We start from the raw sequence: 57,671 nt of genomic DNA, 5'->3' as shown, positions 1-57,671 counted from the left end.
ATCATTGGAATATTTCCATCATAACCAAACTCATCTTCCCAAATAGACTCATATAAAAAGTTAGACCATGTCTCAAAGATTGTTGGAGCAATCTCATTTGGGTCATTTTTCTTATTCCATGCTTGTAATACTTTGATGGCTTTGGCTTGTTTCGCAGTTGGTGATTTTACCAAACTAATTAGCTTATCCAACATACCATTGGCTTTTAGGTTATAATTATCATTCTGCAAATCTCTTAAACTATCTACAGTAACGTTGGTCATACTTTCTAAACGCTGATTGATACGTCTGCCACGTTCAGAAGGCGCAAACTCCCAGTTGATATAATATGGATAACTAGGGTCAGTAGATGATTGATTAGCCGAACTCACAAATCCTCTTGCTGGATTTTTCACATGAGGGTTATGTGCATGAGGAATAAAGCTTTGCCAATCAGCGGCTTTGTCACTTCCGTCTAAAATATATTTGCCTTGTAGTTTGGCTTTCAATGGAAACTTGCCATTTACCCACAGAGCTATATCACCTTGGTTGCTGGCAAACACAAAATTCTGTGCTGGAGCAGAATAAAAACTTAGGGCTTTTACATAATCGTCATAGTTTTTTGCACGATTCAAACGATAAAATGTCGTCAATTCCTGTGATTTATCGTGTGCTACCCATCTAAGAGCATGTCCTGTAGGAATATTTTTCTTGAAAGGTTTTTCGTTATCTAAATATACAATTGGTCCATGGTGGGTAAACAAAACGGTGTCTTTTACTACGTCACCATTTTTCATGATATACTGTTCAAAACGTCTTGTAATTTTCTTCCATTGTCCATCATGCCAATATTCTTCCATTTTAGCATCTTTAAATTTTACCTCATACCAGTCTACAATATCAGCACCTACGTTAGTAACACCCCAAGCGATGTCACGATTAAAACCTCCAATGATATTAGGTGTTCCGGGCATTGTTGCACCATATACATTTACATTCGGCGCCACTAATTGCATCTGATACCAGATAGAAGGCAAACTTAAAGTAAGGTGTGGGTCGTTAGCCAACAATGGTAAACCTGAAGCTGATTTACTTCCACTTACTGCCCAGTTGTTCGAACCAATCCCTTTATCACGCTCTGTGCTTGCTTTCATGCTTCCTATTCCTATAAAATCAGCTGGAGCTTTAGGCAAAGGAAGTGGCGTAAAATCAATGGGGGTTCCTGTGGGAATAATCGGACTTTCTTCAAAAGGATAATTAGGAAAAAGTTCTTCGGCAACTTCTCTGCCATATTTTCTCAAAATGTTCGTCATACGTAAATCATCTGTACCAGAAGCTAGTACGAAAGACATATTTTTTAAGAACAAGGCACTTTTCAAAGGTGTCCATAGCTCTGGACTATACCCTAAAAGCTTGTATTCTACTGGTAGCGTTCTAGCTTTTAATTGGTTGATATAAGCATTTACCCCATCTGAATAAGCCTCAATAGCTACTTTAGCCTGTGGGTCTTCTAACATTCCTGCTAAAGATTTTTCTGCACCATAAACAGACCCCATCCTACGATTATATTTATCCGACTCTAACGCTTTTTCTCCTACTATTTCCGTCAAACGTCCTGCCGCATAATGTGTTTGAAACTCCATTTGCCACAACCTATCTTTTGCTGTAACATATCCTTGAGCTAGGTATAAGTCGTGGTCGTTATTGGCAAAAATGTGCGGAATACCTAATTCATCATACTCAACGGTTACTTCATCTGTTAACCCTTCAATTTGTAGGGAACCTTGAACAACCTTATCAGTCAAAGGTTTTTCTGCATTCACCCAGAAACCTGTAAAAGGACTTAGGAAACGGCCAAAAGCAGGGGCAGTTCCCCAATTTGTACTAAGGGCATAACACAAACCAAAGGTGATAACCAAGGAGATAATTGCTGGTACTCTAGAATCTTTCATTGACAGTAGGAAATGTTAGTTCGACGATAATTGCACTAATTTAGAGAAATTTTATATTAATCTTAGTCATCAAAGAAAATTAAGCGAGTAAAGAAATTTATTTAATATTCAGTGCTTTTTAAAATTAACATAGGATACTGATTCTGAGCAGCTTGCTTTATTATGACTTATCTATCATTGATACTTCAATATCTGGACGTATTGCTATAATACTTTAAAATAGATAGCATAATATCATGTTGCTGATTATTTCCATTTCTGCACTTTATAAGCCCAGCCTCATCTCTATCATGTGTTTGCTAAAACCAATTTTTTCGTAAGCTTTTATAGCTGATATATTATCATGGTATACGTCTAAACGAAGTTCTGTGATATTTTGTGAGCGTGCCCATTCTTTCAGCGCTTGAATAATTTTCATATTTACTCCTTTTCCACGGTGGTTAGGGTCGACATACATAAAACCCAAATAGCCATGCTTAGGGTGTTGAAGATATGGCTTTGCATCTTCGATACGAGCATACCCCGAACCTATTAATTCGCCCTCTAAATCAGCCACTAATAATTCAATGTGTGAGGCGGTAATCATACCTTCTAAATCATAATAATGGATAAGTTCGTTTTTCAGTGTATTATCAAATGGTCTTTCGGCTTCGATAACGCCTTGTTCAAAACGATAGAGGGTTTCTAAATCATCAAAAGTGGCTTTTCTTATAGTAATCTGGTTCATGGGTTTTGTATCTTGAATATGCAAAAGAAATGGATTAAAACTTTTCTAAATTTCATTTGAAGATACTAAAAGACGAAGAATTATTCAGCAATACTATTGAACCTTTAGCAATATTGCTCATATCTTTTATAAAACAGATCATCCCTAGCAAGTGACTTAAGTCATTCGCTAGGGATGATCTGTTTAGCTTTACTTTAATCTAAACCTGTTCTGAATCGTAGACTGTTACTTTCTCCCAAAGGTGTGAGTAATCTGCTATAAACTTTAAATGAATAGGGTGTGTTTGATACACTTCTTCTTCTTCCAGATTATCAAAAAACAGCATCCACGAAACTGAATAGCTCCGATCAATCACACTACGATTGGTACTAGCAGGCACGCCAATGTGATGGAAACGGATAGTAGGCACTTTTGATAACGTCGTTAATCCTTCAATGAGCTTTGTTCTATCGGCTTCGCTCGAAGGGTTTTTCAACCAAAAATATACGTGATGCACAAATTTTTTCTCTTTAGGTTTTGCCTGTGATGGTATGGCAACAGTAGCTAGTGCCGAAGTAATTGCCACATTGGCCAAGAATGAACGTCGTTTTATTGTTTTCATATCATTGATTTATTGGAAGTTTATGGAATGAGTAATTTTCTATTTAAATAATCCTTCATACATTTTAGGCATAGCGGTCAATGGTTTTATCCGAATGTCACGATAAAATGTTTCGGCTGCCTCGCTTTGCACTTGAATCTTACCACTAGTCATTGGTACTTCTTTTCCATCTGGTGTAATATATCGTGAGCTTTTAAGTACCATTACAACGTGTCCATTGACAATATGAAGGCTTTTGCCATTAAAGCAAATTAGCTCTAGTGTTGTCCATTCTCCTTTAGGACTTTCATAGTTATCAGAACGCATACAATAATAATCACTTCCTTTTTTGAATGTACCGAATGGTTGTTTTGCATCGGCAATGCTACTCATAACACCTTCTGAGGGAAAAGAGCGTATATCAATGGCTGAATTAGCTTGACACCAATAATCGCCCGTGTGTCCTTCCATAATTTGAAACTCCTGAGAAAGCATCCACGAATGCCAATATTCTGCACCTGCTTCTCCGATGGAATGATAAAGTATGCCCGAATCTCGCAATTTGTTTTTCCTTGGTTCATATTTTTGTTTACCCCATTTTACTTGAAGTTTAAGGTGATAATTTTCGTATGACTTGCGTGTAATTAGACAACCATATATTTCCCCACTTACTTTTAAAACTGGACCATTCGGTTCATTCAATGTAGAAAATACATGCGTATCGTCTTTATTATAACCAATAGGTTGAATAGGATTCCCTAATGAGTCTTTCGGTATTTTTCCATTATAATCATTTTTATGCCGATAGCTTAAATATGTTTCCCATTGGGTAAGGTCTTTGTCTAAAAGTGGCTCCCATTCATCAGGTTTACTGATTGAAGGAAGCAAAACAATACACAATAACAGCGTAATTGATAGATATATACGTTTCATAGTTATATTTATTTTATTTGTATGTTGGTTATACAGTTGTAAAACTACTTCAAAGCAAATCAGTACAGGTTGTAAAAATCTAATATTTTTCGGTACTTTTATGGCTTTATTAATAAGATAATGATGAAACGATATGTACTGCATACCCCTTTTAATATTTATCATTTCGAGACTACGAAATGGATGCACTCGGTACATAAGCATACCTATTTCGAGATTATTTTTATCCTACAAGGAAATGGCATTCATAACATCAATAGAAATACTTTTCAATATTCAGAAGGAGACGTTTTTCTGTTAGGACCAGAAGATTATCATGATTTTGAAATACATGACTTAACAGAATTTTGTTTTATCCGTTTCAATGAGTCGTTTCATCAACAAATAGGAGAAAAAGACAGTGCATGGCAACAGATAATGAAAACCTTGCTCTACACCTCCTCCCAAAGCCGTGGTTCTATCGTAAAAGACAAACAAGAGAAGCAGAAATTACACAACCTGTTAATGGTATTGGAAAAAGAATACGAGGCTCGCCAATCTCAATACTTTGAAATCATTCGTGATAGTTTAATGAGAAGTATGATGATGATTCTTGCCCGAAATTTATTTGGTCAGACTCCCGTCAAGCCAGTCCTTCAAGATTCCGTAGAAGCTATCCTGATGTACATCAAGCAGCACATTTATAAGCCAACCGAATTGAGTGTAGAACATTTAGCAGAAGTATTCAATTATGCACCTGCTTATATCAGCATCTTTTTCAAAAAGCACACTGGCGAATCCTTGAAACAATATATCATCAAGCACAAAATCAAACTCATCGAAGCCCGCTTGTTGTACAGCCAACTAACCCTAACAGAAATTGCTGATGAATTTGGATATACCGACGAAAGTCATTTTTGTAAACAGTTTAGAAAATACACAGGTAGTACTCCCACTACTTTTAGGAAAATTTCTTTATCTTAATTCTTTCAAAAGGCTTTGGTGTAGTCATTTTCTAATCATCAATAACTAATTTCTAATCATTACTTATGCAACAGAAAGCATTTGAAATAGAAGGACACAGAGGTTGCCGTGGACTGATGCCCGAAAACACTATTCCAGCTTTTAAAAAAGCATTGGATTTAGGTGTTGAAACGTTAGAGTTGGATGTTTGTATTACTAAAAACCATCAGGTAGTGGTTTCGCATGAACCCTATATCAATGCACTTTTTTCAACCCATCCAAATGGTTTAGCTGTTACTAAAAAGGAAGAAAAAGCACTGAATTTATATCAGATGACTTATGACGAAATCAGGCAGTATGATACTGGTTTGCGTGGCAATAGGCTTTTTCCTGAACAACAGAAACTGGCAACTAACAAACCTTTATTAAATGAAATGTTGGCTTTTTGTGAAGCATATAGCCAAGAAAAAAGCCTTGCTCCTATTCATTATAACATAGAAATCAAGTCAGAAGCAAAAGAGTATGGTTTTTCTCAGCCTGAAAACATTGAAGTATTTGCTAATTTAGTTTACCAAACCATCATCCAATACATTCCTTTTGAAAGGGTAATTATCCAAAGTTTTGATTTTAATGTCCTTCGTTTTTGGCATCAGCAAATCCAAAAGAGGCAATATGATAGATGTACTTTATCGGCTTTGGTTGAGCGTGAGGGCGTTGAGCCATCTTTGCAAAAACTGGGTTTTATCCCCGATGTTTTCAGTCCCTATTTCAAACAATTGACTAAAGGAAAAGTAGCGATGTGTCATCAAAAAGGGATGAAAGTAATTCCTTGGACGGTCAATGAAACGACTGATATGCTAGCCATGAAAAATATTGGAACTGATGGACTCATTACCGATTATCCAGACAGGGCCTTAAAATTATGGAAATAGGCGTTTTGTAAAGTATTTTTGTTTTTACATTTTCAATTATAAAAGTCTGATGGTTACTTTCCCAAACGCAAAAATCAATATTGGTTTATACATCACTGAAAAACGTCCAGACGGTTTTCATAACCTCGAGTCTTGTTTTTATCCTGTAGGTTGGTGCGATATCTTAGAGATTTTACCAGCCAATGAATTATCTTTTAAAAGCACAGGCTTGCCTATTCCGGGGAATCCAGACAGTAATCTTTGCTTAAAAGCCTATCATTTATTAAAACAAGATTTTGATATTCCACCTGTCAGTATTCATCTCCATAAAGTTGTTCCAATTGGGGCAGGCATGGGAGGAGGTTCAGCAGATTGTGCCTTTACTATCAAAACTTTGAACGAACTTTTTGCGTTACAATTATCAGTAGCGCAAATGGAAAACTACGCTCGCCGTTTGGGGAGTGATTGTGCCTTTTTTATTCAAAATCAGCCACAATATTGTTTCGGGAAAGGAGATGAATTTGCTGATATTACTATTGATTTAGCGGGAAAGTTTATCGTATCGGTAAACCCTAACATTCATATTTCTACGGCTGAGGCTTATTCAGGCGTAAAGCCACAAAAGAGTGAAACTGATTTAAAAGAAGTATTGAGTGCACCTGTTCAAACATGGAAAAATGTGGTAAAAAATGATTTTGAAACGCATCTCTTACCCAAATATCCACGTATCGAAAACATCAAGAATAAATTATACGAGCTTGGAGCTTCGTATGCAAGCATGACTGGCTCAGGTTCAACTGTCTTTGGAATTTTTGAAGAAGCAATAGAAGCAAAAAAATACTTTGAAGAATACGCCGTTTGGGAAGGGAAACTATAAATTGATTTGAAGATACGCTAATTTGAAAACTAATTACTAAATTTTCCTCTGTAGTAGTCTAAACTTAAGATTAAATACAAATATGCAACGCAGAGAACCTTTTAAATTTATGCTCCAGATGGCAATCTTCGGAAGTGGATTGATGTTTCTAGGCTTATTGTTAACCTATTTGGGCATTGAAAGACCCAATGCTGGTTTTGGTAAACTGATATTACCTCCTATTTTTTGGGTAAGTACTTTGCTAATGTTAATCAGTAGCCTGACGCTTCATTTAGGAAATTCGAATTTTAAAGAAGATAAATTCCTGAATTATCGTATTTATACGGGTATTACCGTTGTGCTAGGCTTACTCTTTGTTGTGATGCAATTAGTGGGCTGGCAACAACTATTATCGCTTAATATAGATAATAACCTCCGAACTGCCCGTGGGTTTGTCTATATCCTTTCAGGATTACATATCTTACATCTTCTGGTAGGACTGTTTTTTCTAATCAAGATATTTCTGGAGGCAATCAAAAGGATTCCGTATATCGATTCCTTTGTATATTCCGTTAATCCTCCGAATCAATTAAAAATCAATCTGATTGTATTTTATTGGCACTTTGTAGATTTACTCTGGATTTTACTTTTCTTGTTTCTACTTTGGCAAAACTAAAAGGTGGATTTGCGATTTCGTAGTCAAACGTATAATCACAAATCCACGAGTATACTAAAGATTAAAAGTTGCACTTAGATAATAAAAGCCTCCCACACTTGGCCCAGCCAAAAAGTTATAGTAATATTTATTTAAAAGGTTTGTTCCTCCTAATTTCAGTGTCAAGTTTTGTGCTGGCAAAGCATACGTCAGTTGCCCGTCTAGTGTTGAATAGGCAGGTACATTGCCCGTCGCTAAAGATGATTGCCATAAGAACTCTTCTTGCCATTTCAGGTTGATATTAAACCCTAATCGTTCTGTAATTTTTCGATTACTGATTGATACATTCATAATCCATCTTGGCGTATTAAAAGCCTCCTCTAATCCATCGTTCGTAGTCTTATGGTCTAACTGAGCATACGAGGCATTCCCCGAAAGCATAAACGTTTTATAAACCCTATAACTCAAACCGATACTTCCTCCATAGTTAAAAACCGTGGTTTTAGAGTTTGTCCATAAACGATAGCGTTGATTTTTAGTACGGTTGTTCAAGGCAAAGGCGATTGAATCGGAATTTGCACTGGCAGTAAGCGGTAGATTTGTTTCTACTTGAGCCATAAAGTTTTGGTATTGATTATAATAAAAATTAATGTCAACGTATAGTCGCTTATCAAACCACTGTCCTTTATATCCAATTTCAAAACTATTGACTGATTCAGGCTGAATATAGCCATAATCATTTTTCTTCAAGAGTCCTTTGTTCTTCACCACTGCCTGTGCCGTTGTTAACCCATTTTTATTGACATCGTTGGTAATAGCCGTTTGAAAAGCATCGATAGACGTTTTGAAATAAGAGTTTTCAAAAATCCCCTGAGACATTATCGGCAAGCCTCCTACTCTTTTTACACCTCCGCTGTTGACATTCGAGAAGGCCTCAAAAAGACTTGGAAAACGATAGGCATTTTGATAGGAAATTCTAATATTCTGGTCGTCAGTAGGCGAGTAAACAAGGGCTACTCTCGGATTCCATCGTAAATCAAAATACTGATTTTTATCGGCTCTCAAAGCTCCATTGAATTTGAGTTTATCATTCAAAAACAATTTTGTTAATTGCACAAACCCTCCTACTTTATCATAAGTCAGGTTTTGATCAGGCTTTGTAGGATTAATAAAGTAATTTCCATCGGGTACTACTTCAAACGTTCTGTAATCAATACCTGTTAGGATATTCAGTCCCCATTTCTCTCGTAAGTTACTCAATAACTGTTGGGTTAAATCTGCTTGTGCCTCTGCATGATATAACCACGATTGTACGCGTAAAGCCGCCCCAATGTCCCAGTTATTAATATCGCCTAATTTCTTGATTAAGGCATCAAATTCGGCTGTATGAGGTTGAGGTCTTCCTTTATCAGCTTGGCTACGGGCTAATTGCAATGCTTCGGTAACACTTTTACCTGTATTCGTACTAGCATTGAATTGATTGGTAAAATCTGTAAACCAAGCATCATCCCCTTTAAAACTACGGTCGATATTCTCCGCCATTGAACGAATGTTATATGACTGTCCAGTATTCTCGTGAGTCATATAGATTTTTGCTTGAATAGAGGGCGTCTTTAAGCTAACACTATGTTGGTCGATGCGGTAGTCATTCAATCGAAAGCGGTTAGTACGTTGGTAAAGATTATCTAATACTCCGAAGCGATAAGTATAAGCAATCTCCCAGTTTTTAATAGGGCGAACGAATAAGCTAATGTCTCCTTTGATATTTCTAAGAGAAAAATCAGCAATTTCTTTTTCCATGTATCCTGTTCGGGCGACAGAATAACGTTTGCCTCCTAAAGTCAAATTTCTTCTATTCGACGATTCATTTCCATATCCATTGATACCGTCATAAGCAGGATTGTCCTTTCCAAAAAGGTTTAAGCTAGCATTCCCATTCGGGTTCAAATCGCTGTTATTATCCGAAATCCAATCATAACCCGTCAGGTATTCAACATTGATTTTTGTGGCAAAAGTGTTATTAAATGCCTTTGCCCAACGAATGGAGCTTTCACTAAAAATATGTACAGAAGCATTGTTATCATTAAAATGATTGATACCTGTTTTTTGTTGAAAACTAAGTCCTTGATATTCGAATGGATTTTTAGAGAAAATATTCACTAACCCATTTAGGGCATTCATTCCGTATAAGGCAGAAGCCGCTCCATGCAGAATCTCAACATGGTCAACATCCAAATCGGTAGGTGCTAAAGCACTAGCAATAGGCGAACCTATATGAGGTGCTTGGTTATCGACACCATCTACCAATTGCACAAATCGTACATTAGTAGGGTTTGCAAAACCACGCGTATTATATACTTTAAACCCTAAACTTGACGTCAGTAATTGAACACCCTTGATGTTTTCGATAGCATCATAAAAGGAAGGAGCGGCTGCATTTTGAATCGTTCTATTATCCAATAAAGCAATACTTATGGGCGATTTCAACACACTTTCGGGCGTTCTTGATGCTGTTACGACTACTTCTGATAACTGTCGAATAGTATCTTTGTAAACTATCTGTTGGATTTTTTTCTGAGATTGGGCTGTAAAACTTATTGCGACCAAACCGAGCAGTAAAAAGGAATGTTTTGTTTTAAAGGCATTATATTTTGTAAAATATAACGATAAACATTTGAATAGAGTTGTTATCATAGAGGTAACTTTGTTGTTAAAATATTAGATAAAGTTTAGATAAGTAGCCGAAAAGCTATTAAGTAAATATCAATTTAGCAGAGGCAATTATTAGTCCCAAAGCCAACAAGTAACGAAGCGTAGGTAGGTTAAACTTTTGACTTCCAAAGTACGAGCCTAGTAAGCCCCCTAAAACAGTAGCACAAATAGCCCATTGTAGGTTTTCTGGAATATGCATATTTCCTTTTGCAATTTGTCCGTATAACCCAGAAAGAGAATTAACAAAAATGAAAAGTGCAGAAACTGCCGCAGTTTCTTTCAGTTTTGCCCATTTCATCAACAGCATAAGTGGACTCAAAACGATGCCTCCGCCTATGCCAATCATACCAGACAACAGACCGATTATTCCCCCAGAGGTCAGTCCTGCCCAGAGGGGTACTTCCTTATTTTCGGTTTCTTCTTGTTTGAACTGATATAGTAAACGTGCAATGGAAATAAGAATACAAACGGCTAGAATTTTCTTATAGATGGCATCTGAAAGGGTCATGGTTCCTCCTAAATAAGCCAAGGGAATACTGGCTATCGCAAAAGGCCAGAATAGTTTAAACTTAAAATGCCCTGCCCGATAAAATCCAAAAAATGAGAAAAGGGAAACGGCAAGATTCATAATCAAGGCCGAAGATTTCATTAAGGAAGGAGCTACTCCCACAATCGCCATGACTGCCAAATAACCACTCGCACCGCCATGCCCTACAGAAGAATATAAAAATGCTACTATGCTTAAAAGCAATAGCATCAAAAGGAAAGTTGCATCCATATTAAACGTTATATTTCAACAAATATAGCGTTTTTCAATAAATCCATCACATAGAAAAAATCACCTATTGACTATTTTTGATTTTCTTGGGCGAGAAATGCCTGAAAACGAGCTTGAAGAGACTTGTAAACTTCAATGGCTTGGAGCCCTTCTGGCGTAACGATGGTGCCTCCACCGCTTTTACCTCCTACTTGTGTTATCACAAAAGGTTTGGTTGCTTGAGTATTCATCGAAGTAATCAAATCCCACGCTCTTTTATAGGACATTTCCATTGCTTTGGCTGCTTTGGAGATTGACCCGTGTTCAATAATCAGTTCTAATAATTGAATTCGTCCTTTGCCTAAAAAACGCTCTGAACCATCATGGTTTTCTATCCAAATTGTTCCTTTTACACATACGTCTTTATTTGTTGGAAGAAGGGTTTTCATTTTTTTGACTCTTTCTGGACTTTAGGATTTTGGACTTTAAGATTTTTAGACAAAAGATACTAGACTAAAGACTAAAGACTAAAGACTAAAGACTAAAGACTAAAGACTAAAGACTAAAGACTAAAGACTAAAGACTAAAGACTTTTTGATTTTAGGGATAGCTCATAACTGAAAGCTGAAAGTCGACATCCAAAAGCTCATTACTCATTGCTCATTGCTCAAGGCTGACAGCTCATCGCTCACGGCTCAAAGCTATCAAACACACACCTCTTTAGCTAATACTAAAATTTGTTCTAAAAATTCTCGTGAATTACTCAATCTTGGTACTTTATGTTGTCCGCCTAATTTCCCACGATTACGCATCCAAGCATAAAAAGTCTCCTTCGGTACTACATTTACCTTAGGGGGACTCAATACCATATCTTTATATCTTTTGGCATCATAATCAGAATTGATTTCTCTTAGCGTTTCATCCAACACCGCATTGAATACCTGCTGGTCGTTTGGTGCTTGCGAGAATTCAATAATCCATTCATGACAGCCCTGTTGCTTGTTATCCATATATACTGGGCCAGCAGTATAATCGCTCAAAATAGCACCCGTTGCTTCGCAGGCACGCGTAATGGCTATTTCGGCATTCTCAATAATCAATTCTTCGCCAAAAGCATTGATAAAGTGCTTGGTTCTACCCGATATTTTAATCCTGAAAGGGTAACGAGAAGTAAACCTTACAGTATCACCAATTTTATAACGCCATAACCCTGAGTTAGTCGAAATAAGAATAGCGTAATTTTTATTAAGTTCTACTTCCTCAATTGTCAGTGCTTTTGGATGAGCTAACTCAATTTCTTCCATCGGAATAAACTCATAGAAAATGCCATAATCAAGCATCAAAAGCATTTCATCTTTTCGGTTGAAATCATCTTGAATCCCAAAAAATCCTTCGGAGGCATTATAGATTTCAAGATAATTTACAGAGGAAGATGGAAAAACCTGATGACTGAACATTTCACGATAAGGTTGAAAAGCCACTGCTCCGTGAATGAAGAACTCAAAATTTGGCCATACTTCCAAGATATTATCTTTACCCGTAATTTCTAGTATCTTTTCAATCAACACTAAAGTCCAAGTAGGCACGCCCAAGATACTCGTAACATTTTCTTGGGAGGTTACCTCCGCCATTTTTTGAATCTTCTCTTCCCACACATTCATCAAGGCAACATCCAAAGATGGTGTACGAATGAGTTGAGCCCAAATCGGAAGATTTTTCATGACTACAGCCGAAACATCACCAAGATAAGTGCGTGCATTTAACTGATTAGACTGCAAGCTTCCACCAATAGAAAGACCTTTGCCAGAAAAAACGGCTGTATCAGGTTTGTTTTCTACCAAAAGTGTCATCATGTCTTTTCCACCCATGAAATGACAATCGTCCAGAGATTCTTTAGAAACAGGAATATATTTACTGCGAGCGTTGGTTGTGCCAGAAGATTTTGAGAAATATTGAATGTCAGAATGCCACAGAACATTTTGTTCTCCACGCATCATTCTTTCAATATAAGGATAAAGGCTTTCGTAATTTGAAATGGGTACTCTTTCTTGAAACTGCTTGATGGAAGAAATTGACTGATAATCATATTTTTTTCCCCATTCTGTATGTCTTGCCGACTCAATAAGACTCCAAAACATATCTTCCTGCGTTTCCATAGGTCGTTCCATAAAAGACTGGATACGGGGCAAACGTCTCTTCATCAACCAAGCGATTGTTTCATTAAGAATATCCATAAGTTAAGAATGTCGGCTTTAAAATTAGAGATTGTCTATTTACAAACTTAATAGAATTTATTGAATGTATCAAGTAAGCAAATAATAGGGCGACGCTATGCTAAAAATACAGAAGTCAGCTTTCAACGGCCGACTTCCTATTAATTCTTATTTTCTTCTCTTTAAGGCTAAGTCCTGAGCGGTATCATAATATGCTCGTAGGTTGCTCCAATCAAATGTATCAGAAATACTTTCTACACGATTTCGCTGGGTAATTCTTTCACGAAGCGACTGTTTTACAAATTTCAAAAGCATCTCTGAAAGTTGTTCTGCGGCTTTGTGGAAATCTTGCGTTTTACGGTTTACTACCATTACGCCCCATTGTTCATAGTCACGCATGATTTGCATCATATAATCACCAAAGCCTGATAGGTCTGAAGTAATCGTAGGAACTCCTCTGGCAATACATTCAAGCGGCGTATAACCCCAAGGTTCGTAATAGCTTGGGAAAACACCCAAATTACAGCCTCTTACAAATTGCCCATAATCAAGTCCAAAAAGTGGGTTTGTCGAAACGATAAAGTCTGGGTGATAAACAATTTTTACTTTGTCATCAGGATTGTTCATCAGATTTGCTTTTTTGGTATAATCCGTAATCCCATCTTCATTTTTCAACAAGTGTGTTACTACTTTCGGACGCTTGTTAGTTTTCCAAGTTTGAATGGTTCTACGCAAACGCAAACGCCAGTATTCATCAATGAAGCCGTTCAAATCTGGCATCTGTAAATCTGTTGCCGAAGCCGAAGCGTTGAAAAGTTTCTCGCCTATTTGTTTTTCAATAGCATTACAAGTTTCATGAATTTCGTCCATTACCGCTCTTGATTGTAATACCTCAGGGTCAATAGAATGATAAGGCTGTTTAGTAATAAAAAACATCACAACCGTTTTATCTATTTTGGCTTGTTTCATTTTCCAGTTCAAACGTGCTAAGGCTTCTAAAGTAATATCATAGCCTTTGTTTGAAAACTCGTATCTACCCGACGTAAAAAAGTAAAGTGTTTTACTTAAATCAAAAGGCTGACTCTGGAAAAAGTGCCCCATCACAAATTCATTGATACGGTCTTTAAAAAGCGTATGTAAATTTTGATGTTCGTGCATAGCCGAGAATCGGGTAATATTTAATCCATTCGGTAGAATCAAGTCTGGTACTTTACCCAACAAGAACTCGCATTCTCTGGCAGTTACATCACTCACCGTTGTCATTACATGACACATATTAGCCGCCAAGCGTTCGATGGTGGCTTGGGCTTCGATACCATAATGACGAGCTTCGTCTAGCCAATTGAATGTATGTAATTTATCATAAAAATCAGGTACGTTTCCTGCTAAATAACGCCCTAGCATGGTAGCATGGGTAGTAAAAACAGTAGCGATTTTAACATTATCTTTTCTCAAATCAGGAATACAAGTAGCCGACATCCATTCGTGAATATGAGCAACTATTTCCGTTTTATTTCCTTGATCATTGGCCAATTCTGTTAAAAAAATACGAATCATTTCTCCAAACAATATTGTTTGGTTTACGATATCTTCAACATGTAGCGTTGATACTTGATGTTTATCCCACAGATTTGCTTTTATCTGATTAAGTCTATCAGCAACTGTAGCTAAATCAAACAATACAATTCTAGGTTTTCCTGTTACTAACCAATATCCATAATGTACGCCCAAACCCATCGAACGCATTTTCTGAATGGTTTTACCCAAAATTGAATCGTCCAAATCGTGAATAGGTTCAAATTCAGCCGAAGCTGTTTGTGGAAAATATGGCCCTAACAAAAAATAATTATTACCCCACTTTTCAACCATTGATGGCACTTTGGTACGAATTACGGTGTAGATTCCACCAACTTGGTTACAGGTTTCCCAAGCAATTTCAATTAAAACTTTTTGCTTATTAGCGGATGATGTGAGAGGGTTTTGAATTTCCATTCGTCGGTATTAAGTTTTAGAATATTTTCTGTTTACAAATATGAACGTAAGTAATATTCATATTTCAAGAAAAATTAAAATAAAATCAATTTTACTTTTGCCTAAATTTTATTACTATTTCAAGCCAAAGTAATATTTTGTAATCTATATTTATTTATAAAAAATGCTTATAATGAAATACAAGACTGTCTTTAAATGTTGTTACTATTATATATACTTATCCTAAAAGTAATACACATTGCTGATAAATCGAATACAAATCTAAAAGAATGAGGACAATTTTGTGCTTAATTCTAATTAATATTTAACGCTTTTGATATTATGTAGTAATTAACATCATATTTACTCTTTTTAAGGATAAATGTTTTCGTTTTTTTAGTTTTTTTGCTGAATAACTGAACAAAATAATACTTTATCGTGGTTGTAAAAGAGATAGAGCAATATCTATGATACTGTTTATAAAACGTAAAAATCTAGGTTTATAATCAACAAACACGTAAATACTTCTATCATCAGGTAAATATTAAAGTTAAAATATTCCAAAATTTGTTCGAAGGTTTTACGAACTTTGTGGCTGAATAAAATCAGCAAAACCAGAGAACAACAATTATAATTATGCTAAGAAGACCCAGAAGAAATCGCCAGTCAGCAGCTATTCGTGCGATGGTAGAAGAAACAACTTTATCGGTTAATGATTTTATCTACCCGATGTTTGTGATGGAAGGCAACAACCTAACTAGCGAAGTAAAATCAATGCCTGGTGTTTACAGGTATTCTATTGATAAGATATTAGAAGAAATGTCTGTTGTTCAGGACCTAGGGATTCGTTCTATTGCACTTTTTCCGTTATTGCCTGAAGACAAAAAAGATAAAATTGCCTCTGAAAGCTATCGCCAAGGAAATATTTATTTAGAAGCCATTCATCAGATTAAAAGTAAGTTTCCATCCATCGCCATTATGTCGGATGTAGCGATGGACCCTTATTCTTCTGATGGACATGATGGGTATGTGGATGAAAAAGGAAATATCCTGAATGACGAAAGCTTAGAGATTTTAGCAAAAATGACGGTGGCTCAAGCAGAAGCTGGTGCTGATATTGTTGGCCCCTCAGACATGATGGACGGACGTGTAAGAGTACTCCGCGAGGCACTGGATAGCAAAGGCTTTATCAATGTTTCTATTATGGCATATTCTGCGAAGTATGCTTCCGCTTTTTATGGCCCCTTCCGTGATGCCTTAGATTCTGCACCTAAGTTTGGGGACAAAAAAACATATCAGATGAACCCTGCCAATGTGCGTGAAGCCTTAATTGAAGCAGAACTTGATTATAGCGAAGGAGCTGACTTTTTGATGGTGAAACCTGCTTTGGCTTATCTGGATGTTATCAAATCGTTGAATGATAATTTTGATATTCCAATTGCTGCTTATAACGTTTCTGGCGAATATGCTATGGTAAAAGCTGCTGCGCAAAATGGATGGTTGGATGGCACCAAAACAATGGTTGAATGCCTGACGTCTATCAAAAGAGCTGGTGCTAAAGTAATATTGACCTACTTTGCCAAAGAATATGCAAGCCTTACAAAATAATGGTAACTGTTAATAAAAAAGGGTAAAAGTCTATCGAACTTTTACCCTTTTTGTTTAATTCAATTAATGTCTTTTCCTTCGCTAAGTGTTTTAATCATTTTGGCTACATTATCTTTTTCTACATCATTTGGCGCAATGGCAATGGCTAATTTTGCTTGCTTCAACGCATTTTTATAATCTCCCAAAGCGGAATATCCTCTTGTCAAACCAACCAAAGGAGTGTATTCATTTGGATTTTTACTGGCATTGAGTTTAAATGCTTCAAAGGCTTCTTGTGTTTTTTTCTGTTTCAATAATGCTCTGGCATATTGATGTATTTCCAGCATATTTCCTTTGGGTAAAGCTTCTTTCATTATCGTTTCAGCTTCGGCTGTTCTGCCCAACAGTTTCAAGATTTCAGCTTTTGTACTTAATGTGGTAAAATTAGCTTCGCCTACATAGCGTTCGGTAATAGAGCGTTCTGCCCATGACAATCCCTCTTCTAAGTTTACATTGTTTTGTAAACAATAGTTAGCTGCTTGATTTAAAGTTTGCCAAGTACCGCCCTTTTCACCTCTCAGTTCATCACGCATAGAAGCCAAAACAACAGCATGTACATCAACTTCTATCTTAAAAGGAATCTTCCATTTTTCCCATAACAAAGCTACCGTAGCCGATTTTTCAGTTTGGTCAACAAACTCGTACTTTAGCCATTCAACTAAAGGTTGGTCTTTCAGTTGTTTTACTTTTACGCGTAAAGCATCTTCTTTTTCATCATAATAATAGCTTCCCCACGACGTAGCATTTTTTGAAAAAATAATTGTTACCTCATTTTCTTGTACTGCCATAAACAACCCATATTTACCAGCTGGCAGTGCTTGTCCTTCAATTTTTACAGGTGTTGAAAAACTAATCGTCGTATTTACATTAGCGCCTGCTCGCCAAGGTGCCGACACAGATGTGCCAAAACCCAAATCTGCAAAGCCATAATGCACTAATTGCCCCCAAATTTTACCTTCGCGTCCTTTTACGCCAGGGCGGTGGTAATTAATTGTTACATCTGTTAATCCTATCCTTTCGCTAATAGAAGCCATTTTATTTCCACCGTTGGGTGGAACTGTTAATTGAGCCGTTCCATCCAACATAAAGAATATTGATAGGAATAATGCTAAAATGATTTTTTTCATGTTTTTTAGATTTATTTTTTGACAAAAGACGAAAATGATTTACTAAAAAAATATTTATAATCAACGATTTCTCAACATAGTCTTTTTTTTACGTATATTTTTAGCGTAAATCATATTCTTAAAATAATTTAAAATAAATTTCTTAGATTAGTGCATTTTAATTAAAGATTATTTATAAATTCGCAAAACTGGATTTCTTAGGATGCTTTATATGAGAAAAAATCGGTACTTAATTATCTTTATGCTGTCATTTTCACTCCTTAGCTGTGAGATGAACGACTATGTCCATCCAGATACATTGCCCGAAATTACTCAGATTGGAAAACAAACTTTTGGTGCAAAAATTAATGGAACTATCTGGACACCCTTTCAGCGATACCAAGCCAACCCGAATTTTAAGCCAGCTCCAGTAGTATGGGGTAAGTATCAAAATACGACACTCAAATTAACCGTAACTAATCAAAATACTTTAGAGTCGATTAGCTTTATGATTAATAATGTTCAGGATACTGGCAAATACCAGTTCATGAAATATTTCCCTAAAAATGCTGTAGAGTTTACACCTTTTGCGAGTGTTTATCAAAAGTGTATAGACGGCAATTGTTCTCAATACGCTATTTGTCAAAGTTGTGAAAACGAAGTGAATATTATTCGTTTTGACCCTGTTTCAAAAATCTATTCGGGTACTTTTAACGTAACTTTTCAAAACAAAGAAAATCCTGCTGAAATAGTCGCTTTAAAAGATGGCAGGTTTGACATCAAAGAGTAATCTTAAAATGTATTATTTTCAATCAAAAACAATTATATTTTACATTAATTCGGGGTTGTTTGGTATTTCACTGAACAACCTTTTTTTATTGCCTAAGCTCAGTTAGTTTGTATATTTGTTACCAAGAACAAGGTTTTTGTATTTAATTTAATCTTAAAAGAATGCCTTTAATAAAACCTGTAAAAGGAGTATCGCCTACTATGGGCGAAAATTGTTGGCTAGCCGAAAACGCTACCGTTGTTGGTGATGTAACACTCGGGAAAAACTGCACCGTTTGGTTCAATGCTGTTATTAGAGGAGACGTTAATAGCGTTTCAATTGGTGATAATTCTAATATACAAGACGGCGCTATTATCCATTGTACTTATCAGAAAACCAAAACAACCATTGGTAATTATGTCTCTATTGCCCATAATGCTATTGTGCATGGCTGTACGATTGAAGATAAAGTATTGATTGGTATGGGTGCTATCGTGATGGATGGGGCTGTGATAGAAACTGGGTCAATCATTGCAGCAGGGGCTATCGTTACACAAAATACACGTGTGCCCGCTGGAACTATTTATGCAGGTAATCCCGCCAAATTCTTAAAGAATATTTCTCCAGAAGCAGCGGAGGTATTTATGAGAACTGCCAATAATTATATCATGTATGCAGGATGGTTTAAATAGCTTTTTAGCTATTAGCTTTGAGCCATGAGCTTTGAGCTTCCTATTAAATCATCCATTTCACAAGGAAATTATTAATTTAAAAATCTCAAAGCTTGATGCTCAAAGCTGATAGCTTAAACAAATTTTTCCATGTCAACAATATTCACTAAAATTATCAATGGCGAGATTCCTTGCCATAAAATTGCGGAGGACGAAAACTTCATTGCATTTTTGGATGTTATGCCACTTGCCGAAGGACATACTTTAGTAGTTCCCAAAAAAGAGATAGACTATATCTTTGATTTAGAAGACGATTTATTGGCAGGTCTAATGATTTTTGCTAAAAAGATTGCTCCAGCTTTACAACAAGCTATTCCATGCCGAAGAATTGGCGTATCTGTTATTGGCTTGGAGGTACCGCATACTCACGTTCATTTAATTCCCTTGAATACGATGAATGATATTAATTTTACAAGAGAGAAGCTAAAACCATCACAAGAAGAATTAAAAGCAACGGCTGATAAAATCAGAGGACTTTTATAATTAATTTGAAAATTTGTTGATTTGAAGATTTGAAAATGATTAAATACCGAATGGGTTACATTCATTTTCAAATCTTCAAATTCTCAAATCCTACTTCAAATATGTTTTCAAAATATTGATTTCAGCTACTGGCGCAGCTCTTTCATATAATATTTTATAGACTGCATCAATAATTGGCATATCTACACCATATTTCTCGTTAATTTGATGAATACTCTTCACGGCATAATATCCCTCCGCTACCATATTCATCTCTATCTGTGCTGATTTAACCGAATACCCACGACCAATCATATTTCCAAAAGTACGGTTTCTTGAAAACTGCGAATAAGCCGTTACCAGTAAATCGCCTAAATAGCCTGAATTATTCAAATCTCTCGAGGCCTGCGGATAAGCATAGTCTAAGAAGCGTTTAATTTCCTGCATGGCATTAGAAACCATCACCGCCTGAAAGTTATCTCCAAAACCTAAGCCATGGGTAATACCACAAGCCATTGCTACAATATTTTTGATTACTGCACAGTATTCAACGCCGTATAAATCTGCAATAGGGTTTGCCTGAATATATCTGCAACTCAATAAGTTAGAAAACTCTTGGGCTAAATTGATATTGGGCGACCCAATAGTTAAATATGACTGCTTTTCTAACGCTACTTCTTCGGCATGACATGGCCCAGCAATTACGCACATCTGCGTAAGGGGTACGCCAAATACCTTTTCCATCCAGTCGGTCACCAACATATTTTCGTCTGGAATCATCCCTTTAATGGCCGATACTACTTTCTTTCCTGCGAAATGATTACGCGTAAGATTTTTCAATGCATCAGGCACAAAAGCTGCGGGTACGGCCAAAATCACATAATCTACCCCATAGAGGGCATCGTACATTTTATAATATGCCTTTACTTTTCTTGGGTTAAGCAATGCATCTGTTAAATAGCTAGGGTTGTGATTATATTTTTTAATAAAATCAACATCCGATTTACGGCGAAGCCACCATTTTACTTTGACATTGTTTTCGGTTAAAATTTTGATGATAGCCGTTGCCCAACTACCACCGCCCAATACGGCAATTTGTGTGGGTAAACCTTTTTTGAAAGCAGGTATTTCTGTCATGTTAAATATTAAGAGAAGAAATACTTTTACTAAGACAATTAGTTCAAGTATCTATTATTAGCCCAGACCATCCCTTGATGATTAAAAGCATCTGTGCGGATTGCTACAAAGGTTGATTTGCAAAGCTAACAAGGCTCTGAGCAAAAAGAAAACAAAACAAAACAATATTTTGAAGAGATTAATATTCGTTGGCTATTAATGACAGAAATCGATAAAATAAAGGAGTCTCAAACAATGAATAAATCTTCATTATTTGAGACTCCTTACTAAAAATGGTTTATTGATGCCAGTGTAAATAAACTTTCCTATATACAGCTATTAATCACTAGGGAGGGACTTAAGTCCCTCCCTAGTGATTAATAGCTTATTCTCCCGTTGAAACTGTACTTAGATTTTGTAATTCTTCTTCGCTATACACTTGTGACCGAATAATAAACCGCAGACCCAAAGGTATTTCTAAAGAAAAGCTAGCTCCTCTTCCTTCAACAACATCTAATGTTAACTGCGTATATTGCCAATATTCAAACTGAAAGGCACTCATAAAAAATTCGCACCCATGAATTTCGCCCAATAAAACATCGTTAGCACCTGTTTTAAATTCACCAACAGGAAAACACATAGGAGCAGAACCATCACAACACCCTCCGCTTTGATGAAACATAATAGGACCATGTTCCTTACGAAGGCGGTCAATTAACTCCTCTGCCTTGGCAGTAACTAATACTCTTGGGGTTTTGTCCATGAATTTTATGATTAAATGGCTATCGGTCATCGGATGTCGGCTTTTTACTTACTGCAAGCAAACATATTACTGAAAGCCAATGACCGAAAGCCGATAGCCCCTAAAAGAACCCTAATGCCTTTTTATCATAAGAAATCAACATATTTTTGCAAGAACGATAATGATCTAGCATCATTTTATGATTTTCACGACCAAATCCAGATTTTTTATATCCACCAAACGGAGCATGAGCAGGATATGCATGATAGCAATTTACCCAAACACGACCAGCCTGAATAGCTCTTGGTACTTGATACAATTCATGCGCATCACGTGTCCACACACCAGCCCCTAAACCATACAGCGTATCATTAGCAATTTCGATGGCTTCCTCTACCGTTTTAAAAGTCGTTAAGGCAGCTACAGGCCCAAAGATTTCTTCTTGGAAAACACGCATTTTATTATGTCCTTTCAAAATCGTCGGTTGAATATAATACCCATTAGCAGCATCACCCTCTTGTAAATGCGCAGCCCCTCCACAAAGTGTTTCTGCCCCTTCGTCCGCTCCGATTTTTAAGTATGATAATATTTTCTCGTATTGGTCGTTCGAAGCCTGCGCACCAATCATCGTAGTCATGTCTAACGGATGACCTTTTTTGATAGCATTCACACGCTCAATGACTCTTTCAATAAAGGCATCAGCAATTGATTCGTGTACAAGGATTCTTGAAGGACAAGTACAAATTTCACCTTGGTTTAAGGCAAACATAGTAGCCCCTTCCAAGCATTTGTCAAAGAAATCATCATCGGCATCCATGATGCTTGGGAAGAAAATATTCGGTGACTTTCCACCCAATTCCATTGTTACAGGAATAATATTCTCAGAAGCATACTGCATGATTAAACGCCCTGTGGTAGTCTCTCCTGTGAAGGAAACCTTCGCTACTCTCGTAGAGCTTGCCAAAGGCTTGCCAGCCTCTAGTCCAAAACCATTCACTACGTTCAATACGCCCCCAGGTAAAACGTCTTGAATCAATTCTAATAAACACAAAATGCTTACAGGCGTTTGTTCTGCTGGCTTCATCACAATCGTACAGCCAGCTGCCAAAGCAGGAGCCATTTTCCAAGTAGCCATCAAAAGAGGGAAATTCCAAGGAATAATTTGAGCAACCACACCGATGGGCTCATGGATAATCAAAGAAAGTGTATTCGGGTCATGCTCGGCAGCAGAGCCTTCGTCGGTTCTAATACAAGCAGCAAAATAACGGAAATGATCAACTACTAAAGGTAAATCTGCATTAATCGTTTCTCTAATTGGCTTACCGTTGTCAATGGTTTCAACGGTAGCTAAATACATCAGGTTTTGCTCGATAATATCTGCAATTTTTAGCAGGATATTGCTTCTTGTGGTTGCCGAAGTTTTAGACCAAGTAGCAAAAGCTTCATGAGCGGCATCCAAGGCTAAATCAACATCTTCTTTTGTCGAACGAGGTACTTTAGTGAAAATTTTAGCATCAATCGGCGAAGGGTTTTCAAAATATTGTCCTTTTACTGGTGCTACCCATTTTCCACCGATAAAGTTTTCGTATTGATTTCTAAAAATTGGTCTTGCTATAAGATTGTCGGTATTTGAGCTCGCAGTTACAGGAGCTTCTGCTTCAAGATTTTCCATAATAAAAATTAAATTCGTTTCGTGATTTATTTTTTACAAATTTATCTTGAATTATTACTATTACTATTTACTTTTATATCACAAACCTTGACAATTGTATCATAGTATTTTTTAGACATAATATTGAATTATTGCCATAAACATGATAATAGTATCATTAAAATTGACAATTGTATCATTTAATATTTAGCAAATTGCATGGGTAAACTCATCTTAGTATTATTGTAAATAAAGTTTTACAGCACTTGTGCTGCCATTAACCATTGAGTTCAATCAAAGTAAAATGAAACAGATTCATAAGCCTCAGTCACCAGCACTCAAGCCGGTAAAGGATTTAATTACGCTCGTTGAGAACCGTACTGTATATTCATTGGATAATTTTGAATTGAATATATTCGAGACTCATCAGCAAAGCGAAGACGTCCGTTTAAAGTTCAATAGCTTTGTGCTTACTACGATGTTTCGTGGGAAAAAAGTAATGCATTTATTTGATAAACAAGGTTTTGAATACCTCCCTGGCGAGTCAGTCATCGTACCAGCCAATGAGGAAATGAAGATAGATTTCCCAGAAGCTGATTTCTCGAATCCTACGCAATGTATGGCTCTTGCGATTAAAAGTGAGCAAATTAAAGAAACAGTCAATCTATTAAATGAAAAATATGCCAAAGTAGAAGAACATGAATCTTGGCAGATAGACTTAGATACCTTCCATTTAAAAAACTCGTTGGAAGTCAGCAATACCATCGACCGCCTTGTAAAAGTTTCTACCGAAACCAATTCTGCGAAAGATTTATTTGCCAATTTTATGATTAATGAATTGTTAATCAGGCTTATGCAAACTCAAGCAAGGGTGTTGATTGTAGATAATTATAAGAAATATGCTAACACGAATCGCTTTGCCTTCGTGATTCAATATATCAAAGAACACATCACCGAGAAACTGAATATCGAAAAGCTTTGTGATTTGGCTTGTATGAGCAAACCTAACTTCTTTCGTCAATTCAAAAGAGAACTAGGCATTACACCTGTTGATTTTATCAATCAAGAGCGAATAAAAATCGCAAAGGAATTATTAGCTGAAACCAAAAATGATATTAGCGATGCTTGTTTCAAGGCGGGTTTTGGTAGTACCAATTACTTTTTTATCATCTTCAAAAAGCATGTAGGTATCACGCCTGGGAAGTTTAAGGAATTGTGTTTTTTGAGGGGAGGGCAAAATCTAGTATAAAGTTTAACGGAACAACTTATTAATACAAAATCAAAAATCAGGTAACAATCAATATGCAATCATCGAAAGGCTTCAAAACTATGATTTTATTTTTAAAATAATGCTCAATGAATTCGTTTGAATATTTTGAATAAGATAATAATGATAGCTATTACAGCTACTATAACAAATTTTAAGAGTCCATTTTTTCTATTTTTTTCGTCTGTAACTGGGGCTTCTGCCCCATCAGTAAGTATCTCTTTTTGTTGCCAAGTATCAAATCCTTCTCTCGCCTCACTCAATACTGAAATTAAATTGTTATGACTTCCTGTATCATTTTTTCTTTTCTCACTTTCTAAGAACTTATAACGTTTATTCTTCCAATCTATCAATTGCTCATCTGAAAATATTATCTGCTTTTTTTCAAGAATTAATCGAGCAAGAATACGGTCTTGAAGACTCCATTCATCAGGTTTTCTCAGAATATCCTTTAACTCTTCTTCACTAAAACTGAATAGATAATGGTCTTTATCAAAATCATCTAATGATAACGCTGTTTGATTTTCTAAAATGGTATCCAATTTAGAGAAATCATCTGCATGAACTAAAATGCTTATACTCATCTCATGCTTATTATTTGCCATTGATGGGTTAAAAATTTGAGAGGTGTCTTCAACTTTAAATCTAATGTTATTTGCCTTCACAAGTTCTATAAATAACATGGCCTCATCATTAGATGAAAATTTTTGGTAGCTTAAATATTCTTTCATTATTACTTGATATATGCTTGTGGATAAATTTATAAAAACTTATTCAAACAAAAAAACTCCCTCAAAAATCAATTTTAAGGGAGTTTTTATATTTAAAGCAAACTGTTACTAATTACAATCCTTTCGCTTTTTTCACGATTTCATCAGCCAAGTTTTGTGGCACGAATTCATAGTGAGAGAACGTTAAGTTTGCAGTAGCACGTCCAGAAGACATAGTACGTAAGTCTGTAATATAACCGAACAATTCAGATAATGGAATATCAGCTTTCAAGATAACAGCACCTTGCTTAGAATCCATACCTTTCATCATACCACGACGACGGTTCATGTCACCAGTGATTGGTCCAGTGTATTCGTCAGGAGTAACTACTTCTACAGACATGATTGGTTCCATGATTTTGGCACCAGCTTGTTTAGCTGCTTCTTTGTAACCCAAACGAGCCGCCATTTCGAATGACAACGCATCTGAATCGACATCGTGGAAAGAACCATGATATAAACGTACTTTCATTGAATCCATTGGATATCCAGCTAAAGCACCGTTTTTCATCGCAGCATCAAATCCTTTTTGGATTGAAGGGATAAATTCTCTTGGAATAACACCACCAACGATTGCGTTGATGAATTCCAATCCTTCTTTACCATCTTCTCTTGGTCCGATTTCAAATGCGATATCGGCAAATTTACCTTTACCACCCGATTGTTTTTTGTAAACTTCACGGTGTTCAGTAGATTTCGTCAATGATTCTTTGTAAGCTACTTGCGGAGCACCTTGGTTTACTTCTACTTTGAATTCACGACGCATACGGTCGATGATGATTTCAAGGTGAAGTTCACCCATACCTTTGATGATAGTCTGTCCTGTTTCTTCGTTAGATTCAACTTTTAACGTTGGATCTTCTTCGATTAATTTACCGATAGCTTTCGAGAAGTTATCTTGGTCAGCTGATTTCTTAGGCTCAATTGCATAACCGATAACTGGCTCAGGGAATACCATTGATTCAAGAACGATTGGGTGTTTTTCATCAGAAAGAGTATCTCCTGTTTTGATGTCTTTAAACCCAACAACCGCAGCGATATCACCAGCTTCTAATCTTTCGATAGAATTTTGCTTATTAGCGTGCATTTGGAAGATACGAGAGATACGCTCTTTGTTACCTGAACGGTTGTTCAAAATATAAGAACCTGCTTCTAATACACCTGAATAAGCACGAACAAAACATAAACGACCTACGTAAGGGTCAGTTGCAATTTTGAATGCTAAACCTGCAAATGGATCATTAACTGTAGGGTGACGAACGATTTCAGCTTCAGTACGAGGATCAGTACCAATAGTGTTTTGTCTGTCTAATGGTGAAGGCAATAATGCCATCACGTAGTCTAACATCGTTTGAACACCTTTGTTTTTGAAAGAAGAACCACAAAGCATAGGAACGATTTTCATACCAATCGTTGCTGCACGAAGAGCGGCTAAAATTTCATCTTCAGAAATTGATTCTGGATCTTCAAAGAATTTCTCCATCAAAGTCTCATCAAAATCAGCTACTGCTTCCAATAATTTCTCACGGTATTGAGTCGCTTCTTCAATCATATCTTCAGGAATAGGCACAACTTCAAAAGTCATTCCTTTATCGTGCTCGTTCCATTTGATACCACGGAAGTTAACTAAGTCAACTACACCTTCGAATGTATCTTCTGAACCGATTGGTAATTGTAAAGGCACAGCATAAGAACCTAACATTTCTTTTACTTGCTTACAAACATTCAAGAAGTCAGCACCAGAACGGTCCATTTTGTTAACGAAACCTAAACGAGCTACGTTATAGTTGTTTGCTAAACGCCAGTTAGTTTCAGATTGAGGCTCAACACCATCAACGGCACTAAATAAAAATACAAGACCATCTAATACACGTAACGAACGGTTTACCTCAACGGTAAAATCCACGTGACCTGGAGTATCGATAATGTTAATGTGGTAATCTTGTTCTCTGTATTTCCAGCCTACAGTAGTTGCAGCTGAAGTAATTGTAATACCTCTTTCTTGCTCCTGCTCCATCCAGTCCATTGTTGCTGCACCGTCGTGAACTTCACCAATTTTGTGGCTTACACCAGCATAGTAAAGAATACGCTCAGTTGTTGTTGTTTTACCCGCATCAATGTGGGCAGCAATACCAATGTTTCTTGTGTACTTTAAATCACGTGCCATTGTTAATATGTTGATTATTTGTTTTTTATCGTTTTTCTTAGGTTAATTTTTATATACAAAACAGAATAACCAATATAGGTTCTCGTGTATGTACTCCTTTATCCTAATAAATTAGGGTGCAAAATTACTGATTCTTAGTTAAATACAAAAGCGAAGTGCAATATCTTTTTATTAACTTGGGTAAATACAAAATATCCGAACAAAATAAAACACTGAATTCTATAAAGGAATTGATTCCCTTGTTTCTCTATTTCTACAGAATGTTGACAACCGTTTCAAAGTTATTGAGCATCTACCATCAAATGGTAAAGTAATTGATGATGCTTTTTAAGCCCTTGCTTACCTTTCCACATAAATAGCCCTTGTTGAATCAAAGAACGACCAGTATCATTTCTGGAAACGACTACTAAATGATTTTGTGGGTCAATAATCATAAATTGTCCTCCCCAACCCGATGCCCAGATGGTTTTATCGTCTTGGTCAATCAACCACAAATAGCCATAATGGTCCATTGGCTCATTGCCTTTTACTACTGAATAAGATGCCGTACTTTCTTTAATCCATTGCGACGAAACTATTTGATTGCCTCGCCATTTTCCCTCGTGTAATACCAAAAGTCCTATTCGGGCTAAGTCGGCGGCCGTCATATAAATGATATATTGTTGATGTTCAGAAAAGGAAGGCTGTTTATAAGTCACATGATTCGCCCTGAATTTTTCCATGCCTAAGGGCTTTGCAAGCCATTCCTCTATCATTTGCCCAATACTCATCTTGGCTTGGGTCTCTAAAATCGTCCCTAATACATTAAACCCCCAATTATTATAATAATAAAACTCGCCAGGCTTATGCATTCCTCTTTGCGGACGCGATGCTTTCATTTCTTTGGTCTCGCCAGAGGCTTCAAGATAAATACCCGACCTCGACATCAGCAAATCTCTAATAGTGCAGGTTTTTTCAAGGGCTGTCAAAGGAGCTTTTTTATCATCAATTCCCAATTCATCAAGTGTTTGATTTAGCCGAACGATATCTTTGTCTATGGCTATTCCATACAAAACGCTGATAATACTTTTTCGGGCAGAATGAGTCATAATAGGCAAATCTACTTCGCCCCATTGAGCTAGTATACTGTCATCTTTAATAGCTACGAAAGCATCATATTCGGTTTTATTCTTTAAGAAATCGTAAGCCTCCTCGATTTTGTCTGGATGACTAATTTGTTCTTTAAAAGGTAGTGGTTGGTAAGCTTTATTTTTACCATTTAAAAACCGCAAAGAGCAAGAACAAAAAAGTAGCGATGCGAAAATACCTAGATAAATAATTTTTCTCATGAGCGAAAGATGTTGATTTGTCTTGCAAACCAAGGCTTTCTATCTCAGAAAAAACTCTCAAAACATTTTTTGAGAGTCATTATTTTTATGCTTTTCTAGAAATTCTTTGGGAGATACCCCTTCTATTGCTTTGAAGACACGATAAAAACTGGCTTCTGAATTAAAGCCACATTCATAGGCTAACCCCGCAATGGATAATTTTTCAACATCGCTCGTCAAGAGTCTTTGCTTTATTTCGTCAATGCGATAGCGGTTGATAAGGCTTCGGAAGTTTGTATTCAATTCATTATTAATCACTGAAGAAATCAGATTGGGTGATAGGTTTATACTTTTTGCCAGTGAGTCAATGGTTAATTCAACGGTTAAGTAAATTTTATCTTGTTCTAAGGCCTGTAGAATTGCGATTTGAGCAGACTGTCGTTCAGGACTTGACATTGCTGTATTACCCTCTTTTTCTATACTTGATATGAAATTGACTTCTTTGGGAATATTGAGAGGGTTAATGTTATAGCCTCTAAAGCCCATATAATAAATTAACGCTGCCAGAAAAACATGAAAAACTTTCCATGATACTAACTGATTTTGCCAAAGACTAAAGCCTAATAAAACAATCAAAATACCCGAAAGCACCATGATATTTCTGAGCCATTGCAATGTTGAGGCATCAGAATTTGCTGTTTGCAGATAGGTGATTTTATCATAATGAACTATTTGACGATAGCTTAATAACCAGTATACAATAGCAGATATGACAGATAAGACATCTTCAAAAGCCTTGATTTCATTGAAATATAATGCCTCTGCTAATTTATCTTTTTCTATAATTGTGTTTATCGGCAATACTGTTAGATATACTATTACTGAATACACGGCGAAAATAGCATAAGGAAAAAAATGCCAAAGATATTTTGTCCTTAATTTAAAAGATGAATTGGTTAAAGAAAGTGCATAAAAATAGATAATCGGTGGAATCAATAATTCTAATGAAATGGGCAAATAACGTATAAAGGGATTATCCCAAAGATGGGTAGTATGAAGAAGTATTTTGATGCATAAAATATTAAAAACAACAAGAATATAAGCTAATAGCTTCTTATTGAGGTATAATGGCTTCTGCAAAAATAACAAAATAGAGATTACACATCCTTGTACTATTCCAACAAATAGCATTACCTCAAATACAGAAAATTGTTGGTTCATAATATTTAGTTTTTTAATAAAGTTAAATATAGCGAACCATAAATAGTTTTCATTGGATTGGTAACAAAACAAAAAACGTCTGTTGCAATTGCACAGACGTTTTGGTATCACCTAACCACTAAATATAATATCTTTAACAAGTATTTTAATACTTATTATTAAATCTTTGCTTTAAATCTTGCTGATTCTAATTGAGCTTGCTTTCCTTCAGAATTATTTCCGATGATAATCAACTCTCCTTCTATTTCAGTATCAGTCAATTTTGTAATGTTAACTCTTCCTACTCCGTTCTTCAATCCTTCTTCGTTCACTAAGGTAGTTTGGTAAAAGTTGTTTAATTCTCTGAAATGGTTTACATTTTTAATCAAATTCCCTATATTTTGTACTTTACCTTCACCTGGGATAAAAAATGTTCCTTTTTCTTGAACATCATATAACTTTATAAATACTGATTCAGATGTCTTTTCGTCTATTATTGCTATTGCTAAAGTTTTCAGCCCTCTTTCAATACCTTTTTTTACTTCTACCTTATCTGAGTAAATTGTATGCTTTTGATTTTCTTCAAAAGTGATTCTACCTGAGAAAAACCCTTTGTTTGAGTTGTTTATGACTTCTAAGTTTTTACTATACGTAATTAATGTTCCTATAGAAAGCAATAAAACTGCTACTACGATTAAAGGGTTATTTTTTAAAATTCTTTTCATAGGTTTGTTGAAATCACTTATTTTACTAAGCTACTAATTTCTTGAGTTTAATTAAAGTTTTTGTACTTTTCTTATATTTGTTCGACAAAATTACTAATAATTTTTCGAAAATTACAAAAGACTTATCATTAAGTCATTTTTAATTTATTAAACGGTCAATGATTTTGTTTAATGACGTATTGAGTACTTAATTGCTTATAAACTATTGAATCTAAAGGTATTAGTAAGTACTATTTATAAGGACTGAAAAAAACAAAAAAAGGTTGGTTTATATAAATTATTTTTTTGTTAATTTCTCATTTCATATAAGACCCAGCATCATACACTTTGGTCACACCTTCTATCGTCACTGTATAATTAAAGCCTGGTTGGATAGCGTAAGCACCATATTCTCCTTTCTTATTCACTGCTAGATATCCAATCTGAAATTCTTTATAATTGTATCTTTTTACAATTCTCATGATGGCTTCTTCACAGGCTTGTTGAGGTGTCTTTCCATTTCTCATCAATTCTACAATCAAAAATGAACCTAGCGTTTTTAAAACAAATTCACCAAGCCCTGTAGCACAAGCTCCTCCTACTTCATCATCACAGAAAACCGCCGCACCAATGATGGGTGAGTCTCCTACTCTACCATGCATTTTAAAAGCTAAACCACTCGTAGTACAAGCTCCAGAAATTTCACCTTTATTTCCTAAAGCTAATAATCCGATTGTATCATGACGCTCGATATTAATTTTAGGTTCGTATTTTGATGTTTTCTTCCACTCTATCCATGCTTTTTTAGCATTTTCGGTCAATAGGTTCTCTTTTTTAAATCCTTGAGAAAGTGCAAATTGTAAGGCACCTTCACCCGATAACATTACGTGTGGCGTTTTTTCCATCACGGCTCTTGCTACGGAAATAGGATGCATGATATTTTGCAAAAAATTCACAGAACCTGCATTTCCCTTTGCATCCATGATACAGGCATCTAAAGTAACAAAGCCATCTCTATCTGGAAATCCGCCATACCCTACTGATGTATCATTTGGGTCGGCTTCAGGCACTCTTGCTCCCGCCTCAACGGCATCCAAAGCGCTACCCGTTTTCTGTAGTGACTCCCAAGCGGCATAATTGGCCTTTTCATTTTTCCAAGTTGATATTACCAACGGAAACTTAGTAAAGTTTGAATTATCAGTCGCTTTCGCACTTACAGAAGCAAGTGCCGTTAATGCTGTTGTTTGTTTAATAAAGGTTCTGCGTTGCATGAAGAATTAATTTGTTGATTAACAGCAATTTCTCAATTGCTTAGATTTTTAAATAAAAAGGATAAATAAATTTGCTGTTGATAGCTACTCAATTTATCAAAAAATCTAAACATATAAAAACTATCACATTAATCTCTAGTAAATCTTATGCTCACAAGTATTTAATAAAAAAGCGTGCAGGCATTCCTAAAAATGGGTGTAAATATCTCAATTCTTTGAATTATTGTACGTTCACTAAAAAAAATCTCATAAATAGCTGATTATGAGATTTAAAATTCACAAAATATTTTATCCAGAAAAATATTTATTTATTTTCGTACAATAAATTCTACAACATTAAATCTAACACGCTTAATGAAATCAACATTTATTGTACTTTTTTGGGGATTTTTCTTCACAGTGGCTCACTCACAAGTTATTTACTTCAATCAGAACTTCGAAACTGCTACTACAAGCTCCCAAACACCTTTTGAAAGTGAAAATAGTCCGACGGTAGGTCAATTTAATTACCTCACTAACGTACTAATTAATACAACTGGAGAGAAGTCTCTAAAATTTATAGGAAATAATTCCATTTGTAGAGCAACCAGAAGCACCGCTTTTTCACCTACTCCTTCTACCTTATATATTCAATTTTCGATGAGGGCAAGCAGTATCGGGGCAGAAAACCTCAATGCGGTGGAGTTTTATTTTGGTGATGGAGCCAATTTTGATAATAGTACAGCCCCTCCTATTTCACCAGTCATGAGCATTAAATTTGGTGTAAATACTCCTTCAACGCTTATTATTCAAGGAGCGCCCCAATTAGCTAATTCATTTATTTCTGTTACCATTTTCATTAATAATAGCAATGGGACAATGAGCTATAATGATGGTGTTAGAAGTGGACTTGTTAATGCCAAAAAGTATGATTTGTATGTTGGTGCTACATTAATCAGCAACGACCTGCCCCTTGATAACCTTGATGGGAATCTGACAAAATTCAAAATTCAAACAAAAAGCATTACAGGTTCTCCGACATTGGACTTTGATAATTTTATCATTAAAAATGATTTCATACAATTATCTAGTGCCCTTACCTCTTTCAAAGCGCAGTCAGTAGAAACGCATAAAGTGGCATTGAATTGGGAAACCGCTACAGAAATCAATAGTGATTATTTTGTATTGGAAAGAAGTAGGGATAATATTAATTATGCTCAAATCAGTAAAATAAAAGCTGCGGGAGAATCTTCTAATAAAACAACGTATCAATTTGTTGATGAAACGCCATCATTTGGCACAAATTACTATCGCTTAAAACTCATAGCAACAGATAAAAAAGAACAGTTTTTTCCTCCTCAATCGGTAGTTATCTCAGATGCTAATGTCCCGTTTGGTATATTTCCTAACCCAATTATTACTGCTGAATTCTATGTTAAAGTAGAAAATGCAGAGGAATCGGAACTGAGTCTTTTTGATTTCAACGGCAGAAATATTCCCTTTGAAAAGAACACTATCACAGATACTATCTTGAAAGTTATTCCCTCAGAAGGGTTGAATTTGGGTATATATGTACTAAAAGTAAAAACTGGTGCTGCTGTTAAAGAACATAAAGTTATTGTTTTTAAGTAAGGCTGTATTGCTAAGTTTAAGTATAAAAAATAATGTTGTCATAATCCAACGGTTTATAGAAGGCTAAAAATCATAAGTAAATTTACTTATTCTATCAAAAACTTATTTAAAATAGAAAATCATTGTTATCAAAAACGGTAAAATATGTTATATTTGATTACACGACCGCCAATATAATCACTTTAAAACATTACGACGATGGCATTACAATACTTATCCGATACCTATGGAAAACCCACAGCAGTAGTTATACCGATAAATGTTTGGGAAGTAATTACAGAAAAATACCAAGACTTAAAAAAGCTTGATGGCGTTTTTGCTCAACATAGAGAAATCGAACCACTTGACAATATTGAGAAAAGCTTCAAAGAAATGCAACGAGTAAAAAAAGGAAAGTTACTGAAAAAGACTTTTGTTGATTCTTTTCAAAAATAGAAAACTCATCTTTACAAAAAAGAAGAAGCCACAACTTAACTGCTGTGGCTTCTTCTTTTTCTAAACTTCTTGTACTACTGGTTTCCCAAAGTATTTCTGTCTGATACGTTCGTTGATGTAATACATACAAGGAACAATAACAAGGGTAAGAATCGTAGAGAACGTAAGTCCGTAGATAATCGTCCATGCTAAAATATTCCAGAAAGCAGCACTATCAGACCCTGTATGAATATGTGGATTTAGTTCTGTAAACATTGCCACAAAGTCGATACTCAAACCAATTGCCAAAGGCACTAATCCTAGTACTGCGGCAGCGGCTGTCAAGATTACAGGTGTCAAACGTGTACTTCCTGCTTCTACAATAGCTTTCTTCAATGGATAACCTCTGTGTACTAATTCATCGGTAAATTCTATCAATAGAATACCATTCTTTACCACAATACCAGCCAAGGCAATAATACCTACACCCGACATAATAACTGAGAATGTTTGACCGAATGCCATAAAGCCTAGTAATACTCCGATAAACGAAAGTAAGATGGTAACAAAAATGATTACTGGTTTCGAGATAGAATTAAACTGCATTACCAGTACCAAGAAAATCAATAATACTGCTGAAACAAGTGCTCCTGCTAAAAACGATCCCGTTTCTTTTTGGTCTTCTTGTTCACCACCCATGCGAAGTGTATAACCACTCGGCACATCCATATCGTCAATCAACGTCTGAATCTCTGCTACAATCTCATTGGCGTTGTATCCTTGTACTACATTTGAACTCAAGGTTACTAAACGCTCTTGGTTCTTACGATTAATCTGACTGAAAGAGGTAGAGTAAGAAATACTAGCAATCGAATTCAATGGTACTTGGCGTAATACTCCACCCATTACCATATCTCTATAAGTAATATTCAAACTCAATAATTTTTCAATCTGATTTCTATCTTCTGATTTAATTCTTAATTGAATTGGATATTCATCCTTATCATCCCTGAATTTAGAGATTTCAGTACCAAACAAGGCAGTACGAACAGCCATTGCTACTTGTGCTGATGAAATACCCTCACGTTGAGCTTTCTCTTTATCAACATCAATGATAATTTCAGGCTTGTTAGTAATCAAATCTGATTTCAGCTCTTCAATACCTTTGATACCAGATTTGTCAATCACACGACGAACATCTTTTTCAAGTTTTGCTAACTCTTTAAAGTCGTCCCCTGCAATTTCAATTGCGATAGGCGCACCTGTCGGAGGTCCATTGTTTTCTCTATCTACCGAAATAATTGAACCTGGCAATGGTAATGCTTTAATCTCTTTACGAACTTTATCTAAAATTACTTCCGAAGAAATACCTCCACGGTTAACTTTACTAACAAAGGCTACCGTTACTTTAGATTTCTGTGGCGTCGGCGCTCTATCTGGGTTCGTTGGGTCACCAGCATTTTTACCAACGTTTGAAATCACCGAGTTAACCATTCCTTCGGCATTTTCTTTTTTCAATACCTCAAATACCTTCTTCTCAATCACTTTCGTTACCGAATCCGTTACGCGGGCATCAGTACCTACTGGCATATTGTTGTAGATATAGATATAATCGGGGTCACCACTTGGGAAGAAGATTACTTTTGGCTGAACAATTCCCATCAATACAAAGGTAACTATCAACAAAACAACCATTCCGATTACTGCAAATACTGGACGATAGCCTGTAATTACCCAAGAGATTAATTTTTGATAATTATTCTTGAAAGCAGGCAACGATTTTTCTTGGAAAGGAATGATGATTTTAGGCGTAAGGATAAAATGGTTGAAAACGTATAATGCAAGAATCAACACAAAGAAATTTCCTAAACCAAAGTTCACAATATACCCAAGCACAGCACAGATAGCTAATATAATAGCAGGTTTCTTCAAAGATTGTACACTTGTATCTACATGCTCGTTTTCATCATGACGTTTCATAAACGAAACGGCAAAAACTGGGTTCATTACATAAGCCACAATCAATGACGCAATCAACGTACAGATTAAAGTAATTGGTAAGAACTTCATGAATTCACCCACGATACCTGGCCAGAAAAGCAACGGTACGAAAGGCATAATCGTAGTAGTAGTTCCTGATAATACAGGAATAAATACTTCCGAAGCTGCCAATTTTACGGCATCAACAATTGATATATGACGATAGCGGTTGAAAATACGGTGTGAGTTTTCAATAACCACAATCGCATCATCCACTACAATCCCTAGCCCTAGCAAGAAAGCAAAAAGTACGATTGTATTCAGGGTAAAGCCCATGAAATACAAAGGAATGAATGCTAACAAAGCAGACAAAGGAACTGACAAACCAACGAATATAGCATCACGAACGCCCATAAAGAACATCAATACTAATACTACGAAGATAAACCCAAGGATTACAGTATTTACCAAGTCATTGATATCTCCTTTTGTTCTTTCAGATGAATCGGCTGTGATTTTAATCTCCAAACCTTGTGGTAAACGATTCTCCTTCGCTTTTGCGATAATTTCCTCAATTTTCTCAGAGGCAGCAATCAAGTTAGCCCCACCACGTTTGATGACGTTCAGCGTAACTACTTTCTTGTTATTCAAACGAGCAAAATCTTGCTGTTCTTCACTGCTATCAATTACTTCAGCAACATCTCCTAAACGAACCATTGCCCCTAAAGACGAACGAAGACGAATATTCTGGATTTGGTCCATCGATTTAAACTCGCCTTTTACTCTTAACGTTCTACGAACACCTTCAACGCTTAGCTCTCCTCCAGAAATGTTTACGTTTTCACCTTGAATGGCCATTTGGACATCACTAAAAGTAAGTCCAGCAACTTGTGCTTTGTACAAATCAAGGTTGATTTGAATTTCACGTGTTAACGCACCTACAATATCTACACGGGTAATTTCTGGTAAACCTTCAATCTCATCTTGTAAATCTTCTGCGAAATCTTTCAATTTAGCCAATGGGAAGTTCCCTGCTAAGTTGATGTTCATAATCGGGAATTCCGAAAAGTTAACATCCTGTACAACAGGTTTCTTTGTTAAATCTTTTGGTAATTCTACGATATCAACTTTATCTTTTACTTTTCTTAAAGCATCATCTACTTTCACATCAGGATTAAATTCAACTAAAATAATTGAGAAATCTTGTAGTGAGTTCGACTTTACTTTCTTTACCCCAGCAATCGTCTTGATTTGCTTTTCGATGGGCTTGGTAATCGTATTTTCAATATCTCCTGGTGTTGTTCCTGCATAAATAGTTTGTACATAAATTTGCGGCACTTTAATATCAGGGAATTGTTCTTTCGGTAAAATATTATAAATTACAATACCGACAATGAATAGCACTACGGTGAAAAGATACACCGTTTTCTGGTTGGTTGCTAACCAACCAATCATGTTATATATGGCCCCCGAACCATGTTTCTCGTTGGTGAGGGCTTCGTTTTCTTCTTGCTCTTTCATGATAAAATGTTGAGTGATAGTAATGCGTAAATGTGAGGATGGCTATTGATTAAAATGCCACTGGTGTTCCATCTACTAATTCTTGATACCCTTGAGTAATTACTAAGTCACCTGTAGTAAGACCTTCTAAAATTTCAACATTACCATTATAAGAAACACCTGTTTTAACGACTTTGCTACGTGCAACTTTTTTACCTTTTTCAGTAACAGCTACGTAAACTATATCACCTAATTCTGTTTTCTGAATAATGTTTTGATTAACCACTAACGAATTAGATTTAGTCAAATCGTTGATATTAACAATTGCTACTTGGTTTGGCTTTAAAGCTCCACCCAAATTCGGAATGTTTGCTTCAATCCCAAATGTTCTTGAAACTGGGTCAACTACAGCATTTACTACTGAAATTTTTGCGTTTAACTCTTTGTTGATATCTGGAAATTTCACTGTCATTGTAGCACCTTGTTTTACTGAGCCTACATAAGTATCAGCAATTTTAGCCGTGATTTTCAAGTCGCCTACGTTTACAATCTGAGCAATAGGTACACCCGGAGAACCCATTTCACCTGTTTTCTGACGAACGATTTCTACTGTTCCAGAAATTGGTGCATATACCTTGGTCATTGCCAACTGAGTCTCCATTGTTACGATACGTCTCTCCAAAGATTCTTTGTTCGCTTTAGCTTGAAGATATTGTACTTCTGTACCAATCTGTTGGTCCCAAAGTGTTTTTTGCTTATTGTATAGCGTAACAGCTAAATCTAACTGATTTTTGATTTCAGCCAAAGTTTCTTTCAACACATTGTTGTCTATCGTAGCAACTAACTGTCCTTTTTTCACAGCCTGACCCTCAATGATAAAAATACCAGTGATAGCACCTGCCATTTGTGGCGTTACTTGAACAATATTTTTAGAAGTAACTACGCCTTGTGCTTCAACAAAATGTTTGAAATTTTCAGCTTGAATTGGCATTACCGAAACAGTTACTACTTTAGCTTCTGCTTTATCTTCGCCAGCACCTAGTTCTTTTTCTAATGCTTTAATTTTGGTATCAAGCTCTTTTTGTTCTGTTTTTAAAGCAGCCAATTCAGCTTTTTTATCTGGTTTACTACAAGATGCCATGAACAATGAACTTGTTAGTATACTCCCCACCAATAATAATTGAAGCCCTGTGAGCTTAGAGGTATTTGGTTTGTTTAATAAATATTTCATGTTGATATGATGGTAAATGTCTTTTTATAATCTAGATTATTTAATAATTTTCTTTGAATTTATTCGGTATAAAGTCTTCCCAATGCTTTGTCTAAATCAACTTTCGCTACCAAGGCATTATAGAAGGTAGTAAAATAATTGGTCTGTGCTTCTTTATAAGCAATTTCAGCATTTACTACTTCTAAGTTTGAACCTACCCCTTGTTGGTATTTGATTTTAGAAACTCTTACTACTTCTTTAGCCAATTCCATATTAGCTTTTTGCTCTTCAAGTGTTTCGTAAGCATTCTTTAAAGTAATATGGCTTTGTGTTACTTGAAGGTCAATTGAGTTTTCTAATAATTCAAAACTGTTTTTTACTTTTTGTAAACTGTTTTGCGACTGAACGATTTTGTATTTTCTCTGGAAGCCATCAAAAATTGGTATTTGTATCGATAATCCAAGTGATGCGGCATTAACCCAAGATTTAGTAAGTAAATCTGTAAATGAAGGGCGACCAGCCGAATAGTTATAGCCGCCTGTCAACATCACTCTTGGCAAATAACCTACCTTTTGGTTTTTCAAGTCTAATTCAGCCAAACGATTTTGCGTTTCAAGGATAGAATATTCAATACGGTTACCATATTTAATAGACTGCGGGGTTTCTGGCAATACCTCTGAAATATTTACGTCCGCCAATTTATCCGTCAAAGTAATGGTTTCAGTAATCTTCTTTCCCATTTGAAATTTCAACAGATGGTAACTTAAATCCTGCAAACGTTGTACATTCTTTGCTTCTATTTTCAAGTTATTCATCTGAACTTCAAGTCGTTGTACATCTATTTTCTCTGTAAAACCTTGTACATTCAATGCCTTAGTATCACGCAATAAAGAATCTAAACGACCGATGTTTAAATCAAGTAATTTGATTCTTTCCTCGTTCACTAAGATACTGTAATAAGCTTTTGTTACATTCTCTGCGGCTTGTTGCTTAGTTTGTACCAATGTCTTTTTAGATAGCTCTTTGTAGACATCTGCTGCCTTAAGGCCTAGTAAGTATGACCCATCAAACAAGATTTGATTAAGATTTATACCCGCCTGACCACTGTTGGCAACGCCAAATTCGGCCGCTATTACATCCCCTTCACTAGCAGTAGGGTCAAATGTTTTAGCAGGGATAAATACCTTCGGGATAATTACGTTGTTGGTATATCCAATATTTCCACTTACTTGTGGCAAACCAATACCCTTCAATTCACTTACTCTTGCTTCAGCAGTTAAAATATCAATTTGAGCATTTTTGATAGAGGTATGATTCTTGACAGCATAATCTACTGCCTCTCTGAGCGTGTAGCTTTGCTGTGCTTTTACGAATTGTGAAGTAATTAAAATGCTAAATAAGAGCAAATTACCTCTTAGAAGTTTTCTCATTTGAAGTTTACTTTTGTTGGTATTCATTATAAATTTTGGTTCCTTTCTCGGTTAAAACACCTCGGATAAAATGGTCTAGGAGTTCTAATTGTACTTCTACTATGGTAAATTTGCTAATTGAAAAACTACTAGGGTCAAATCCCATTTCAATTTGTTCAAGACGCATTCTGGCAAGAATATCTATTTTAATTTCTGCTCTGAACAAGCCTTGTTCTATGCCTTCAATTAAATCTTTTTTGATACTTTCTAGGATGAATTTTTCCTTATGTTCTTGAAAGATATTCCATGACCTAGGATGGTACTTTTTAATATCAAATAATGTTGATGGATTTACCTCGGCAAAGGCTTGCTTAATGACCTCCATTGATTTTACCATTCTATCGATGACATTCTTTGACGAGTTGTGGATTTCTTCCCATTCACATTTATCTTCCTTCATTTCTTGTTGAAACAACTGAAACACGATATCGTCTTTGTCTTCAAAATGTAGATAAATCGTTTTTTTAGAAATTCCTAGCTCGTTGGCAATATCATCCATAGTCACAGACTTTACTCCGTAACGAAAAAACAATTCTTTCGCCTTAATGATAATTCTTTCTTTGATTTCCAAGTGATGTAATAATTTGGTAAGGAAACTTTAGAAACATTAAAAGTTTCTTATGCAAAGCTATGGAAACTTTCAGCTCACTCAAAGTTTTTTATGATTTTTTTTAGAAAAGGTAAAACACGGGGATAAGCGGTTGAAGCTATTAGCAGCTATTAAATATTTAATATGTGCGGGTTATGTTAAATAATTGTAAAGCAAATTAGTTTTAGCAAACTAGCCGTATTTGCATTTTTTTTATATACTTGCTTATCTTGTTTATTTTTTTGGTGATGTGAAATACCTTTTTATTAATTATTTACATCAAAAAACATACCAGCTTTCCTTAAAATTTTGGTTTTTTATTTGTTAAGACCACAAAAAAAGGTCGTCAGAAAACAGATGATTCTTGACGACCTTTTGTTATTATGATAAATTAATGACGCAATAGAGATAATAATGGTTGGAATTATCTTCCAAAATCATCCTGTAATCTAACAATATCTTCTTCATCAGAAGGGTTTTCAGGGTCAGTATGTTGCCAAATTTCGGCTACTATTCCCCAACCATCTAAACCGATTAAACGGTGGCGTTCGCCTGTGTCCATCTGAATAAAACTTCCTGATTCTAATACCTTCACTTCGTCAGACTCTTCGTCTGTATCACTAATCTTTACACCTACTGTAGTACCTGCAATTACTTTCCAAATTTCAGCACGACGGAAATGATATTGCCAAGACAAACGTTTTTCAGGAGCTACAACTAAAATCTTTGGTGATAATTTATTGGTAATCTGAATTTCAGACATTTCCAAATGTGGAAAATATTTAGCTGCAAAAGCTGGTGCTTGAGTTTCGTCGATAACAAAAAAACCTCCCCAAGGACGAGTTTGGTCTTGTTTCACTACAGTAAAGTTATCTTCCGCCAAGGCAGCTGCAATTTGTTCAAAGATAGATGCCTTATCAGCATCTTGAGAAAGGGTAAGATTCATAAGGTTTGACAGTTTTTGAATTACAAAGTTAAGAGTTTTGCATAATTTCCCTTTGATAGGCAAAAACTATTTAGCAATTATAGTTCTATCTTTGTCGTGTCTTCCCATCAAATAAAACAATAAAATTATTAAATGGTATTTTCCTTATGAATGGATTATTGATTATCATGGCCGATGCCAATACTTATGATGGTAGCCTTTCACCGATTGCCATTGACAGAGTATTGGGTGCATCAAAGTTCTTGAAAAATAATCCTGAATTTTATGTGTTGTGTACGGGTGGCTTTGGCAGTCATTTCAATACTTCTGAGTATCCGCATGCCCAATATCTACAGCATTTTTTATTAGAAGAAGGAATTGCCCACGACAGGTTTATTGAATTCTCTTTAGGTGAAACCGCCATTGAAGACATTCAACTATGCCATAGAATCATCAATCGCTATGAACCTGATATGGTAGCTGTGATTACTTCTGATTATCAAGTAGAAAGAATCCGTTTTACTTTTCAAAAATATGCTGATTACCAGTTCCTCTTTTTCCTTGAAGTAAAATCAAATTTATACGAAGAAGAAATGGAAAGGCTTGTCAGGCTTGAACAACAAGCACTCAATCGGCTAAGGATGTTGTCTTAAACACCAAGAGGCTTACTTTCATAAACCTCTTGACATTAATAACTCAATAAATATTATTTTGAAACATATTTTGCTTTTCCTTCATCCAAAAACTTTACAAAGTTTTCAACATTTGAATCAAATGCTTTTGGTGGAGCCAAAGTGCCTTTTTGTTCATTTGGATTGACTAAACAATAATAAGGCTGAGCATTGCCGTTGAATCTTACAATCTGAAAATCTAGGTTCTGGTCGCCCATTGAAGTTTTCTCTTGTCCGTCGTCTTTAGAGATATACCATTTTTCTTTCGGTAATTCCATTTTATCATCCACATACAAAGCCACTACTACATAGTCTTCTTTCAGTCTTTTCAATACCGCTGGATTTGACCAAACATTTTCTTCCATTTTTCTACAATTTACACAACCGTGTCCAGTAAAATCAATAAAGATGGGCTTGTTTACTTTTTTGGCATATGCTACGGCTTCTTCATAATCAAAAAAGCCTTGTAAACCATGCGGTAAAGTAAGGAATTCACTATACTTTGGTTTAGGGAAATTAACATCTCCACCTTCTGATTTGCTAGAAGACCCCGACGACACAAAGTCTTGTGTAGTAAGAGGCGGTAACCAACCTGCCAATGCTTTTAGTGGCGCTCCAAACATTCCGGGAATCATATATACCACAAACGCAAACACTAAAATTGCCATCAACATTTTTGGCACGCTTACTTTATCTGTTTTGTCATCATGCGGTAATTGAACCTTGCCTAATAAATAAAACCCTATTAACGAGAATATTACAATCCATAAAGCCAGATATACCTCTCTATCTAAAATACCCCAGTGATATACTTGGTCGGCAGTACTTAAGAATTTAAGGGCTAATGCTAATTCTAAAAAGCCTAAAATTACTTTTACAGAATTCATCCAGCCACCAGATTTTGGCAAGCTCTTCAACCATTGTGGGAAAATAGCAAACAAAGTAAATGGAATAGCAAAGGCTAACGAAAAGCCAAACATTCCAATAATAGGTTTGATGATTTCGCCTTGGGCAGAAGCTATTAAAATAGAACCAGCAACAGGCCCAGTACAAGAGAATGAAACCAATACTAACGTAAATGCCATAAAGAACACCCCTATTAAACCTCCTCTATCAGACTGAGCATCTATTTTATTGACAAAATTTGAAGGCAAAACGATTTCGAACCAACCCAAAAATGATATTCCAAAAAATACAAAGATGACAAAGAATAGCAAATTAGGAATCCAGTGAGTACTCAACCAGTTAGCAAAACCCGGTCCTGCCAATGCGGCAATCAATGTGCCAAATAATACATAGATAGCTACAATCGAAAAGCCATATAGGAATGCTAATTTTCTTCCACCTTTTTGTTTGGTGAAAAAACTTACTGTCATGGGAATTAGTGGATATACACATGGCGTTAACAAAGCCAAAAGTCCTGCACCAAAAGCTACCCAAAAGAAAGCAAATAACGATTGTTGTTCTGCGGGTAATGTTGCTGTTTCAGAGGCTACTGAGCTAGTGCTTTTTTCAGCGACTAATGTATCTGCTTGGATTTCTGTCTTAACTACCACTGAGTCTTTAACAACAGGCGTTAAAGTAGTACTTTCTGTAGCTGTTTTTACAGCTTTTTCTTCGATGGGGCGGCTATCGTTTTTTTTTTCAGCTCCTGCTAAAGCAAAATTACCTTTTACAGGAACACACGTCCCACTGACATCTGAACAAGATTGGCTATCATAAGCACCCTCCACTAAAAATTTCGCTTTTAATATCTTGATACTTTGGCGAAAAATAGCTTTATGTTTAAAGTACGTATATTCGCCATTCCAAATTTCTTTATCGAATTTCTTAGATGGATTGATAGCCTTTAGGCCTCCTACGGCCTCATAACTATCATTTGCTTTTAATTTAATCGTAGTAACTGTTGGGCCTAAGTCTTCACTAAAATCTGAAGAGTATAAATACCAGTCGTCTTGAATATCTACCGAAAAAATGATGTCAACCGTTTCGCCAACTGCTGGATTTGCTTTTGATAAAGCCCAAGACCATTTGGCGGGTGTAAGTTTTTGTGCAGTAGTGCCTACTGAATAAGTAAGTAATATTAATAAACTAAAAAATAACTTTTTCATCTGTTGATGGATTGTATAATATGCTTAATTTTCTAAACAGTAAATTGTAGCTGTGGGTTCTACATCTTTGTAAATACATGCTATTAAGCCTTATTAATTGTTTTGAAGCGCAAATTTAAAGCAAATCAATAGCAATAAATGTATGTTTAGCAATTCAATTGCTTTTACTTAAAAAAATAAAAAGGCTAAATTTTCTCAAATTTAACCTTTTAAATAATTGTCTTTATTGAACTAGTTCATTTTCTTCAAATTCTCTTTGAATATCTTTGTAAATTTCTCTAGCTTCGGTTTTATCACTACTTGGCAATAAGGATTATGCCCATTCAATTCATAATAATCTTGGTGATAATCTTCAGCAGGATAAAACACTGAAAATGCGGTAATTTCTGTTACAATCGGATTCGGGAAAACGTGTTCAGCATTTAGTTTAGCTTTCCAAGCCTCAGCAGTTTTTTTCTGGGCTTCGTTATGATAAAAAACGGCAGAACGATATTGTGGTCCTTCATCAGCACCCTGACGATTTAAGGTAGTAGGGTCGTGGGTTTTCCAGAAAATTTCTAAAATTTTGTCAAAAGATATTTTCTTAGGGTCAAAAGTTACTTGTACCACTTCTGCATGACCCGTAAGACCCGTACAAACTTCTTTGTAAGATGGGTTTTTAACCTTTCCTCCAGAATAACCTGATTCTACTTTTACAACACCTTCTACTTGCTGAAAAATAGCTTCCACACACCAAAAGCATCCCGCTCCAAACGTAACTACTTCTGTTCCTTCAAGATTGACTTTTTCATTGTTCATTTTATTGGTATTTTTCTGATTATCAGAACTTTTAGCACATGAAATATTTACGAACAATGTAAATATTCCAAGAAGTATGATATTAATTTTTGTTCTCATTGTTGATAACGTTTAAAACTTGATGTAAGTTTGTATTTTTTATGAAAGTATTTCTTACAACGATGATATCCTTGTAACATTACATACGTAAAAATAATATCCAAAGATAGTACCAATTAAAAAATTAGATTGTCTGATGAACGACATACTTACAAAATCAGAACCACAAAAAACATCAAAAAGTTACTTTAAAGTTGTACAGCAACGTTGGAAAGATGCTATACAGTCAGATGGATTTACCATTAAATTACTAACAGCAGTTGGTGTTTCCTTTTGGGCTGCCCCAAAATTTCCTTCTTATTTTATTAATATTCAAAAACGCGAAGGTGCCTACCTTTCTGATATTGTATTAAACACTATACCAGCGTTGGATGTTTCAACGCCAATTTTTGCTGTTATCTACGGGATGCTCGTATTCCTACTTTGTAGGGTAATTGTTAAGCCAAAATTATTTTTACTTTTCTGCTTAACTTTTGTGATTGAAACAGTATTGAGGATGTCATGTATTTATTTTTTTCCCTTGAATCCTCCTATCGATTTAGTTCCTCTTCATGATACTTTTGCCGAGTTATTAATCTATGGAGATACCGAACCTATCACAAAAGATTTATTTTTTTCTGGTCATACTGCAACGATGGTAATGATTTGGTTGTTTCTTGAAAAACGTTGGGAAAAAACATTAGCGGCTATTGCATGCATCACTTTGGCAATATTATTGCTAGTTCAACATGTACATTATACAGCTGATGTCATTGGTGCATTTTTCTTTACTGCACTTTCTTATGTGATTGCACGTTATATCAATAAACAAAAATGGTCAATCACTTGTGGGATAATATTATTATTTTTCATTATCTTGGAAACCCTTTTCTGGCTTAGCGGTAAAATTATTTAAGTCCAAAAATCATAAACCGTTGTATTTTAAGGGAATGATAGAAAATATATTAATTAAACCCTTAATTTTGCAAGTCAAAAATTAGTAGGTATTAAAAAATTATTGAGCGTTTTTAAGTTTGCAACTAATATTTGTTAATTAACAGAGGTAAATTGTAAATTTTCTAATGAAAAATTTACAATTTGATTACATTCAATTAATTTGCATTGTTTTACGGAAAAAGGAGGTTGATTTTCTTATTCCTAAACTAAGTAAACATAGTTCTGCCCAACTATGTTTATGAAACGATTGTAAGAATCGTTAAACTTTATTTTGTACAATTTTTTACAAAACTGGTTTGGTTGAACAAATTAGTTTTGTATCAGGAACTTTCTATCAAATATAGTTCTTGCAAACCACTTTAATTCAGGGTAAAAATATGGTAAAGTTTGAGTACAAAACCTTCCAATTAGGGGAGAAACTAACACAAGAGCAGAAAGATTATTTCCGCAAGTATGGTGTAATTCAATTTAAAAATTTCATTAATGCTGAAACTATTCAAAAGTGTATCAGCGAATTAGATAAAATTGAAAAACAATGGTTGACTGATGGCGTTGAGAAAATCAACGGTATTCCGTTGAAGTTTGGTAAAGACGAACACGGTAATAAAATGATTCAAAGAATGTGCTTTACTAACAAGTATAGTACTTTCTTAGGTGAATTCTTGAAAGACCCTCGCTTACAAGTATTGGTTGAGTTATTGGCTCCTTATGATGGCCGTATTAGCGACAACGAAAAGGATGGTCTTGTCTTTAATCATTATGTAAATGCGCCAAACAGTAAATTCACACAAATGGGATGGCATACAGACAGCCCTCGTGATTTATTTTTAGGTCAGAAAATCCTTCCTATGTTGAACGTAGGAGTACACTTAGATAATTGCCCAAGTTCTAACGGGGGGTTAAGAGTGTTGCCGGGGACACAAAACCAGAGTGTTTTAAAACTTTTGTTTGGTAAAAAATATTTTATCGACCATACCCCTGATACAAAGGAAGTTGGTTTTGAGATTCAAGCAGGAGATTTAACCGTACACGATGGCCGTTTGTGGCACAGAGTAGAGGTTTCACCAAATGTTGGTGAGAAGTCTCGTCGTAGAGTAATGTATGTACCTATCATTACAGGTAAATACATGCCTAAAAACGAAAATAGTAAAACGCCATTTTATCACCGTTTTGCAAAAGTTGTTCAGAAATAAGCAATCAGTAATAGAACTTAAAAAGCCTGTGGAAAATATTTTCCACAGGCTTTTTTACTATATTATAATGCTGAAAATCTATTTTGACAATTTAGATTTCGCAAAAGCAAAAATCATTGGTAAAATTGAAAATGCAACAATCCCTAAAACCACTTTTTCAAAATTATGCTTTACCCATTCGTTATTTCCTAAAAAGTAACCAAGTAGCGTAATTGAGCTCACCCAAAGTGTAGCGCCTAATATACAAAAAGTAATATAAGTACTATATTTCATGCTTCCTGCACCCGCTACAAATGGTGCTACTGTACGGACAATAGGCACAAAACGAGCCATAATAACCGTTTGTCCACCATGTTTGGCATAAAAATCTTCTGTTTGAGTAATATGTTTACGCTTTAAAAATAGAATCTTATCCTTAGACTTTACGTATTCACTAAAATACTTTCCGATAAAATAGTTTACATTATCGCCCAAAAGAGCGGCTCCGATTAAAAGCGGAATAACAAATGTAATATCAATTTTACCACCTGTTGCAGGAGCAGCCAATACGCCGACAGCAAAAAGCAAAGAATCGCCAGGTAATAGAGGCATTACGATAAGCCCAGTTTCTACGAAAATAATCAAGAAAAGTAATCCGTAAGTAACAGTGCCATGTTCACTGATAAAATCAGAAAGTGCATGTAATGGGTCTTTGAGGAGTTGTAAGAAAAAGTTGATAATTTCCATTTGTACATTGGGTTTGTTTAGTAAGCATTATACATTAAAAATCAGTTATGAGAAAAGGCACTTCTTGTATTCGCCTTCACTAATAACTGATTCTTTCTGTTTGTTGATGTTGAGTGGTTACTTATCTAAAAAATGAGTAAATGTATCACCTCTTAATCCTAGACGAATGGTCTCTAAAGAAATCACTTCGTGCGGTGCAATATTGCCAACGTTTACATTAGCGCCTACCAACTTCACGAACCATACTTGTTGAGATTTTTGTGGAGCTTCCCAAATGATTTTCTCTTCTGGAATCTCTGTAAGAATTTCTTCTACTAATCCTTGACGAACTTCTCCTGATGCACGGAACAAACCAACGTTTCCGCCTTCGCGGGCTTCGCCAATTACTTTCCAAGCACCTGCTTCTAATTCAGCCTTCATCAATTTAATCCATTTGTATGGAGGAATGATTTTAGCTTCATCTTTAGAACCTACTTCAGAAAGTACAGTTACTTGTTTGGCTAAAGTTCTGATATATTCGCATTTATCATCTTGTTCCATTTCTAAAGAACCATCTGAAACCTCGGCATACTCCATTCCAAATTGATCTAAAATACGACGGTACTCATCAAATTGTTTACGAATAATAAAAGCTTCAAATAAAGTCCCTCCAAAATATACAGGAATCCCTGCTGATTTGTAAACGGCTAATTTTTCTTTCAAGTTTGGGGTTACAAACGATGTAGCCCATCCTAACTTTACGATGTCAGTATAAGCAGCACTCGTTTCCAAAAAATCCTCTATCTGTCTGATACTTAGACCTTTGTCCATCACCATTGTGTATCCTTTTTGGCGTGGTTTAGTAGTTCTCTCAGGAATTTGAGTAAGTGGATAATTCATATTTTGTTATCGGTTATCAGTTGTCACCTGTCGTTTTTCGGGTATTGATTTCCAAATTTTTACTTCAAAAAAAGCACATTATTTAATCAATACAAGAACGTGAACTGCAAAATTAAATATATCCTTGCTATCCAGCAAATTAGAATGTTCATATATTGTGTTAATTCAATACAAGACACTCATAACAACCTATAAGACAACCACTTAACTTTTTTTGAAAAATAATTTTTCTTAGATTTATAAAAATTTAACAAAAAGGTGTTCTTTTTATGAACACTGTTCATTATTTTTGTGCCTAATGATTTTAAACTTCTAAAAATATGAAAAATACAATTAGCACGATTATTATGTTTCTGTTAATAATCAATCTTGGCAAGGCACAGTCTGTTCATAAAGATGCTATTTTAGGTGAATGGCTTTCTGAGGAAAAAGATGGAAAGGTATTAATCTTTAAACAAGGGGAAAAATATTTCGGAAAAGTAGTTTGGGGAAAGTCTTCTGGAAAAAAAGATGAGAAGAATCCAGACCCTTCGTTAAGAAATAAAGATATTATAGGTTCTACTATTTTAAAAGACTTTAGTTTCAAAGGAAAATCATGGGAAGGCGGAAACGTTTATGACCCTAATAATGGCAAGAGCTACTCTTGCACGATGAAGCTAAAGAGTAATGACGAATTAGAAATCAGGGGCTATATTGGTATTTCTTTATTAGGAAGATCAACAGTATGGACAAGAGTTAAATGATTTTGTGGAAATTGTATCCACATTTTAAAATCGAACATTCAAAATATGGGTATTATCGAGAGAAAAGAAAGAGAAAGGCAAGAAGTTCGGTCAATGATTTTAGAAGCCGCGCAACAAGCCTTTATAGAAGATGGTTACGAGAAGGCTTCTATTCGTGCCATTGCCGACCGTGTAGAGTATAGTCCAGCAACAATATATCTTTATTTTAAAGACAAAAGTGAGATTTTCTTTGCTGTTCATGAATTAGGTTTTGAAAAATTAATACTGGAAATGTCTGATGCGATTGAGGGCATACAGAATCCCCTTGAAAAACTTCGTCAGCAAGGATATGCGTACATGAAGTTTGCTTTGGAAAATCCAGCCATGTACGATTTGATGTTTATCCAGAATGCACCCATGGAAGCCATTTTCGACAATGAAGAATGGGCATGTGGTCATAGATGTTTTGAACTTATCTGCACGATTGTGCAGGAGTGTATTGATAATAAGTTAATCAAGATTTCTGGATTAGAATTAGCAACTATGTCGATTTGGTCGTTTATGCACGGCTTAGTTTCACTTAAAATAAGAAATAGATTTAAAATGTTCCCACAAGAACACATTCAACAATTAATGTCTGCTTCAGTGGAACAGATGATAGAACTTATTCAACATGACTAATCCATCGCTTGATTTTTTCACTAACCTCGTCGGCAAACCCTTAGCCGAAAATAGTCCCTCGCCCGTTTCAAAATGGCTAGATGGCATTCTGATTGGTCTTGAACATGGCGCTATTACGGTAGAATATACCATTCGCAAAGATATGTGTAACCCTGCGCATATTCTTCATGGGGGCGTAGCAGCCACGATGATGGATGATATTATCGGGATGACAATCTTTAGCATGGGGCATACAGCTTTCTATAGTACTGTCAATCTTTCGATTGATTACCTATTTTCTGCTAAAATTGGAGAAAAGGTTACCGCAAAATCCAAGATAATCAGAGTAGGCAAAAAAATAGCCCATGCCGAAGGCGAAATCAGGAATCAACAAGGGACAATTATCGCAAAATGTACGACCAATCTGGTATCTACCAGCAACGAAATAAAGTCCTTATAATTTATCAACTTAAAAAGCACTATTTCAACATTTCAGGTTAAGTGCTTTTTATTTTGCTTAATAACTAAACACTGTTTATATTTTAAATAACGTTTATGAAAACCCTAAAAATTTACGCAAAACCTTTTATAGCAATCAATCTTGCCAATAATAAACTGGTTTTACTATTGCTTGTAAGTATTTGCTTCTTGACAGATTCAAAGGCTCAATCAGATATTTTAAACCAATATGTGCAAGAAGGTTTAAAAAATAGCCAGATTATCAAACAGCAACAATTCTCTTTACAGAAAGCAGTGTATGCCCTTGAGGAAGCGAAGGCACTCTTTAAACCTAATGTTAGTTTCAACACTACTGTTTCGGCGGCACAGGGCGGACGTAAAATCGAAATTCCAGTAGGTGATTTGGTAAACCCTGTTTACTCAACCTTAAATGCACTGACCAATTCAAACAAGTTTCCGCAAATCTCCAATACTTCTGAGCAACTAGTTCCTAAAGACTTTTACGATTTGCGTTTTAAAACTACTATGCCCATTTTGAATGCTGAAATTAGATACAACCAAGCTATCAAAAAAGAGCAAATAACGGTACAACAAACCGAAATTCAGGTGTATAAACGTGAATTAGTACGCGACATCAAAGCAGCTTATTTTAATTATTTAAAAGCCAGTGAAGCCGTTAAGGTGTATGAAAATGCACTGAAAATTCTTCAAGAAAGCGAACGGGTAAATGAAAGTTTGATTAAGAATGGTTCGGCAAATCCAACAGTGCTGGTACGTACTCGTAACGAAATTGCAAAAATTGATGCTGAAATTAGCAATGCCAAGGGTAATCAACTGAATGCGGCAGCTTACTTTAATTTTTTATTGAACAAGGATTTTAATTCCATCATTGAAATCGAAAACCTCAATACATCTCTACTTGACTTGAATCTTGAAGATGGACATCGAGAAGAATTAGATAAGATTCAGGCAGGAATCAATATCAACAAACAGTTGGTAGGGTTGAGTCAATCTTACAAAAAACTAAAAGTGGGGGCTTCCTTAGATGTAGGTTCGCAAGGACGTTTCGCCCAAATAGCCAGTGCTGATAAAAACTTCTTTAGCCCAAATGCCTTTGTATTGCTCGGTGTTTCATTTGATTTACCTGTGTATTCTTTTGGCAGGAATCAGTTAAAAGTAAAACAGTCGGAAATGGACTTGGCGGCTTTGGATACCCAAGCACAACAGGTAAAAAACCAGTTGGCACTCCAGACTGAAATGGCACAAAACTCATTAAGCTCCTCTAAAAAAGTATTTGCATCTAAGGCTTCGCAAATATCAACTGCTGAAAGATATTACCGCGATATGCTCCGCAGATACAAAGAAGGCAACCTGAATTTTATAGAATTGCTTGATGCACAGACACAAATCACCACAGCACAACTACAACAATCTATTTCTCTTTATGATGTTTGGCTAAAATGGACTGACCTAGAAAGAGCCAAAGCTAGTTACGAAATCAAATAACCCTACTAAGAAATCATGTTTAACACGATAAAAAGTATTTTCAGAAACATTACTGAAAAAAATAATATCATCGCCCGCCCCAAAACGGCAAAAGCTGGCAAGAAGTCATTTTATGATTTAACAATCAAGAACCTGACAGGTAAAACAACAATCAACTTTGCTGATTTTGAAGGCAAAAAAGTATTGATTATCAACACGGCTTCTAAATGTGGATACACTCCACAATATGAAGACTGGCAACAGTTTCATGAAAAATTTGGAGACAAAGTAGTTGTTATCGGTATGCCCGCCAATAATTTTCTAGCACAGGAATCTGGTAGTGCCTCTGACATTGAAGAATTCTGCCAAGTAAACTATGGCGTTTCATTCACGATTACAGAAAAAGTAAGTGTGTTGGGCAATGATAAACATCCTATTTGTCAATGGCTTTCTGAAGAAAATCAAAATGGCTGGAATAATATAGCACCAAGCTGGAACTTCTGTAAATACTTAATCAACGAAAAAGGGGAATTGACGCATTTTTTTGGTTCAGCCATTAAGCCTGAAAATCCTTCTTTCAAACAAGCATTAGCATTCTAAATCAATTTTTTAAGAATAAATATTCAAAGGATATGAAAAAAATTATCACTTATTCTATTGGCCTTTCCTTCCTGTTTTCGGTACTGGTAAGTTGTGGCAAAAAAGCGGAAGAAAAAAAATCTTTGGCAGACGAAGACGTAATCGCCGTGAAATTGGCGGAGGTTGTCCAAGGAAATTCAAATGAAGTTATCAAAGCCTCGGGATTAATGGCTTCGTTACAAGAAGCTCGTTTATCGTTTAAAACAGGCGGAATTATTGCCAAAATTTATGTAAAGGAAGGTCAGAATGTTTCGAAAGGACAACTATTAGCCTCGTTAAACCTTACTGAAATCAATGCTCAAGTACAACAGGCTTCTGAAAGTGTACAAAAAGCTGAACGTGATTTAAGAAGAGTGACCAATCTTTATAAAGATTCTGTCGCTACCCTTGAACAAGTACAAAACCTAACTACGGCTTTGAGCGTAGCCAAACAAAACTTTGAAATTGCGAATTACAATCAGGGATTTTCTAAGATTTATGCCACTTCTACAGGTGTAATTGTAAAAAAGCTTATGAACGAGGGCGAACTAGCTAGCCCAGGCACTCCTGTATTCTTTATGAATGCAACCAGTGCTAACGACTGGGTCTTGAAAGTAGGTGTTGCCGATAAAGACTGGACACGCCTTCATTTAGGAGATAAAGCGACGATTCAATTAGATGCTTTTGCCGATACTCCATTTACGGCTACAGTCTCTAACCTATCACAAGGAGCAGACCAAAGTTCTGGGTTATATCAGGCTGAATTAAAGTTAAATACACAGGGCAAAAAAATGGCTGCGGGGCTATTCGGTAATGCCATCATTACACCAAATGCTATTCATCAAAATACCTTTGTGCCCATCGATGCCGTCATTGAAGGTAACGGAAATGATGCTTTTGTGTATACAGTTGAAAACGGAAAAGCACACAAAGTGGCCATTAAAATACTTTCTATCAATAATGATAAAGTATTTATCCAGAGCCCTTCTGTACCCATTACACAAGTAATCACTGGCGGGTCTGCGTATTTAGTAGAAGGAAGCAAGGTAAAAATCATTCAATAAAAAGAGAGTTTCACACTCAAATAAAATTATTATGAAAATCTCTGAATTCTCAGTTAAAAATTACCAATTCACGCTGGTCGTGTTTTTGGGTATCCTTTCAATAGGTATTTACTCCTTATTGAATATGCCTCGTGGAGAAGACCCTGAATTTTCTTCTCCTCAGTTTGGTGTCACTGTTATTTACCCAGGTGCATCGCCAAAAGACGTTGAGCAGTTAGTAGCCGATGTAGTAGAAAAGCGTATCAACGAATTAGATAATATCGAAAGAGTTAGAACCAGTATTTATGATGGTGTAGCTATTTTTCAGGTAGAATATGCTTTTGAGTCGGACCCAGAAGAAAAATACCAAGAGATAGTGCGTGAAATGAACGCCGTTAGAAAAGAGTTACCCGCCGATGTGCTAGATGTACGCATAGAACGGTATCAGCCCGACGGTGTAAATATCTACCAATTTGCCTTGGTATCTGAAAACCTCCCCTATTCTCAATTAGAAAAGTATGCCGACGATTTGGAAAAAACTTTAGAGAAAAACCGTTCTCTAAAAAATATTAAAAGTTGGGGCTTTCCTCAGCGAAAGATTTCGGTTGAGTTGAATCAGGCAAAATTGGCACAAGACAAAATTCCTGTCAACAGAGTGTTAGGAGCTATTCAGTCTGAAAACGTAAATATTCCGGGTGGTTCGTTGAATCTTTCAAACAAAAAATTCAATGTAAAAACCTCTGGCAATTTTAAAGATATTGAGGAAATCAAAAACGTTATTGTATTTACCAACGGCACTAAAATCGTTTATTTAAAAGACATTGCAGAAGTAAAATATGCCTACGAAGACGAAACCCATAAAACGCGCTTAAATGGACACAGAAGTGTGTTTGTAACTGCCTGCCAGAAGTTTGGGCAAAACATTATTAAAGTACGAGCACAGACTGACCCAAAAATCGAGGAGTTCAAAAAGACATTACCTAAATCGGTAGACTTGGTAAAAGTATTCGATCAAGCAGAATCTGTTGATAAACGCTTGATGCGTTTCGCCAAAGATTTCGGCATTGCTATCTTATTGGTCTTGATTACCCTTTTGCCTTTGGGTTCTAGGGCCAGTTTAGTGGTTATGATTTCTATTCCGCTTTCATTGGCCATTGGATTAGCCCTTTTATATGCCTTAGGTTTTACCATCAACCAACTTTCTATTGTTGGGATGATTGTAGCATTGGGTATTCTGGTAGATGATTCTATCGTAGTCGTCGAAAACATTGAGCGATTTATGCGGATGGGGATTCCTAAAAAACAAGCGGCGATTGATGCCACCAAACAAATTAGCTTAGCAGTAGTAGGTTGTACGGTACTCTTAATCTTTGCTTTTTTACCTGTGGCCAACTTACCAGAAGCCGCTGGAAAATTCATTCGTAGTTTACCTATGGCTGTAAGTGTTACAGTACTAGCCTCTATGGTTGTGGCCTTGACTATCGTGCCGTTTTTATCAAGTGTTATCTTAAAAAATCATGAAAATGCTGATGGTAATTTCATTTTAAGAGGCATGAAGCGTTTGATTTCTGCTACCTATGGTAAATTGATGGATTGGTGTTTAAAACATCCCAAAATCACCTTGGCAGGTTCTTTAGGCATCTTTGTAGGCGTGATGATGATTGCCAAATTCTTTTTAGGCTTCTCGCTTTTCCCTACTTCCGAAAAGCCCATGTTTTTGGTCAACATAACAACACCTGTAGGAACCAACCTAAAAGCGACGAACGAAGTAGTGCGTTTTGTAGAAAATGAATTAAAAAAAGAACCAGAAATTAAAAACATTGCGGCTAACATTGGTAGAGGCAATCCAAGGATTTATTATAATGTAATTGGTGGGGCAGAATCTGAAAACTTTGGCCAGATTTTTGTTCTTTTACAAGATGTTGAAACGAAGGAGAAAAAGCAGATAATCGACCGCCTGAGAACTCAGTTGGCTAATTATCCAAATGCTAAAATTGAAGTAAAAGATTTTGAACAAGGCCCACCTTTGGAAGCACCGATTGCTTACAGAGTTTTTGGGAATAATTTAGATAGTTTAAGAATCATTGCTGGGCAAATTGAAAAGATTTTAGCAGCTCAGGAAGGCTCTATTTATACAGACAATCCGCTAAGAGTACAACCAACTGACCTAAGAGTACATATCAACAAGGAAAAAGCTGGTTTGTTGGGCGTAAACATTTCAGATATCGACCGCACAGTGCGTTTGGGCATTGCGGGCTTGAATGTAGGGACTTATCGTGAAGAAGGACAAATTGATGACTATAACATTAATGTTTCGATTCCAAGAACTGATACCAAACAGAATTTTGAGGTATTTGATAATCTCTACGTCAATAATGCCTTAGGAACAGCTATTCCTGTGAAGCAATTGATTGAAGTGAAATTTGAAACTTCACCCAACCAGATTAAACATTATAATAAAGACCGCTATGTAACCATTTCTACGTTTTTGAAGTCTGGTTATAATACTGCCAAAGTAAATCAAGAATTAATTCAGAAATTGAATAAATTCAAATTCCCACAAGGTTTTTACTATACCGTATCGGGTGAAGCAGAAAATGCAGAAAAATCTTTCGGAGGCATAGGGGTAATTATCCTGATAACTGTCTTTGGGATGATTGCTATTCTTATCTTAGAATTTAGGAATTTTAAATCGACGCTCATTGTACTTTCCGTTATTCCTCTGGGAATTGTCGGAGCCATTGTTGGGCTGTTAATTGCAGGAGAAAATTTATCGTTTACGGCCGTAATTGGTTTTATAGCCTTAATTGGTATAGAAATTAAAAACTCGCTCTTATTAGTAGATTTCACGAATCAACTCAGAGAAGACGGGATGGAACTAGACGAAGCCATTCACCAAGCAGGTGAAATTCGTTTCGTACCCATCTTATTAACATCATTCACTGCCATCGGAGGATTAATTCCATTGATCATTGAATATTCTGATTTGTATTCGCCTTTGGCAATTGTACTAATCGGTGGTATTACAAGTTCTACATTGTTGGCTCGTTTGGTTACGCCAGTAATGTATAAGTTACTTCCGCCAAGTATTAGTAAAAAAGCAACTGTGGCTTAATAAGCTTTTACAAGCCCTAAGTGAAATACTATTTGAATATCATTGAGCGTTTTTAACAGAGAGAATTTTATCTATTAAATTAAAATTTTAAATCAATGAAATTCAACACGAGTAAACTTATTCAATTTTTATCACGGAATTTCTATATCAATCCGCGATTAATTGCACCACAGAAACGTTTTTATGCAGATTTAGGGATGAACTCATTAGAATTCCTTGAATTAATTGTTTATTTAGAAAATACTTATGGAATTGTTTTGCCAGATAATGAAGTGGATAAAATCCAGACGATAAAACAGTTGTCTGAAGTAATGGAAGCAAATCTTGTTCGTGTAGAAGCTTAATTACAACTTTGGAAAA

The 57,671-nt window shown here is 35.7% G+C and carries 50 protein-coding genes (1 of these 50 running past the window's edge); 22 read left to right on the top strand and 28 right to left on the bottom strand.

Translation table 11 applies throughout. The annotated features are described in order from the left end of the window. From AC07N0_RS06780 to AC07N0_RS06765, 4 genes are all read right to left on the bottom strand, one after another. Nucleotides 1–1,931, bottom strand: the 5' portion of a protein-coding gene (locus AC07N0_RS06780; protein ID WP_494588596.1) for a penicillin acylase family protein. The gene continues 517 nt to the left of window position 1, outside the view; the window shows 1,931 of its 2,448 coding nt (coding positions 1–1,931); its start codon is at nucleotides 1,929–1,931; the stop codon falls past the left edge of the window. A 265-nt stretch (nucleotides 1,932–2,196) separates the two neighbouring features. Continuing rightward, nucleotides 2,197–2,658, bottom strand: a complete 462-nt coding sequence (locus AC07N0_RS06775; protein WP_494588595.1) for a GNAT family N-acetyltransferase — start codon at nucleotides 2,656–2,658, stop codon at nucleotides 2,197–2,199. Nucleotides 2,659–2,857: 199 nt separating this feature from the next. Continuing rightward, the gene (locus AC07N0_RS06770; RefSeq protein ID WP_494588594.1) at nucleotides 2,858–3,259 is read right to left on the bottom strand and encodes a Dabb family protein; all 402 of its coding nucleotides are present in this window, start codon (nucleotides 3,257–3,259) and stop codon (nucleotides 2,858–2,860) included. A gap of 39 nt (nucleotides 3,260–3,298) precedes the next feature. After that, complete coding sequence (locus AC07N0_RS06765) at nucleotides 3,299–4,171, bottom strand: 3-keto-disaccharide hydrolase (RefSeq protein WP_494588593.1); 873 nt, start codon at nucleotides 4,169–4,171, stop codon at nucleotides 3,299–3,301. 120 nt (nucleotides 4,172–4,291) lie between these two features. On the opposite strand from AC07N0_RS06765, the gene AC07N0_RS06760 reads away from it, so the two are divergent. The 4 genes from AC07N0_RS06760 (at nucleotide 4,292) to AC07N0_RS06745 (ending at nucleotide 7,556) form a co-directional block, all read left to right on the top strand. Continuing rightward, nucleotides 4,292–5,134 (top strand): AraC family transcriptional regulator, encoded by an 843-nt coding sequence (locus tag AC07N0_RS06760; RefSeq protein WP_494588592.1) that lies wholly within the window; start codon nucleotides 4,292–4,294, stop codon nucleotides 5,132–5,134. Nucleotides 5,135–5,199: 65 nt separating this feature from the next. Continuing rightward, nucleotides 5,200–6,045 (top strand): glycerophosphodiester phosphodiesterase family protein, encoded by an 846-nt coding sequence (locus tag AC07N0_RS06755; protein ID WP_494588591.1) that lies wholly within the window; start codon nucleotides 5,200–5,202, stop codon nucleotides 6,043–6,045. A 49-nt stretch (nucleotides 6,046–6,094) separates the two neighbouring features. Further along, complete coding sequence (ispE, locus tag AC07N0_RS06750; RefSeq protein WP_494588590.1) at nucleotides 6,095–6,901, top strand: 4-(cytidine 5'-diphospho)-2-C-methyl-D-erythritol kinase; 807 nt, start codon at nucleotides 6,095–6,097, stop codon at nucleotides 6,899–6,901. Between the two features lie 82 nt (nucleotides 6,902–6,983). Beyond that, nucleotides 6,984–7,556, top strand: a complete 573-nt coding sequence (locus AC07N0_RS06745) for a cytochrome c oxidase subunit 3 (RefSeq protein ID WP_494588589.1) — start codon at nucleotides 6,984–6,986, stop codon at nucleotides 7,554–7,556. Between the two features lie 54 nt (nucleotides 7,557–7,610). Here the strand turns inward: AC07N0_RS06745 and AC07N0_RS06740 are convergent, their stop codons facing one another. The 5 genes from AC07N0_RS06740 to AC07N0_RS06720 all read right to left on the bottom strand — a co-directional run bounded on the left by AC07N0_RS06740 (nucleotide 7,611) and on the right by AC07N0_RS06720 (nucleotide 15,209). Then, complete coding sequence (locus AC07N0_RS06740; RefSeq protein ID WP_494588588.1) at nucleotides 7,611–10,229, bottom strand: TonB-dependent receptor; 2,619 nt, start codon at nucleotides 10,227–10,229, stop codon at nucleotides 7,611–7,613. Nucleotides 10,230–10,287: 58 nt separating this feature from the next. Continuing rightward, complete coding sequence (locus AC07N0_RS06735) at nucleotides 10,288–11,025, bottom strand: sulfite exporter TauE/SafE family protein (protein WP_494588587.1); 738 nt, start codon at nucleotides 11,023–11,025, stop codon at nucleotides 10,288–10,290. Between the two features lie 71 nt (nucleotides 11,026–11,096). Next, on the bottom strand, nucleotides 11,097–11,453 hold the full coding sequence (locus AC07N0_RS06730) for a winged helix-turn-helix domain-containing protein (RefSeq protein ID WP_494588586.1): 357 nt from the start codon (nucleotides 11,451–11,453) through the stop codon (nucleotides 11,097–11,099). Between the two features lie 255 nt (nucleotides 11,454–11,708). After that, entirely contained in the window at nucleotides 11,709–13,238 is a 1,530-nt protein-coding gene (locus AC07N0_RS06725) for a GH3 auxin-responsive promoter family protein (RefSeq protein WP_494588585.1), read from the bottom strand. Between the two features lie 147 nt (nucleotides 13,239–13,385). Beyond that, nucleotides 13,386–15,209: a glycosyltransferase gene (locus AC07N0_RS06720; RefSeq protein ID WP_492801692.1), complete on the bottom strand. Its 1,824-nt coding sequence runs from the start codon at nucleotides 15,207–15,209 to the stop codon at nucleotides 13,386–13,388. A gap of 615 nt (nucleotides 15,210–15,824) precedes the next feature. On the opposite strand from AC07N0_RS06720, the gene hemB reads away from it, so the two are divergent. Further along, nucleotides 15,825–16,796 carry a porphobilinogen synthase gene (gene hemB / locus AC07N0_RS06715; RefSeq protein ID WP_494588584.1) on the top strand — a complete coding sequence of 324 codons (972 nt, stop codon included), beginning with the start codon at nucleotides 15,825–15,827 and terminating at the stop codon, nucleotides 16,794–16,796. A gap of 59 nt (nucleotides 16,797–16,855) precedes the next feature. On the opposite strand, the gene AC07N0_RS06710 is transcribed toward hemB, so the two are convergent. Further along, nucleotides 16,856–17,962 (bottom strand): DUF2911 domain-containing protein, encoded by a 1,107-nt coding sequence (locus AC07N0_RS06710; RefSeq protein WP_494588583.1) that lies wholly within the window; start codon nucleotides 17,960–17,962, stop codon nucleotides 16,856–16,858. A 202-nt stretch (nucleotides 17,963–18,164) separates the two neighbouring features. On the opposite strand from AC07N0_RS06710, the gene AC07N0_RS06705 reads away from it, so the two are divergent. The 3 genes from AC07N0_RS06705 (at nucleotide 18,165) to AC07N0_RS06695 (ending at nucleotide 19,924) form a co-directional block, all read left to right on the top strand. Continuing rightward, nucleotides 18,165–18,731, top strand: a complete 567-nt coding sequence (locus AC07N0_RS06705; RefSeq protein WP_494588582.1) for a Riean_0653 family protein — start codon at nucleotides 18,165–18,167, stop codon at nucleotides 18,729–18,731. Nucleotides 18,732–18,892: 161 nt separating this feature from the next. Continuing rightward, on the top strand, nucleotides 18,893–19,402 hold the full coding sequence (locus AC07N0_RS06700) for a gamma carbonic anhydrase family protein (protein ID WP_492801686.1): 510 nt from the start codon (nucleotides 18,893–18,895) through the stop codon (nucleotides 19,400–19,402). Nucleotides 19,403–19,531: 129 nt separating this feature from the next. Beyond that, the gene (locus AC07N0_RS06695; RefSeq protein ID WP_494588581.1) at nucleotides 19,532–19,924 is read left to right on the top strand and encodes an HIT family protein; all 393 of its coding nucleotides are present in this window, start codon (nucleotides 19,532–19,534) and stop codon (nucleotides 19,922–19,924) included. A 90-nt stretch (nucleotides 19,925–20,014) separates the two neighbouring features. Here AC07N0_RS06695 and AC07N0_RS06690 read toward each other — a convergent pair whose 3' ends face one another. The 3 genes from AC07N0_RS06690 to AC07N0_RS06680 form a co-directional block, all read right to left on the bottom strand. Further along, the gene (locus tag AC07N0_RS06690) at nucleotides 20,015–21,040 is read right to left on the bottom strand and encodes an NAD(P)H-dependent glycerol-3-phosphate dehydrogenase (protein ID WP_492801684.1); all 1,026 of its coding nucleotides are present in this window, start codon (nucleotides 21,038–21,040) and stop codon (nucleotides 20,015–20,017) included. A 364-nt stretch (nucleotides 21,041–21,404) separates the two neighbouring features. Further along, the gene (locus AC07N0_RS06685; protein WP_492801682.1) at nucleotides 21,405–21,782 is read right to left on the bottom strand and encodes a DUF779 domain-containing protein; all 378 of its coding nucleotides are present in this window, start codon (nucleotides 21,780–21,782) and stop codon (nucleotides 21,405–21,407) included. Between the two features lie 100 nt (nucleotides 21,783–21,882). After that, complete coding sequence (locus tag AC07N0_RS06680; RefSeq protein WP_494588580.1) at nucleotides 21,883–23,433, bottom strand: aldehyde dehydrogenase family protein; 1,551 nt, start codon at nucleotides 23,431–23,433, stop codon at nucleotides 21,883–21,885. 283 nt (nucleotides 23,434–23,716) lie between these two features. Here AC07N0_RS06680 and AC07N0_RS06675 point away from each other — a divergent pair, with 283 nt between their 5' ends. Then, nucleotides 23,717–24,661 (top strand): AraC family transcriptional regulator, encoded by a 945-nt coding sequence (locus AC07N0_RS06675; protein WP_492801679.1) that lies wholly within the window; start codon nucleotides 23,717–23,719, stop codon nucleotides 24,659–24,661. A gap of 104 nt (nucleotides 24,662–24,765) precedes the next feature. On the opposite strand, the gene AC07N0_RS06670 is transcribed toward AC07N0_RS06675, so the two are convergent. From AC07N0_RS06670 to AC07N0_RS06645, 6 genes are all read right to left on the bottom strand, one after another. Then, entirely contained in the window at nucleotides 24,766–25,410 is a 645-nt protein-coding gene (locus tag AC07N0_RS06670; RefSeq protein WP_494588579.1) for a hypothetical protein, read from the bottom strand. 112 nt (nucleotides 25,411–25,522) lie between these two features. After that, on the bottom strand, nucleotides 25,523–27,616 hold the full coding sequence (fusA, locus tag AC07N0_RS06665; RefSeq protein WP_492801677.1) for an elongation factor G: 2,094 nt from the start codon (nucleotides 27,614–27,616) through the stop codon (nucleotides 25,523–25,525). A 281-nt stretch (nucleotides 27,617–27,897) separates the two neighbouring features. Then, complete coding sequence (locus AC07N0_RS06660) at nucleotides 27,898–28,944, bottom strand: serine hydrolase domain-containing protein (RefSeq protein ID WP_494588578.1); 1,047 nt, start codon at nucleotides 28,942–28,944, stop codon at nucleotides 27,898–27,900. 57 nt (nucleotides 28,945–29,001) lie between these two features. After that, a complete protein-coding gene (locus AC07N0_RS06655; RefSeq protein WP_494588577.1) occupies nucleotides 29,002–30,144 on the bottom strand; it encodes a helix-turn-helix domain-containing protein in 1,143 nt (380 codons plus the stop codon). Nucleotides 30,145–30,302: 158 nt separating this feature from the next. Continuing rightward, the gene (locus AC07N0_RS06650) at nucleotides 30,303–30,848 is read right to left on the bottom strand and encodes a hypothetical protein (RefSeq protein WP_492801673.1); all 546 of its coding nucleotides are present in this window, start codon (nucleotides 30,846–30,848) and stop codon (nucleotides 30,303–30,305) included. Nucleotides 30,849–31,144: 296 nt separating this feature from the next. After that, nucleotides 31,145–32,098, bottom strand: coding sequence for a glycosylasparaginase (locus AC07N0_RS06645; RefSeq protein WP_494588576.1), 954 nt, complete (start codon nucleotides 32,096–32,098; stop codon nucleotides 31,145–31,147). Nucleotides 32,099–32,452: 354 nt separating this feature from the next. Between AC07N0_RS06645 and AC07N0_RS06640 the strand changes: the two genes are divergently transcribed. Together AC07N0_RS06640 and AC07N0_RS06635 are read left to right on the top strand one after the other, a co-directional pair. After that, nucleotides 32,453–33,709 (top strand): T9SS type A sorting domain-containing protein, encoded by a 1,257-nt coding sequence (locus AC07N0_RS06640; protein ID WP_494588575.1) that lies wholly within the window; start codon nucleotides 32,453–32,455, stop codon nucleotides 33,707–33,709. 198 nt (nucleotides 33,710–33,907) lie between these two features. After that, nucleotides 33,908–34,144, top strand: coding sequence for a hypothetical protein (locus tag AC07N0_RS06635; protein ID WP_492801668.1), 237 nt, complete (start codon nucleotides 33,908–33,910; stop codon nucleotides 34,142–34,144). 60 nt (nucleotides 34,145–34,204) lie between these two features. Here AC07N0_RS06635 and AC07N0_RS06630 read toward each other — a convergent pair whose 3' ends face one another. From AC07N0_RS06630 to AC07N0_RS06610, 5 genes are all read right to left on the bottom strand, one after another. Then, nucleotides 34,205–37,558, bottom strand: coding sequence for an efflux RND transporter permease subunit (locus AC07N0_RS06630; RefSeq protein ID WP_492803645.1), 3,354 nt, complete (start codon nucleotides 37,556–37,558; stop codon nucleotides 34,205–34,207). Between the two features lie 115 nt (nucleotides 37,559–37,673). Next, on the bottom strand, nucleotides 37,674–38,834 hold the full coding sequence (locus tag AC07N0_RS06625; RefSeq protein WP_494588574.1) for an efflux RND transporter periplasmic adaptor subunit: 1,161 nt from the start codon (nucleotides 38,832–38,834) through the stop codon (nucleotides 37,674–37,676). 59 nt (nucleotides 38,835–38,893) lie between these two features. Continuing rightward, on the bottom strand, nucleotides 38,894–40,243 hold the full coding sequence (locus AC07N0_RS06620; RefSeq protein WP_494588573.1) for a TolC family protein: 1,350 nt from the start codon (nucleotides 40,241–40,243) through the stop codon (nucleotides 38,894–38,896). A gap of 7 nt (nucleotides 40,244–40,250) precedes the next feature. Beyond that, a complete protein-coding gene (locus tag AC07N0_RS06615) occupies nucleotides 40,251–40,853 on the bottom strand; it encodes a TetR/AcrR family transcriptional regulator (RefSeq protein ID WP_492801662.1) in 603 nt (200 codons plus the stop codon). Between the two features lie 442 nt (nucleotides 40,854–41,295). Next, the gene (locus tag AC07N0_RS06610) at nucleotides 41,296–41,817 is read right to left on the bottom strand and encodes a cupin domain-containing protein (RefSeq protein WP_309920937.1); all 522 of its coding nucleotides are present in this window, start codon (nucleotides 41,815–41,817) and stop codon (nucleotides 41,296–41,298) included. Between the two features lie 146 nt (nucleotides 41,818–41,963). Between AC07N0_RS06610 and AC07N0_RS06605 the strand changes: the two genes are divergently transcribed. Beyond that, nucleotides 41,964–42,449, top strand: a complete 486-nt coding sequence (locus AC07N0_RS06605; protein ID WP_494588572.1) for a YdcF family protein — start codon at nucleotides 41,964–41,966, stop codon at nucleotides 42,447–42,449. A 53-nt stretch (nucleotides 42,450–42,502) separates the two neighbouring features. Here AC07N0_RS06605 and AC07N0_RS06600 read toward each other — a convergent pair whose 3' ends face one another. Together AC07N0_RS06600 and msrA are read right to left on the bottom strand one after the other, a co-directional pair. Further along, nucleotides 42,503–44,578, bottom strand: a complete 2,076-nt coding sequence (locus AC07N0_RS06600) for a protein-disulfide reductase DsbD family protein (protein WP_494588571.1) — start codon at nucleotides 44,576–44,578, stop codon at nucleotides 42,503–42,505. 231 nt (nucleotides 44,579–44,809) lie between these two features. Further along, nucleotides 44,810–45,475, bottom strand: coding sequence for a peptide-methionine (S)-S-oxide reductase MsrA (gene msrA / locus AC07N0_RS06595; protein ID WP_494588570.1), 666 nt, complete (start codon nucleotides 45,473–45,475; stop codon nucleotides 44,810–44,812). A 136-nt stretch (nucleotides 45,476–45,611) separates the two neighbouring features. Between msrA and AC07N0_RS06590 the strand changes: the two genes are divergently transcribed. Next, nucleotides 45,612–46,370, top strand: a complete 759-nt coding sequence (locus tag AC07N0_RS06590; protein WP_492801656.1) for a phosphatase PAP2-related protein — start codon at nucleotides 45,612–45,614, stop codon at nucleotides 46,368–46,370. A gap of 418 nt (nucleotides 46,371–46,788) precedes the next feature. After that, nucleotides 46,789–47,604, top strand: coding sequence for a phytanoyl-CoA dioxygenase family protein (locus tag AC07N0_RS06585; RefSeq protein WP_494589090.1), 816 nt, complete (start codon nucleotides 46,789–46,791; stop codon nucleotides 47,602–47,604). A 78-nt stretch (nucleotides 47,605–47,682) separates the two neighbouring features. Here the strand turns inward: AC07N0_RS06585 and AC07N0_RS06580 are convergent, their stop codons facing one another. Then, complete coding sequence (locus tag AC07N0_RS06580) at nucleotides 47,683–48,330, bottom strand: VTT domain-containing protein (protein WP_494588569.1); 648 nt, start codon at nucleotides 48,328–48,330, stop codon at nucleotides 47,683–47,685. A 117-nt stretch (nucleotides 48,331–48,447) separates the two neighbouring features. Further along, on the bottom strand, nucleotides 48,448–49,209 hold the full coding sequence (locus tag AC07N0_RS06575; protein WP_492801654.1) for a phosphosulfolactate synthase: 762 nt from the start codon (nucleotides 49,207–49,209) through the stop codon (nucleotides 48,448–48,450). 320 nt (nucleotides 49,210–49,529) lie between these two features. Here AC07N0_RS06575 and AC07N0_RS06570 point away from each other — a divergent pair, with 320 nt between their 5' ends. From AC07N0_RS06570 to AC07N0_RS06535, 8 genes are all read left to right on the top strand, one after another. Further along, nucleotides 49,530–49,952, top strand: a complete 423-nt coding sequence (locus tag AC07N0_RS06570) for a DUF2147 domain-containing protein (protein ID WP_494588568.1) — start codon at nucleotides 49,530–49,532, stop codon at nucleotides 49,950–49,952. A gap of 45 nt (nucleotides 49,953–49,997) precedes the next feature. Continuing rightward, complete coding sequence (locus AC07N0_RS06565) at nucleotides 49,998–50,612, top strand: TetR/AcrR family transcriptional regulator (RefSeq protein WP_492801651.1); 615 nt, start codon at nucleotides 49,998–50,000, stop codon at nucleotides 50,610–50,612. Continuing rightward, nucleotides 50,605–51,051: a PaaI family thioesterase gene (locus AC07N0_RS06560; RefSeq protein ID WP_494588567.1), complete on the top strand. Its 447-nt coding sequence runs from the start codon at nucleotides 50,605–50,607 to the stop codon at nucleotides 51,049–51,051. The genes AC07N0_RS06565 and AC07N0_RS06560 overlap by 8 nt, the downstream gene beginning before the upstream one ends. Before the next feature lie 95 nt (nucleotides 51,052–51,146). After that, on the top strand, nucleotides 51,147–52,556 hold the full coding sequence (locus tag AC07N0_RS06555; RefSeq protein ID WP_494588566.1) for a TolC family protein: 1,410 nt from the start codon (nucleotides 51,147–51,149) through the stop codon (nucleotides 52,554–52,556). A 15-nt stretch (nucleotides 52,557–52,571) separates the two neighbouring features. Further along, a complete protein-coding gene (locus tag AC07N0_RS06550) occupies nucleotides 52,572–53,135 on the top strand; it encodes a glutathione peroxidase (RefSeq protein ID WP_494588565.1) in 564 nt (187 codons plus the stop codon). A gap of 32 nt (nucleotides 53,136–53,167) precedes the next feature. Continuing rightward, entirely contained in the window at nucleotides 53,168–54,217 is a 1,050-nt protein-coding gene (locus AC07N0_RS06545) for an efflux RND transporter periplasmic adaptor subunit (RefSeq protein WP_494588564.1), read from the top strand. 31 nt (nucleotides 54,218–54,248) lie between these two features. Beyond that, complete coding sequence (locus AC07N0_RS06540) at nucleotides 54,249–57,311, top strand: efflux RND transporter permease subunit (RefSeq protein ID WP_494588563.1); 3,063 nt, start codon at nucleotides 54,249–54,251, stop codon at nucleotides 57,309–57,311. A gap of 95 nt (nucleotides 57,312–57,406) precedes the next feature. Next, the gene (locus AC07N0_RS06535) at nucleotides 57,407–57,655 is read left to right on the top strand and encodes an acyl carrier protein (RefSeq protein ID WP_309920974.1); all 249 of its coding nucleotides are present in this window, start codon (nucleotides 57,407–57,409) and stop codon (nucleotides 57,653–57,655) included. The last annotated feature ends 16 nt before the right edge of the window (nucleotides 57,656–57,671 follow it).

This window comes from Arcicella sp. GW821-FHT09D11, from assembly GCF_059416265.1.
The sequence above is the reverse complement of the archived record's forward strand: the minus strand, read 5'-3'. Positions and strand labels throughout refer to the sequence as shown.

Coding starts and splice junctions, on each gene's coding strand:
- AC07N0_RS06775 (WP_494588595.1), bottom strand. CDS start 2,658: ATGAACCAGATTACTATAAGAAAAGCCACTTTTGATGATTTAGAAACC.
- AC07N0_RS06770 (WP_494588594.1), bottom strand. CDS start 3,259: ATGAAAACAATAAAACGACGTTCATTCTTGGCCAATGTGGCAATTACT.
- AC07N0_RS06765 (WP_494588593.1), bottom strand. CDS start 4,171: ATGAAACGTATATATCTATCAATTACGCTGTTATTGTGTATTGTTTTG.
- AC07N0_RS06760 (WP_494588592.1), top strand. CDS start 4,292: ATGATGAAACGATATGTACTGCATACCCCTTTTAATATTTATCATTTC.
- AC07N0_RS06755 (WP_494588591.1), top strand. CDS start 5,200: ATGCAACAGAAAGCATTTGAAATAGAAGGACACAGAGGTTGCCGTGGA.
- ispE (WP_494588590.1), top strand. CDS start 6,095: ATGGTTACTTTCCCAAACGCAAAAATCAATATTGGTTTATACATCACT.
- AC07N0_RS06745 (WP_494588589.1), top strand. CDS start 6,984: ATGCAACGCAGAGAACCTTTTAAATTTATGCTCCAGATGGCAATCTTC.
- AC07N0_RS06740 (WP_494588588.1), bottom strand. CDS start 10,229: ATGATAACAACTCTATTCAAATGTTTATCGTTATATTTTACAAAATAT.
- AC07N0_RS06735 (WP_494588587.1), bottom strand. CDS start 11,025: ATGGATGCAACTTTCCTTTTGATGCTATTGCTTTTAAGCATAGTAGCA.
- AC07N0_RS06730 (WP_494588586.1), bottom strand. CDS start 11,453: ATGAAAACCCTTCTTCCAACAAATAAAGACGTATGTGTAAAAGGAACA.
- AC07N0_RS06725 (WP_494588585.1), bottom strand. CDS start 13,238: ATGGATATTCTTAATGAAACAATCGCTTGGTTGATGAAGAGACGTTTG.
- AC07N0_RS06720 (WP_492801692.1), bottom strand. CDS start 15,209: ATGGAAATTCAAAACCCTCTCACATCATCCGCTAATAAGCAAAAAGTT.
- hemB (WP_494588584.1), top strand. CDS start 15,825: ATGCTAAGAAGACCCAGAAGAAATCGCCAGTCAGCAGCTATTCGTGCG.
- AC07N0_RS06710 (WP_494588583.1), bottom strand. CDS start 17,962: ATGAAAAAAATCATTTTAGCATTATTCCTATCAATATTCTTTATGTTG.
- AC07N0_RS06705 (WP_494588582.1), top strand. CDS start 18,165: ATGCTTTATATGAGAAAAAATCGGTACTTAATTATCTTTATGCTGTCA.
- AC07N0_RS06700 (WP_492801686.1), top strand. CDS start 18,893: ATGCCTTTAATAAAACCTGTAAAAGGAGTATCGCCTACTATGGGCGAA.
- AC07N0_RS06695 (WP_494588581.1), top strand. CDS start 19,532: ATGTCAACAATATTCACTAAAATTATCAATGGCGAGATTCCTTGCCAT.
- AC07N0_RS06690 (WP_492801684.1), bottom strand. CDS start 21,040: ATGACAGAAATACCTGCTTTCAAAAAAGGTTTACCCACACAAATTGCC.
- AC07N0_RS06685 (WP_492801682.1), bottom strand. CDS start 21,782: ATGGACAAAACCCCAAGAGTATTAGTTACTGCCAAGGCAGAGGAGTTA.
- AC07N0_RS06680 (WP_494588580.1), bottom strand. CDS start 23,433: ATGGAAAATCTTGAAGCAGAAGCTCCTGTAACTGCGAGCTCAAATACC.
- AC07N0_RS06675 (WP_492801679.1), top strand. CDS start 23,717: ATGAAACAGATTCATAAGCCTCAGTCACCAGCACTCAAGCCGGTAAAG.
- AC07N0_RS06670 (WP_494588579.1), bottom strand. CDS start 25,410: ATGAAAGAATATTTAAGCTACCAAAAATTTTCATCTAATGATGAGGCC.
- fusA (WP_492801677.1), bottom strand. CDS start 27,616: ATGGCACGTGATTTAAAGTACACAAGAAACATTGGTATTGCTGCCCAC.
- AC07N0_RS06660 (WP_494588578.1), bottom strand. CDS start 28,944: ATGAGAAAAATTATTTATCTAGGTATTTTCGCATCGCTACTTTTTTGT.
- AC07N0_RS06655 (WP_494588577.1), bottom strand. CDS start 30,144: ATGAACCAACAATTTTCTGTATTTGAGGTAATGCTATTTGTTGGAATA.
- AC07N0_RS06650 (WP_492801673.1), bottom strand. CDS start 30,848: ATGAAAAGAATTTTAAAAAATAACCCTTTAATCGTAGTAGCAGTTTTA.
- AC07N0_RS06645 (WP_494588576.1), bottom strand. CDS start 32,098: ATGCAACGCAGAACCTTTATTAAACAAACAACAGCATTAACGGCACTT.
- AC07N0_RS06640 (WP_494588575.1), top strand. CDS start 32,453: ATGAAATCAACATTTATTGTACTTTTTTGGGGATTTTTCTTCACAGTG.
- AC07N0_RS06635 (WP_492801668.1), top strand. CDS start 33,908: ATGGCATTACAATACTTATCCGATACCTATGGAAAACCCACAGCAGTA.
- AC07N0_RS06630 (WP_492803645.1), bottom strand. CDS start 37,558: ATGATTGGTTGGTTAGCAACCAACCAGAAAACGGTGTATCTTTTCACC.
- AC07N0_RS06625 (WP_494588574.1), bottom strand. CDS start 38,834: ATGAAATATTTATTAAACAAACCAAATACCTCTAAGCTCACAGGGCTT.
- AC07N0_RS06620 (WP_494588573.1), bottom strand. CDS start 40,243: ATGAGAAAACTTCTAAGAGGTAATTTGCTCTTATTTAGCATTTTAATT.
- AC07N0_RS06610 (WP_309920937.1), bottom strand. CDS start 41,817: ATGAATCTTACCCTTTCTCAAGATGCTGATAAGGCATCTATCTTTGAA.
- AC07N0_RS06605 (WP_494588572.1), top strand. CDS start 41,964: ATGAATGGATTATTGATTATCATGGCCGATGCCAATACTTATGATGGT.
- AC07N0_RS06600 (WP_494588571.1), bottom strand. CDS start 44,578: ATGAAAAAGTTATTTTTTAGTTTATTAATATTACTTACTTATTCAGTA.
- msrA (WP_494588570.1), bottom strand. CDS start 45,475: ATGAGAACAAAAATTAATATCATACTTCTTGGAATATTTACATTGTTC.
- AC07N0_RS06590 (WP_492801656.1), top strand. CDS start 45,612: ATGAACGACATACTTACAAAATCAGAACCACAAAAAACATCAAAAAGT.
- AC07N0_RS06585 (WP_494589090.1), top strand. CDS start 46,789: ATGGTAAAGTTTGAGTACAAAACCTTCCAATTAGGGGAGAAACTAACA.
- AC07N0_RS06580 (WP_494588569.1), bottom strand. CDS start 48,330: ATGGAAATTATCAACTTTTTCTTACAACTCCTCAAAGACCCATTACAT.
- AC07N0_RS06575 (WP_492801654.1), bottom strand. CDS start 49,209: ATGAATTATCCACTTACTCAAATTCCTGAGAGAACTACTAAACCACGC.
- AC07N0_RS06570 (WP_494588568.1), top strand. CDS start 49,530: ATGAAAAATACAATTAGCACGATTATTATGTTTCTGTTAATAATCAAT.
- AC07N0_RS06565 (WP_492801651.1), top strand. CDS start 49,998: ATGGGTATTATCGAGAGAAAAGAAAGAGAAAGGCAAGAAGTTCGGTCA.
- AC07N0_RS06560 (WP_494588567.1), top strand. CDS start 50,605: ATGACTAATCCATCGCTTGATTTTTTCACTAACCTCGTCGGCAAACCC.
- AC07N0_RS06555 (WP_494588566.1), top strand. CDS start 51,147: ATGAAAACCCTAAAAATTTACGCAAAACCTTTTATAGCAATCAATCTT.
- AC07N0_RS06550 (WP_494588565.1), top strand. CDS start 52,572: ATGTTTAACACGATAAAAAGTATTTTCAGAAACATTACTGAAAAAAAT.
- AC07N0_RS06545 (WP_494588564.1), top strand. CDS start 53,168: ATGAAAAAAATTATCACTTATTCTATTGGCCTTTCCTTCCTGTTTTCG.
- AC07N0_RS06540 (WP_494588563.1), top strand. CDS start 54,249: ATGAAAATCTCTGAATTCTCAGTTAAAAATTACCAATTCACGCTGGTC.
- AC07N0_RS06535 (WP_309920974.1), top strand. CDS start 57,407: ATGAAATTCAACACGAGTAAACTTATTCAATTTTTATCACGGAATTTC.